The organism is Actinosynnema sp. NPDC023658 (assembly GCF_040639995.1).
GTDB lineage: Bacteria > Actinomycetota > Actinomycetes > Mycobacteriales > Pseudonocardiaceae > Actinosynnema.
Window position 1 is genome coordinate 1 of record NZ_JBFAAX010000015.1, and the last position, 40,716, is coordinate 40,716.

A 40,716-nucleotide genomic window follows, 5' to 3' on the forward strand; every position below is an offset into this window, starting at 1 on the left:
GCGGTCCTCCAGCAGGCCGGCCGCCGCCACCACCCCGGCCAGCGCCGCGTCGAGCGGTGCGGAGTCGGGTGGTGCGGCCAGGATCGCGTCGCACGCCACCCGCTCCAGGGCCTTCGACCCGTCGAACAGGACTTCCCGCTTGTCCGCGAAGTGCCGGAAGAAGGTCCGCTCGGTCACGCCGGCGCGTTCGGCGATGTCGCCCGCGGTCGTCTGCTCGAAGCCCCGCTCGGCGAAGAGCTCCGTCGCGGCGCGGACCATCCGCCCGCGGGCGTCGGGCTCCCAGCGACTCATGCGCCCGAGTCTAGTGATGACAGCCTCTGACATCGCCTGGTACGGTCGATGTCAGTCACTGACATGAACTAGTGGAGGAAGTCCCCCCATGCGCGTCTTCGTCACCGGTGCCTCCGGCTGGATCGGCTCGGCCGTCACCGACGAACTGCTCGCCCACGGGTACGAGGTCGTCGGCCTCGCCCGCTCCGCCGAGTCGGCCGAGGCCCTCACCGCCAAGGGCGCCACCGCCCACCGGGGCGACCTCGACGACCCCGACGGCCTGGCCTCGGCCGCCGCGTCCGCCGACGGCGTCGTCCACCTGGCCTTCAAGCACGACTTCTCCGACTACGCCGCCGCCGGGCGCACCGAGCACGCCGCCGTCCGCCGCGTGCTCGACGCGCTGCGCGGCAGCGACCGGCCGTTCCTGATCGCCTCCGGCCTCGCGTCCCACGTCACCGGGCGGCCGGTGACCGAGCAGGACGTGTCACCGCACCACGGCCCCGACTCGATGCGCGGCGGTGGCGAGAACCTCGCCCTGGAGTACGCCGAGCACGGGGTCCGGTCGGTGGCGCTGCGCTTCGCCGCGTCCGTGCACGGCATGAGCGACCCCGGCTTCGTCGCGGTGCTGACCGCGACGGCGAAGGAGCGCGGCGCGGCCGGTTACGTCGGTGACGGCGCCAACCGCTGGCCGGCCGTCCACCGCTCGGACGCCGCGCGGCTGGTCCGGCTCGCGCTGGAGAAGGCGCCGGCGGGCTCACGGGTGCACGCGGTGGCCGAGGAGGGCCTGCCGACCCGCGACATCGCCGCCGCCATCGGTGATCACCTCGGCCTGCACACCGCCTCGGTCGCGCCGGAGGACGCCGAGGCCCACTTCGGCTGGATGGCGCGCTTCATCGGCATGGACATCACCGCGTCGGCGGCCCACACCCGCGACCTGCTCGGCTGGACGCCGACGGGCCCGACCCTCTACGCGGACATCGCCGCCGGCGCCTACCGGCTGCCCGGCTGAGCACCGCCGCGGCGACCGCTCACCCCACCGCGGGCCGCTCGTCGACCGGCGCGTCGGCGGTGCGGCGGAGGGTCTCACCGATCGCCAGGATGGACAGGGCGCTGACCACCGCGCCCACGATCAGGTAGAGCGAGATCGGCCACGAGTCGTGCGTCGGCGTGAGGCCCAGCAGCCACGTCGCCACCACCGGCGAGAGCCCGCCGCCCAGCACGGCGCCGAGCTGGTAGCTCAACGACACCCCGCTGTACCGCACGCGGGTGCCGAACAGCTCGGCGTAGTAGGCGGGCATCGGGCCGAACACCGCCGCCGACCCGCCGAACGCCACCACCAGCGCGAGCACCACCAGCCCCGGCGACCGCGTCTCCAGCAGCCAGAACAGCGGGAACGCGAACACGCCGAGGAACACCGCACCGCCGAGCATCACCGGCAACCGGCCGACCCGGTCCGACAGCCGCGCGAACACCAGGATCGCCACCGCCTGGGCGAACGCCCCGATCAGCCCCGCGTTCAGCAGCGTGCCCCGGGCCATCCCCAGCTGCCTGGTCCCGTACGACACGACGAAGGTCGCCACCACGAAGATGAACATGTTGAACCCGAGGTTCACCCCGGCGCCCAGCAACACCTTCCGCCACGACTGCCGCAGCACCACGGCCACCGGCAGCCGCACCGCGCCCGACGCCTCCCGCACCTCGCGGAACACCGGGCTCTCCTCGACCGACAGCCGCACGTAGAGGCCGACGCCCACCAGGACCAGGCTGAACAGGAACGGCACCCGCCAGCCCCAGGAGAGGAACGCGTCGCCGGACACCGCGGTCGACGCCGCCATCACGCCGTTGGCCAGCAGCAGCCCGACCGGCGAGCCGAGGAACGTCCAGCTGCCGTACCACCCGGTGCGCCCCGGCGGCGCGTGCTCGACCGCCATCAGCGTCGCGCCGCCCTGCTCGCCGCCCAGGAAGAACCCCTGCACCACCCGCAGCAGCACGAGCAGCAGCGGCGCGGCCAGCCCGGCGGAGCCGTAGGTCGGCAGCAGCCCGATCGCCGCCGTGCACAGGCCGGTCGCGGTCAACGTCAGCACCAGCATCGACCGGCGGCCGACGCGGTCACCGAAGTGGCCGATCACCACCCCGCCCAGCGGTCGGGCCAGGAACCCCGCGCCGAACGTGGCGAAGGCCAGCAGCGTGCCGATCCGCGGGTCGAACGACGGGAAGAACAGCTTGTCGAACACCAGCGCCGACGCGGTGCCGTAGAGCAGGAAGTCGTACAACTCCACCGCGTTGCCCGCGGAACTGGCGAGCGCCACCCTGCGCACCTCGGAAGCCATCCGCCCACCCTGGCCCGCCGGCCCGAGGAGCCCACCTCGACAGTGACCCAGATCACAATCCCGACCTGCGGAACCTCGTCGTCACCGGTCTCCGCCGCCGCGCCGGCCCGGTCGACCACCCCGGCGCGGCCCTGGTCGTCGACCTCCCGACGGGGACCACACGATCCGGTGAGTTCCCTGGAGACGGCGGTGCCGGGCGGTCAGGCTGGGACCATGCCAGCACTTCCGTTGATCGCGGCGTTGGCCGCGATGATCCCGCCCTTCGTCTCACCCGAGTCGAGCTACGTGCTCAGCGTGCAGCGGGGGGAGGCGTTCCAGATCGCCCCGCTGACGTGCGAGCCGACCGGCGGCCTGCACCCCAGGGCCGAGCAGGCCTGCCTCGCGCTGTCCGATGTGGACGGCGAGATCGCCGGCCTGGCGACCGGCGAGGCCCTGTGCACGCTCGAGTACGCCCCGATCCGGGTCAAGGCCTCCGGCAGGTGGCGCGGTGAGACCCGGGAGTTCGAGGCGGAGTTCCCCAACCAGTGCGTGATGCTCGCGGAGACGGGCCCGGTGTTCGACCTCTGACGCAGCACGGGGTCGCGGCGCACCCGTGGAGGGGCCCGCGACACCGCCGCCGAAGTCGTGGCCCCTCCCGGGGTTCTGCCGAGGTCCTCGGACCTCTCAGGCGACCGTAGGGACTCCGGGACCCGACCGTCAACTTTCTTCACATTCATGAAATGAGGCCGTCACAGGGCTCTGCGCACACCAGCCCGCGATGAGACGCGGCCTGGGCCATCCGAGTGATCGGATCTCTCGAAACAGCACGCACCGTCTCAGGCAGCCCCCTCTATCCTCCGCGCGAACGCTTGGGGGAAGACGTATGGGTGATTTCGTGCTGTACACGGTCGGCATCCCGCTGACGTTCGTGTCGTTGGTGCTGGGCATGGCGCTGGCCGCCCGGCGCATCCTCGGGATGCGCGTCGGGCTGCTGCGCACCGCGGTCGCGTGCCTGCTCGGCCTGTCGATGTCCAAGGCCGCGCTGAGCGCCATGCCCGGCCCGGACACCGCGCCGTCGCTGGCCACCGTGCAGATCGGCATCTCGCTGCTGCTGATGATCGCGCTGCTCACGTTCGCCGAGATCGTCGTGCCGACCGGGTCGATCCCGCCGCCCACCGAGTGGTGGCGCGCGCTGCGCGGCCGGGTCACCCGCGCCCGCCGGTACTCCCGGATCACCGCGATCGCGTTCCGGCACGGCCTGGGCCCGTACCTGCGCGGCCGGGAGCGCACCGACACCCGGCTCGCGCGGTCGTTGCGGCTGGCGCTGGAGGAGGGCGGGATCACCTTCGTCAAGCTCGGCCAGGTGCTGTCCACCCGGCCGGACCTCATGCCGCCGGACGTGGTGGACGAGCTGACCTCGTTGCAGGACATGGTGCCCGCCGCGCCGTGGCCCGCGGTGCGGGAGGTGCTGGTGGCCGAGCTGGGGCAGCCGCCGGAGGAGGTGTTCGCCGAGTTCGACGAGCGGCCGATCGCCGCCGCGTCCGTGGCGCAGGTGCACCGGGCCCGGCTGAAGTCCGGCGAGGACGTGGTGGTGAAGGTCCAGCGGCCGGGCGTGCGCCGGGTGGCCGAGGGCGACCTGGACATCGTGAACCGGCTCGCGTCGACGTTGCACCACAGGACGCGGTGGGGCAAGGCGATCGGCGTGCGCGACCTGGCCGCCGGGTTCTCCGCCGCGTTGCGCGAGGAGCTGGACTTCCGGGTCGAGGCGCGCAACCTGGCGGCCGTGCGCGCGGCGTCCGCGGACACCGACGTGGTGCTGCCCGCCGTGCACGCCGACCTCTGCACGGCGCGCGTGCTGGTGATGCAGCGGCTGGAGGGCGTGCCCGTGCGGTCGGCGGCGCTGGAGTCGGTGGACCGCGACGCGCTGGCCCGGGCCCTGCTGGACGCCCTGCTGCGCCAGGTGATGGTCAACGGCGTCTTCCACGCCGACCCGCACCCCGGCAACATCATGCTGCTGCACGACGGCAGGCTCGGCATGCTGGACTTCGGCTCGGTCGGCCGCATCGACGCGCAGCTCCGGTCCGCGCTGGGCAAGCTGCTGCTCGCCGTCGACCGCGGTGACCCGGCGAGCCTGCGGGACGCGCTGCTGGAGCTGGTGACCAGGCCGGACGAGATCGACGAGCAGCAGCTGGAGCGCGCGCTCGGGCAGTTCATGGCGCGGCACCTGAGCACCGGGATGCGGCCGGACGTGGGGATGTTCGGCGACCTGTTCAAGGTGGTCTACCAGTACGGGCTGAGCATCCCGCCGGAGATCGCCGCGGTGTTCCGGGCGCTGGCGACGGTGGAGGGGACGCTGAGCGCGCTGTCGCCGGGGTTCAACATCGTGGCCGAGTCGCGGGCGTTCGCGGACCAGCAGTTCAGCGCGCACCTCACGCCGGAGTCGCTGCGGCGCACGGTCACCGAGGAGCTGCACTCGATGCTGCCCATGCTGCGCCGCCTGCCCCGGCGGGCGGACCGGATCTCCAGCGCGTTGGAGCAGGGGCGGCTGGGGGTGGGCGTGCGGCTGTTCGCGGACGACCGGGACCGGCAGTTCATCGTCTCGCTGCTGCACCAGGTGATGCTGACCGTGCTGGGTGCGACGGCGGGCGTGATGGCGGTGCTGCTGCTGGGGGCCGAAGGAGGACCGGAGGTGGGTCCGGGCCTCACGCTGTTCCAGGTGCTCGGCTACAACCTGCTGGTCATCAGCGTCCTGCTGGGGCTGCGGGTGGTGGTGACCATCTTCCGGCCCCGGGGCTGAGCTTCCGGTTTTCCGGTCGACGGGCGGGTTTTGCGGTTGACGGGTCGGGTTCGCGCCGCACACTGGGTCGCATGGCCCACTTACCGGGGGACCTGGCGGAGGCGCGGCGTCGGGCGCGGTCGGACCGGCACGCCTACGCGTTCCCGCTGCTGTTCTTCGGGATCGCGTCGTTCCTGTCGGTGCCGCTGTACGCGCCGTCCTCGCCCGCGCCGCGCCTGGTCGTGCGGCAGGTGGAGTACAACCCGCTGTCCGTGCTCGGCGCGCACCCGGAGGTCCGGCACCCGTTGCTGCTGGGCCTGTACTGGCTGGTCGTGCTCGTGGTGGGGGCGGCGGCGACGGTCCGGTGGTACCGCGGGCGCGGCGCGCGGGTGGGCATCGACACGTCGACCATGGGCTACCTCGGCGCGGTGGCGATCGGCCTGAGCGCGCCGCTGGTCGCGATGGGTCTGCTCCGGCTGCTGCCGATGACGTCGATCGGCGTGGTGACCCCGGAGTCCGGCACCGGCGCGGGCCTGATCGTGCTGGCGGTGGCGACCGTGCTGTGGCGGGTGCGCGCGCCCCTGCCGCTGACGCTGGTGGCGGCCGTGGTCGGGACCGCGCTGCTGCAACTCGCGCACAGCGCGTTCGGGCAGTTCATCGCCATCGGCCTCGGCCTGGTGGTGCTGGCGGCGCTGGAGCGCAGCACCACGTTCACCACGATCGTGGCGGCGTACGTGGTGACGCTGTGCCTGACCGGCGTGTTCGCCCCGCTGAGCCTCGTGCCCGCGACCACGCTGACGATGGCGATGGCGACGATCGTGCTGCCACCGGGATTCGTGCTCGTCCTCGGCGGTCTGGCGGGCTTGCGGCGCGGCTGAGCACCCGACCGCGTCGTCGGACGACGTGGTCCGGCCGGCCCATCGCCGTGCTGGGGCTGGCCGGGCCGGTCGCTCGCGGAGGTAGCGGCGGCGCGGGCGCCGGTGGAGCGGCACGTAGCCTCGCAGCCATGAGCATCCACGACATCCCGCTGCGCACGCTGTCCGGTGAGCCGTCCAGCCTGGGCGCGGTGGCGGGCAAGGCGTTGCTGGTGGTGAACGTCGCCTCGAAGTGCGGGCTGACCCCGCAGTACCAGGGCTTGGAGCGGCTGCACGAGCGGTACGCGGACCGAGGGTTCTCCGTGGTCGGGTTCCCGTGCAACCAGTTCGCCGGGCAGGAGCCGGGCACGGCGGAGGAGATCGCGACCTTCTGCTCCACCACGTACGGTGTCACGTTCCCGCTGTTCGAGAAGATCGACGTGAATGGTCCGTCCCGGCACCCGCTGTACGAGGAGCTGACGGCGTTCGCGGACGCCGATGGCGCGGCCGGCGACGTCCAGTGGAACTTCGAGAAGTTCCTGGTGGCCCCGTCGGGCGAGGTGATCGCCCGCTTCCGCCCGCGCACCGAGCCGGAGGACGAGTCGATCGTGAAGGCGATCGAGTCCGTGCTCCCGTAGCACCACCGCCGACCGGGACGCGGGAGGCGGCACACAGCGACCACCTCCCGCGTCCGGGTCAGCACTCGATGACGTTCACCGCGAGCCCGCCGCGGGCGGTTTCCTTGTACTTCACCTTCATGTCCTTGCCGGTCTCGCGCATGGTCTTGATGACCTTGTCCAGCGACACGAAGTGCGAACCGTCGCCGCGCAACGCCATCCGCGCCGCGGTGATGGCCTTGATCGACGCCAGCGCGTTGCGCTCGATGCACGGGATCTGCACCAGTCCGCCGATCGGGTCGCAGGTCAGCCCGAGGTTGTGCTCCATGGCGATCTCGGCCGCGTTCTCGACCTGCTCGGGTGTGCCGCCCAGCACCTCGGCCAGCCCTCCCGCCGCCATCGAGCACGCCGAGCCCACCTCGCCCTGGCAGCCCACCTCGGCGCCCGAGATCGACGCGTTCTCCTTGAACAGCACGCCGACCGCACCGGCCGTGAGCAGGAACCGCACCACGCCGTCGTCGGACGCGCCCGGCACGAACCGGGTGTAGTAGTGCAGCACCGCGGGCACGATGCCGGCCGCCCCGTTGGTCGGCGCGGTCACCACGCGACCACCCGCGGCGTTCTCCTCGTTCACCGCCAGCGCGAACAGCGTCACCCAGTCCATCACCCGCAACGGGTCCGTGGCGTAGTGCTCGGCGGCCATCGTGCGGCGCATCTCCGCCGCACGCCGCCGGACCTTCAACCCGCCCGGCAGCACACCGGACTCCGTGCAGCCGCGCTCGACGCACTCCTGCATGACGGCCCAGATGTGCAGCAGGCCCGCCCGCACCTCCGCCTCGTCCCGCCACGACAGCTCGTTGGCCAGCATGACCTCGCTGATCGACAGCCCGGTCTCCCGGCACCGCGCCAGCAGCTCGTCACCGGTGCGGAACGGGTGCGCGACCGGCGTCTCGTCGGCCTTGATCCGGTCGGTGCCGGTGGCGTTCTCGTCCACCACGAACCCGCCGCCGACCGAGTAGTACACCGCCGAGTCGACCACGGCGTCACCCGAGCGGGCGGTGAAGCTCATCCCGTTGGGGTGCAACGGCAACGACTTGCGCCGGTGCATCACCAGGTCGGTGTCCTCGGTGAACGCGATCTCGCGCACGCCGCCCAGCCGCAGCCGCCCGGTGGCGCGGATCTCCGCCACCCGCCGGTCGGCCTCCACCGGGTCGACCTCCTCGGGCCGGTGGCCCTCCAGGCCGAGCAGGACCGCCTTCGGGCTGCCGTGCCCGTGCCCGGTCGCGCCGAGCGACCCGAACAGCTCCACGTGCACCCGGTCGACGGACGGCAGCGAGGGGCCCAACCGGTCGGCGAACATCACCGCCGCGCGCATCGGGCCCACGGTGTGCGAACTGGACGGTCCGATCCCCACGGAGAACAGGTCGAACACGCTGATCGCCATGACGTCAGTCCCCGGTCAGTTCCGCGTACCTGGCGGCGGTCAGCAACCCGGTCGCGTCGGTCACCGCCACCTTGAACAGCCAGCCCTCGCCGTACGGGTCGTCGTTGATCAACGACGGGTCGCTCACGGCCCGGTCGTTCACCGCCACGACCTCGCCGCTGACCGGCGCGTACAGGTCGCTGACGGACTTGGTCGACTCCAGCTCGCCGCACACCTCGCCGGACGTGACGACGGTGCCGAGCGCCGGCAGCTCCACGAACACGATGTCGCCCAGCGACCTGGCCGCGTAGGAGGTGATGCCCACGGCCACGGGGTCCTGGGTACCCGGTACCCAGTCCACCCACTCGTGCTCGGGCGTGTACAGCAGGTTGTCCGGAAAGGTCACGGCAGCGCTCCCTGAGGCGAGGTCTCCAGCCCCACTCTGTCCTGGGACCTGAGAGCTTCGCCCGACCGGACGCGACGGCTGACCGTCGATCCGACCCGGCTTGCACCGTGGGTGCGCGCATGGCGGCGCGCTTTCCAGAGTCGCCTCACCCGAGCGGTTCTCGCTGCCTGAGAGTGTGCGGGGTACTTGCTCCTTCGGCGCCCCGGCACACGTTCACCGAGGTCTCTCCCGCGCGGGTTCCGGCGCTCATGCTGCGCCGCGGCCGATGTTCAGTTGGTGGTCCGCACGCTAGGTGCCACCCGGACGGGTGTCAACGCGACCGGCTGTTTGTCCGATCCGCACAACCACACCCTGGCCCCTTGGTGTGCTCAGCACGATGACACCGATCACCGCTTACCGGACCTTGGGTGTAACACCGGTCAAAGGAGCCCACCGTGCGCATCGCCGTCCCACGCGAGATCAAGAACCACGAGTACCGCGTCGCGCTGACTCCGGCGGGTGCGCACGAGCTGACCGAGCGCGGCCATGACGTGCTGGTCGAGACCGGCGCGGGCCTCGGTTCGGCCATCACCGACGACGAGTACGCCGCCGCCGGCGCGAAGGTGCTGGCCACGGCGGACGAGGTGTGGGCCGAGGGCGACCTGGTGCTCAAGGTCAAGGAGCCCGTGGCCGAGGAGTACCCGCGGCTGCGCAAGGGCCAGGTCCTGTTCACCTACCTGCACCTGGCCGCCGACCGGCCGCTGACCCAGGCGCTGCTGGACTCGGGCACCACCGCCATCGCCTACGAGACCGTGCAGACCGCGAACGGCGCGCTGCCGCTGCTGGCCCCGATGTCCGAGGTCGCGGGCCGCCTGGCGCCCCAGGTGGGCGCGTTCGCGCTGATGAAGCCCTCCGGCGGGCGCGGCGTCCTGCCCGGCGGCGTGCCCGGTGTGCACCCGGCGCGCGTGGTCGTCATCGGCGGCGGCGTGGCGGGCCTGAACGCGGCGGGCATCGCCGTCGGCATGGGCGCGGACGTGCAGATCCTCGACACGAACGTGGACCGCCTGCGCCACATCGACGCCCTCTACCAGGGCCGCCTGCGCACCGTGACGTCCACCCGGTTCTCCGTCGACCAGGCCGTCGTGGAGGCCGACCTGGTCATCGGCGCGGTGCTGGTGCCCGGCGCGAAGGCCCCGAAGCTGGTGAGCAACGAGCTGGTGTCCCGGATGAAGCCCGGCTCGGTGCTGGTCGACATCGCGATCGACCAGGGCGGCTGCTTCGCGGACTCGCGGCCGACCAAGCACGACGACCCGACCTACCAGGTGCACGACTCGGTCTTCTACTGCGTGGCGAACATGCCCGGCGCGGTGCCGCGCACCTCGACCTACGCCCTGACCAACGTGACCCTGCCCTACGCCGTCGCGCTGGCCGACAAGGGCTGGGAGACCGCGCTGCGGTCGGACGGGTCGCTGGCGCTGGGCCTGAACGCGCACGAGGGCGCGCTGACCAACCTGCCGGTCGCGGAGGCGCACGGGATGACCCACACGCCGCTCGACCTCTGAGACCACCGGCCACGAAGGCCGGACACCACGAAGGGCCCCGCTCACGAGCAGTGAGCGGGGCCCTTCGGCGTTAAGACGGCCCGCTCAACCAGCCTGGGGGTCACTGGGAGCGGGCCGCGCCACCAATGTTAGCGGGGAACACGCCACCGTGCCCAGCCACCCCCACCGATCCGGGTCGACTTTTCGCCCGGCGGTGGCGACACGCTGCGTGAGTGCTTCACCTAACGAGTGAAATCCTGGGGTAACGGGTAAGTCACGACGGCCTGGCGACCGATGCACAGGACGGTAACCCCGCAGCTACGGAGCGGGGTCGTCCGCTCGCGCGGCGTCTCGCCGCGCCACCCCCGATCGGAGCGAGGATGGCTGCACCCGAGGGTTGGATCGACTGCCACGACCCCTTCGGGCGGGACCGGTCGATGACCGTTCTCGTCGAGGACGACCGAGTTCTGCTGGTCGCGCCACCCGGTGAGTCCGCTGTGATGTCCGTCACGCAAACCCGCAGGCTGCACCGCCTGCTCGACCAAGTCGCGGACAGGATGTGACCCTCGTGGACGAGGCACTGCGCGCCGCCGTGCTCCGCCGACTGGCGCTCATGGACGAGGTGGCCGAGCGCGGTGAGGCCGACGCGCTCGTGCCGCTCGCGCGGTCGGAGATCCACCGCCTGGCCGACGGTTGGCGACTGCTGTTGACCGTGCACCAACCCGATCCGGACGGCCGCTGCGGCGCGTGCCCCGGCATCGTCCGGCACAAGAAGTGGCCCTGCCAGGTGTGGACGATGGCCCACCAGCACCTCATCGGGGACGGCGTGCCGCACCGCGAACGCCGACGCCCGCTGCGCACGCTGCGCCGTTCGACCGACGTCGAGACGACGGCGGAGATACCGAGGGTCGCATCGAAACCACGACATGCCCTCCCCGAGTGACCCTCCTAGGGCAGGATGACGCCCGGTAGGAGTACTCGGGAGGGACGCGTGCACGACGGCACAGGCCGCATCGTGGTGCAGAACTTGACCAAGCAGTTCGGTCCGGTCGCAGCGGTGCAGAATCTCAGCTTCACAGTGGAACCCGGGTCCGTGACCGGCTTCCTCGGACCCAACGGGGCGGGCAAGACCACGACGCTGCGCATGCTGCTCGGCCTGGTGACACCGACCGCGGGCATCGGGTTGATCAACGGCAGGCCGTTCCACCAGCTCGGCAACCCGGCGCGGGTCGTCGGCGCGGTGCTGGAGGCGCAGGGCTTCCACCCCAAGCGCAGCGCGCGCAACCACCTCCTGGTCTACGCCGCCGCGATGGGCGTGCCGGACTCGCGCGCCGACCAGGTGCTCCAGCTCGTCGGCCTGGGCGCGGCGGGCGACCGCAAGGCGGGCGGGTTCTCGCTGGGCATGAAGCAGCGGTTGGCCCTGGCCACCGCGCTGCTCGGGGACCCGCAGATCCTGGTGCTGGACGAGCCGGCCAACGGGCTGGACCCCGAGGGCATCGCGTGGCTGCGGTCGTTCCTGCAGTCCTACGCGCGCAGCGGGCGGACCGTGCTGATCTCCAGCCACCTGCTGGCCGAGGTCGAGCAGACCGTGGACCAGGTGGTCATCATCAGCCGGGGCCAGACCGTCTACTCCGGGCCGCTGGAGCACCTGCGCAACCGGCAGCAGGCGCGAGTGCTCGTGCAGCCATCCGACACCGGTGCGCTGGTGACGGCGCTGCGCGAGGACGGCATCACGGGGATCGAGCAGCTGCCGGACGGCCGCATCGCGGTCAGCGGCGTCGAGGCCAAGCAGGTCGCGGACACCGCGTTGAAGGCGGGCGTGTCGATCTACGGCATGCAGGAGGAGAAGGCCGACCTGGAGCGGCTGTTCTTCCAGCTCACCAGCGGCCAGTACGCGGCGCCGGGGCAGAGCCAGTACGCCCAGCCGGTCGGCTACCAGCAGCCGGGTCAGCCCCAGGGCTACCCGCCGCCCGGTTACCAACCCGGTTACCAGCAGCCGGGTTACCAGCAGCCCGGGTACGAGCAGCCGGGCTATCAGCAGCCGGGCTACCAGCAGGGCTACCAGCAGCAGCCGGGCTACCAGACGCCCGCGCAGCCGTTCCAGCAGCAACCGCAGCAGCCGTACCAGCAGCAGCCCGGCGACTACCCGCAGCCGCCGCAGCCGCCGCAGCCGCAGCAGCAGCCGCAGGACGAGTACCAGCAATACCAGCAGCCCCCGCAGGGCTACCAACCACCGCCACCCGGATCACCTCAGCCGCCGCCGGACAACCCGTACGGTCAGCAGCAGGGTCAGGGCGGCCTCGGGGGCGGTGCGTGATGGGCAACCTGATCAAGTCGGAGTTCCGCAAGACCACCACCACGGGCCTGTGGTGGGGCCTGATGATCCCGACCGCGGTGATCGCGTTCGGCTGGGCGCTGGGCACCGGGGCCATCTTCAAGTCCGTCTCGGACTTCATGGGCAGCAGCGACGCCGAGCAGCTGGCGACGCTGCTAGGGGTCGACCCGTCGCAGTGGCAGATGGCGGTGTTCGGGATGGCCCGCAGCATCAACGTGGCCACGATCTTCCCGATGATCTTCGGCGGCCTGGCGATCGCGAACGAGATCAACCGCAAGACGATCACCACGACGTTCCTCACCGCGCCGACCAGGGTCTCCGCGCTGGCCGCGAAGATGATCGTCTACGTCGTGTGGGGCGCGATCTTCGGCATCGTGATCGTGGCGTCGGTGAGCATCGGCATCGCGATCACGTCCGACTCCAGCTCGCTGCCCGACGCGGGCGGGTGGCTCGCGCTGGCCGGCGTGGGCATCCTGTCGTCGATCCTGATGACCATGTTCGGCGTCGGCGTCGGCGCGCTGATGACCAGCGTCGTGGGCACCACCGTCGTGCTGCTGCTGTACATGCTGCTCGTGGAGAACGGCATCCAGCTGGTGCTCGCCTCGCAGGGCCTGCCCGAGATCATCGGCTTCCTGCCCAACGGCGCGGTCAACGGGCTGACCGGCTCGGTGGCGTCGTCGCTGTTCCTGGCGAACGCCGGCGTGGTGCCCGACGACCTGGTCGAGGGGCTGCGGGCGATCAGCGGCGCGCTGGGCGCGTTCGACTGGTGGTTGAGCGGCCTGATCTTCCTGGTGTGGGCCGGGTTGTTCTTCCTCGGCGGCTGGGCCGCCACGCAGCGCAAGGACATCACGTGATCGGGTGATCGCGCTCGTCCGGTCGAAGGCCGTCCCGAAGTCGGGGCGGCCTTCGTCACACCCGGAGCCGCGAAACTGTCGGTGGCCCGACCTATGTTGGACGTCGTGACTGTTTCCGACGGCTGGATCCGCAGGCTCGCCACCGCGTGCTGGCGTCACCGAGCGCTCGTGGTGTGGTCGGTGCTGGCCGCCGTGGTGGGCGTGGGGTTGCAGGCCGTCGGCCCGCTGTTCATCAAGGTCGCGGTGGACGACGCCATCGCCGGCCGCACGGACCGGTTGGCGTGGCTGGCGGTCGTCCTGGTGGGCCTGGAGCTGCTGACGTTCGGCACCGCGTTCGTGCGCCGGTTCCTCGGCGGTCAGCTGGCCGTCGACGTGCAGCACGACCTGCGCCAGGCCGTGTTCGGCGCGGTGCAGCGGCTGGACGGGCCGAAGCAGGACGCGCTGCGCACCGGCCAGGTGGTGTCCCGCTCGATCACCGACCTCCAGCTGGTCAACAGCCTGCTGTCGATGACGCCGCTGGCGTTCGGCACGGTCGTGTTCGCGCTGGCGTCGCTGGTGGCGATGTTCTGGCTGTCGCCGCTGCTCACCGTGATCGCCCTGGTGATCGTGCCCGCGGTCGGGGTGGTCGCGGCGCGCAGCCGGTTGACGCTGTTCCCGGCCACCTGGTCGGCGCAGCAGCGCGCGGCGGACGTGGCGCAGCACGTGGAGGAGACGGTCACCGGCGTCCGCGTGGTGAAGGGCTTCGGCCAGGAAGCGCGCGAGGTCGCCCGGCTGGAGGAGCGGGCCAGGCTGCTGTTCGCCGAGCGGATGCGCGCGGCCCGGCTGACCGCGCGCCCGGCGGCCACCCTGGGCGCGCTGCCGTACCTGGGCCAGGTCGCGGTGCTGGCGCTCGGCGGGTGGATGGCGCTGCGCGGCGAGGTGACGCTGGGCACGTTCCTGGCGTTCGCCACCTACGTGTCCACGCTGGTCGGCCCGACCCGGCTGCTGGCGAGCCTGATGGTGACGGCCCAGCTGGCCCGCGCGGGCGTGGAGCGGGTGTACGAGCTGATCGACTCGCAGCCGGACGTGGTGGACGGCGACCGCGAGGTGCCCGCCGGTCCGGTGGCGGTGGAGCTGCGGGACGTGGCGTTCGGCTACACGCGCAGCGAGCCGGTGCTGTCCGGGGTGTCGCTGCGGGTCGAGCCGGGCGAGACGCTGGCGGTCGTGGGCACGGCCGGCTCGGGCAAGTCGACGGTGTCGCTGCTGCTGCCCCGGTTCTACGACGTGCACGAGGGCTCGGTGTCCGTCGGCGGGGTGGACGTGCGCGAGCTGCGGCTGTCGTCGTTGCGGCGGACCGTGGGCACGGTGTTCGAGGAGGCGTTCCTGTTCTCCGACACCGTGCGCGCGAACATCGCCTACGGCCTGCCGGACGCGTCCGACGAGCAGGTGCGCGCGGCGGCGCGGGCGGCCGAGGCGCACGGGTTCATCGAGGCGCTGCCGAACGGCTACGACACCGTGGTCGGTGAGCGCGGGCTGACGCTGTCCGGCGGCCAGCGCCAGCGGGTCGCCCTGGCGCGCGCGCTGCTGTCGGACCCGAGGGTGCTGGTGCTGGACGACGCGACGTCGGCGGTGGACAACGCGACGGAGGCCGCGATCCACCGCACGCTGGCCGCGGTGACGGCGGAGCGGACCACGTTGCTGATCGCGCACCGGCGGTCGTCGTTGGCGCTGGCCGACCGGATCGCCGTGCTGGACGCGGGCCGGGTGGTCGACGTCGGCACGCACGCCGAGCTCCAGGAGCGCTGCAAGCTGTACCGCGAGCTGCTCGCAGGTCCCGGTGAGGCGATCGAGCAGGTCGACCCGCGGGCGGACGCCCGGCTCGAACCGGGGCCGGACGGCACCACGCCCGAGCTGTGGCCGGAGTCCACCGAGGACGAGCTGGCCGTGCGCGCGGCGAACCGGGCCGTCGGCGCGTCGGAGGGGCCGCGCGGAGGCGGAGGCAGCGGCGGCGGGTCGGCGCTGGTGGGCGGCACCCCGCCCACGCCGGAGCTGATGGCGCGGGTGCACGCACTGCCGCCGGCGCGGGACGTGCCGGAGCTGAACGGCGAGGACCCGCGCGCGCCGGACCCGGGGTTCCGGTTGCGCACCCTGCTGCGCCCGGTCCGCTGGGCGATGCTCGGGGTGGCCGGGCTGCTGCTGGTCGACACGGCGCTGGCGGTGGCGTCGCCGAACCTGGTGCGGCTGGGCGTCGACCGGGGCGTGGTCGGCGGTCAGGTGGGCTGGTTGTGGGTGGCGGCGGCGATCAGCCTCGCGCTGGTGCTGCTGGGGTGGGCGTCGTCGGCGGCGGGCACCGTGGTGACGTCGCGGGTCGGTGAGCGCCTGCTGTACCTGCTGCGCGTGCGCAGCTACGCCCACCTGCAACGGCTCGGGCTGGACTACTACGAGCGCGAGATGGCCGGGCGGATCATGACCCGGATGACCACGGACGTGGACGCGCTGTCCAGCTTCCTCCAGACGGGGCTGACCACGTTCGCGATCAGCGTGCTGACCGTGGTCGGCATCGCGGTGGCGCTGGTGGCCACCGACCCGGGGCTGTCGCTGGTGGCGCTGGCCGTGCTGCCGGTCCTGCTGGTGGCGACGGTGATCTTCCAGCGCCTGTCGTCGGCGGCGTACGCGGAGGCGCGGGAACGCGTCAGCGCGGTCAACGCCGACCTCCAGGAGAACGTCTCGGGCCTGCGCGTGTCGCAGGCGTACACGCGGGAGGCGCGCTCGGCGGAGGCGTTCGCCGCGCGCAGCGACGCCTACCGGCGGTCCCGCATCCGGGCCCAGCGGTACATCGCCACGTACTTCCCGTTCCTGTCGCTGCTGTCGGGCGTGGCGCAGGCGGGCGTGCTGGTGGTCGGCGCGTACCGGGTGGCGGACGGCACCCTGTCCCCCGGCGTGCTGCTGGCGTTCGTGCTGTACCTGGGCCTGTTCTTCTCGCCGCTGTACCAGCTGTCCGGCGTGTTCGACGGCTACCAGCAGGCCAGGGTGGGGCTGAGCCGGATCGGTGAGCTGCTGCGCACGCCCACCACCGTGCCGCCCGCCGCCGACCCGGTGCCGGTGACGGCGCTGCGCGGCGAGGTGGAGCTGCGCGACGTGACGTTCGCCTACCAGGGCACCAGCCGCCCGGCGGTGGAGGGCATCTCGCTGCACGTGTCGCCCGGCGAGACGGTGGCGCTCGTCGGCGCCACCGGTGCGGGCAAGTCGACGCTGGTCAAGCTGGTGGCGAGGTTCTACGACGCCACCGGCGGCGAGGTGCTGATCGACGGCGTCGACGTCCGCGACTACGACCTGTCGGCGCTGCGCCAGCGGCTGGGCATCGTGCCGCAGGAGGCGCACCTGTTCGGCGGCGACATCGCGGAGAACGTCGCCTACGGCAAGCCGGACGCCACGCGGGCCGAGATCGAGGCGGCCGTGCGCGCGGTGGGGGCCGTGCCGGTGGTCGCGTCCCTGCCGTCGGCGTTCCACCAGCAGGTCGGTGAGCGCGGCCAAGGCCTGTCCGCGGGTCAGCGGCAGCTGGTCGCCCTGGCCCGCGCCGAGCTGGTCCGGCCCGCCCTGCTGCTGCTGGACGAGGCCACCGCCGCCCTGGACCCGGCGACCGAGTCGGCGGTGCTGGAGGCGAGCGACCACCTGGCCGGCGCGAGGACGACGTTCGTGGTGGCCCACCGCCTCGCGACGGCCGCGAGGGCGGACCGGATCGTGGTGCTGGCCGAGGGCCGGATCGTGGAGCAGGGCACGCACGAGGAGCTGCTGGCGGCCAACGGCACCTACGCCGACCTCTGGTTCCACGGCTCGGACCAGGACGCGCCGGACCTCACCCCGACCCACTGACCACACCCCGAAACTTTCCGGCTTGGAAAGTTTGCCGAGCCGGAAAGTTTTGGCTACGGTAGTGGCATGGCGACGGGCGAGGGCGGGCTGCGCGAGCGCAAGAAGCGGGAGACCCGGTTCGCGCTGAGCCAGGCCGCCATCGCGCTCTGCCTGGAGCGCGGGTGGGACGCGGTCTCGGTGGAGGACATCGCGGCCGCGGCGAACGTCTCCGAGCGCACCTTCCGCAACTACTTCGCGGGCAAGGCGGAGGCGATCGTCGCCACGCACGTGGAACGCGGTCGGCGCACCGCCGAGGCGCTGCGGGAGCGCCCGGCCGACGAACCGCTCTGGGACGCGCTGGTCGAGGCCGTCCTCGCGCAGTTCGACGTGCCGGCCGACCACGCCGTCCCGGCCAACTACGCCGAGGGCTTGCAGGATGTGCTCGCCCAGCCGGCGGTCCAGTACGAGGTGTTCCGCGCCCACTCCGCGGCGCAGGACGAGCTGACCGCCGCCGTCGCAGACCGCACCGGGACCGCCACCGGCGACCTGTACCCGCAGGTGGTGGCCGCGGTGATCAGCACCGGGCTCGGCACGGCGATGGCCCGGTGGGCGCGCAACCCGACGGGGTCGCTGCCCCGGCTGATCCGCGACGTCTTCGACCAGATCCGCGACCTGCCCGACCCGCGCTGACCACGCCAACACCCGCCGACACACCTGCACCCACACGCACACCCGGCGCTCGCGCACGCCCTCCCCCGGGCCGGCACCAGCCGTGACCGGTACCCGGGACCGCGCCGTCCCCACACCCCGCATCCCGGACACGCCGGTCCCACCGGCTGTTCGGCCATGCCCCGAACACCCGAGAGCAGAGGAGTCACGACCATGGACGTCGTCATCGTCGGCGGTGGACCGAACGGCCTGGTGCTCGCGTGCGAGCTCGCCCTGGGCGGCGTACGGCCGGTCGTCCTGGAACGCCTCACCGAGCCCAGCGCGGAGCCCAGGTCGAACGGCCTCGTCGGCCAGGTGGTCCGCGTGGTCGACCGCCGCGGCCTGTTCGAGCGGCTCGGCGGCCGACCCGGCCCGCCGACCCCCAACAACGCCTACTTCATGTTCGCCGCGATGCCGCTGAACCTGAGCCTGCTGGCCGACAGCCCCGTGTACGCCCTGCCGGTGCCGGAGGTGCAGACCGTCCGGGTGCTGGAGGAGCGCGCCCGCGAACTCGGCGTCGACGTGCGCCGAGGTCACTCGTTCACCGGGTTCACCCAGGACGACGACGGCGTCACGGTCACCGCCGAGGGCCCCGAGGGTCCCTACGAGCTGCGCACCCGCTACCTGGTCGGCGCGGACAGCGCGCACAGCCCGGTCCGCAAGGCGGCGGGCATCGGCTTCCCCGGCGTCACCTACGACCGGTCCACCCACCGCGCCGCGCACGTGACCGTGCCCGCCGAGTGGATCGACCCGGTGAGCGGCGCGCTGGACGTGCCCGGTCACGGCCGGATCCTGCCGTTCCTGCCCATCCGCACCGACCACGGCGGCTTCACCTACGCGCCGCTGCCGGACCGCCCGGCGCTCATCGCCACGGCCGAGTGGGACGAGCCCGCCACCGACGAACCCATGACGCTCGACGAGATGCGCGCCAGCGTGCGCCGGGTGCTGGGCGTCGACGTCCCCCTCGACCCGCCGCACGGCGCCGGCCCGCACGTGCTGCGCAGGCTGAACGGCGGCAACACGCGGGTCGCGGAGCGGTACCGGGACGGCCGGGTCTTCCTGGTCGGTGACGCCGCGCACGTGTTCGCCGCCGGCGGCACGGGGCTCAACCTGGGCATGCAGGACGCGGTCAACCTGGGGTGGAAGCTGGCGGCGGCAGTCCGCGGCGGCCAGGACGTCCTGGACACCTACGAGGCCGAGCGCCGTCCGGCGGCCGAGCGGGCCGTCACCTACGCCCAGGCCCAGGCCGCGCTGCTGTCCCCCGGCGAGGACGTCACCGGGCTGCGCGCGCTGTTCGGCGAGCTGCTCACCCAGCCGGACGTCGTGCGAGTCCTGGCCGACCTGATCTCCGGCACCGACGTCCGCTACCCGGTCGGGGACGGCGCACACCCGCTGGTGGGCCGGTTCGCGCCCGACCTCGACCTGCGCACGGCGGACGGGGAGGTCCGCCTGGCCGAGCTGGTCCGCCGCGCCCGGCCGCTGCTGGTCGACCTCACCGCGGACGGTCACCTGGACGTGGAGGGCGTCGAGGTCGTCCGCGCGAAGGCGGACACCGCGGTCACGGCGCTCCTGCTCCGCCCGGACTCCTACGTCGCCTGGGCGTCGGACGACGAGCACCCGGACCGGGACGGGCTGCGCGAGGCCGCCGCGCGGTGGTTCGGCCGCGGCGACCGACCGGACGCCTGACCGGGGGGCCGGCCGGGCCGACCGGCGCAGGGGTCCGCCCCGCAGCCACCGGGGGACTGCGGGGCGTGGGACCGGGGTCAGTCCCGGGCGAGGATCTCGTCGAGCTGCTCGTAGCCCTCGACGACACCGGTCGACATGCCGCTCGCCAGCGCCATGTCACGACCCTCGGTCGTCTCGAACACGCTCACCACGTGCAGCCTCGTCCGGCCGCCGCCCAGGTCCTCCAGCGTCAGCGTCTCCAGCGCCACCCCGTCCGGGTAACCCTCGAACGTGAACGTCTGCACGATCCGCTCGTTCGGCCGCACCTCGTGGAACGAGCCGTAGAACCGGTACTCCTCGTCGCCGCGGGTGTGCGCGTACCGGTACGCGCCGCCGGTCGTCGCCTCCCACCGGTCCACCCGCATGGTCACCGAGCGCGGGCCCAGCCACTTCACCACCAGCTCGGGGTCGACGTGCGCGCGGAACACGGCCTCCACCGGCGCGTCGAACTCGCGGGTGATGTGGATCGCCGGGACGGCCGGGTCCGCGCTGATGGCGGTCTCGGGGTGCGTGGTCGTGGTCATGATGCTTCTCCTTCGGCTCGGGTCTGCTCGGTCTCTTCGGTCGCCAGTTCGGCCAGCACGACGTCCAGGCGCTGGTAGCGCCGCTCGGCCTCCTGCCGGTAGCGCTCGATCCACTTCGTCATCAGGTCGAACACCTCCGCTTCCAGGTGGACGGGTCGCCGCTGCGCCTGCCTGCCGCGGCTGACGAGCCCGGCGTCCTCCAGCACCTTGAGGTGCTTCGAGACGGCCTGCACGGTCACGGAGTACGGCTCGGCCAACTCGTTCACCGTCGCGTCGCCCACCGCCAGTCGCGCCACCATGTCGCGCCTGATCGGGTCGGCCAGGGCCGAGAAGACCCGCGACAACCGGTCGTCCACCACCGTCTCCTTACTCAACCGCTCGGTTGAACACAACGCTAGAAGCCCGGTCGACGGTTGTCAACCGGTAGGTTGAACATGCTGCTCAGGACACTGGAACCAGCCGTCTTTCAGCCCGCTGAACGCCTCACAGCCCGCCACCGGCCGCCGTGCGCACAACTACTCCGAGTTGAAGCACCACAGGGCGTGTGACGGGCTTAACCTCAAGTGAGGCTCAAGACCGATAACGCCGAGCGATGACCTGACCGATTCTGTGAGGGAACACTCCGCACCGGCCCCCTCCTGTGTGTGAACTGCACCAGACGGGGGACTAGCCTGACCATGAGTGAGTCATTACCAAGAGCGAGATGGATAGAGGCGAGCGCCAGCCGTGTCCAGCAGCACTCCTGCTTCTCAGTTCGGCCCGAATGAGTGGCTGGTCGAGGAGATGTACGAGCAGTTCCTCGCCGACCCGTCGTCGGTAGACCCTGCCTGGCACGACTTCTTCGCCGACTACAAGTCGACGCAGCGGTCGGGCAACGGGGCGGCGACGGCCGCGGAGAACGGCACCTCGACCACCACGAAGCCCGCTCCGGCCCAGTCCGCTCCCGCCGCCGCACCGGCCCCCGCGCCGAAGCAGCAGCCGCAGCAGCAGCCGAAGAGCGCGGCGAGCCCGGCGCCGACCCAGAAGCCGACGACCAAGCCCGCACCCGCCCAGGCCGCCAAGGCCGCGCCGGTGCAGCCGGCCCGGGGCGAGGAGCAGAAGCAGCTGCGCGGAGCCGCCGCCGCCATCGCGAAGAACATGGAGCTCTCGCTCACCGTTCCGACCGCGACGAGCGTGCGCGCCGTGCCCGCGAAGCTGCTGGCCGACAACCGCATCGTGATCAACAACCACCTCAAGCGCACCCGCGGTGGGAAGGTCTCCTTCACCCACCTGATCGGGTACGCGGTGGTGCGGGCGCTCAAGTCGTTCCCGAACCTGAACCGGCACTTCGCCGAAGTCGACGGCAAGCCGTTCGTGGTCACGCCCGAGCACGTGAACTTCGGCCTGGCGATCGACCTGCCCGGCAAGGACGGCTCCCGCTCGCTGGTCGTGGCGTCGATCAAGGGCTGCGAGAACATGACGTTCACGCAGTTCTGGCAGGCCTACGAGGACCTGATCCGCAAGGCGCGGTCGGGCTCGCTGACCACCGAGGACTTCTCCGGCACCACGATCTCGCTGACCAACCCCGGCACGATCGGCACCAACCACTCGGTGCCGCGCCTCACCGCCGGCCAGGGCGCGATCATCGGCGTCGGCGCGATGGAGTACCCGGCGCACTTCCAGGGCACCAGCGAGCAGGCCCTGACCGACATGGGCGTCAGCAAGATCATCACGCTCACGTCGACCTACGACCACCGCATCATCCAGGGCGCGGAGTCGGGCGAGTTCCTCAAGCGCATCCACCAGCTGCTGCTGGGCGAGGACGGCTTCTACGACGACGTGTTCACGTCGTTGCGGCTGCCGTACGAGCCGATCCGCTGGGTCGCGGACATCCCCGAGGGCGCGGTCGACAAGACCGCCCGCGTCATCGAGCTGATCGACGCGTTCCGCACCCGCGGTCACCTGATGGCCGACACGGACCCGCTGAACTACCGCCAGCGCAGCCACCGCGACCTCGACGTCCTGTCGCACGGCCTGACCCTGTGGGACCTCGACCGGGAGTTCCCGGTCGGCGGGTTCGCGGGCCAGGAGCGGATGAAGCTGCGCGACATCCTGGGCGTGCTGCGCAACTCGTACTGCCGCACCGTCGGCGTCGAGTACATGCACATCCTCGACCCGGAGGAGCGCCTCTGGATCCAGGAGCGCGTCGAGGTGCCGCACGAGAAGCCGCCGGCCACCGTGCAGAAGTACATCCTGTCGAAGCTCAACGCCGCCGAGGCGTTCGAGACCTTCCTTCAGACCAAGTACGTCGGCCAGAAGCGGTTCTCGCTGGAGGGCGGCGAGACCGTCATCCCGCTGCTCGACGCGGTGCTGGACAAGGCCGCCGAGCACGAGCTGGACGAGGTCGTCATCGGCATGCCGCACCGCGGCCGGCTGAACGTGCTGGCCAACATCGTCGGCAAGCCGATCTCGCAGATCTTCCGCGAGTTCGAGGGCAACCTCGACCCGGGCCAGGCGCACGGTTCCGGCGACGTGAAGTACCACCTGGGCGCCGAGGGCAAGTACTTCCGGATGTTCGGCGACGGCGAGACCAAGGTGTCGCTGACCGCGAACCCGTCGCACCTGGAGGCCGTGGACCCGGTGCTGGAGGGCATCGTCCGGGCCAAGCAGGACATCCTCGACAAGGGCGGCGAGGGCTTCTCCGTGCTGCCCGTCGCGATGCACGGCGACGCCGCGTTCGCGGGTCAGGGCGTGGTCGCGGAGACGCTGAACCTGGCGCTGGTGCGCGGTTACCGCACCGGCGGCACGGTGCACGTGGTGGTCAACAACCAGGTCGGCTTCACCACCGCGCCCGAGCACTCGCGCTCGTCGAAGTACTCGACCGACGTGGCGAAGATGATCGGTGCGCCGGTGTTCCACGTCAACGGCGACGACCCGGAGGCGTGCTACTGGGTCGCGAAGCTGGCGGTGGACTACCGGCAGGCGTTCAACAAGGACGTCGTGATCGACATGGTCTGCTACCGCCGCCGCGGCCACAACGAGGGCGACGACCCCTCGATGACGCAGCCGGCGATGTACGACGTGATCGACACCAAGCGCTCGGTGCGCAAGACCTACACCGAGTCCCTGATCGGCCGCGGCGACATCTCCGTCGAAGAGGCCGAGAAGGCGCTGCAGGACTTCTCCTCGCAGCTGGAGCACGTGTTCAACGAGGTCCGGGAGCTGGAGAAGCACCCGATCAAGACCTCGCCGTCGATCGAGGAGGAGCAGCAGGTCCCGACCAAGCTGCCCACCGGCGTCGACCGGTCGGTCATCGAGAAGATCGCCGACGCGCACGTGAACCTGCCCGAGGGCTTCACCCCGCACCCACGGGTCAAGCCGGTGCTGGAGCGGCGGGCCAAGATGGCCCGCGAGGGCGGCATCGACTGGGCGTTCGCGGAGCTGCTGGCGTTCGGGTCGCTGGTGCTGGAGGGCCGCACGGTCCGCCTGGCGGGCCAGGACTCGCGGCGCGGCACGTTCGTGCAGCGGCACGCCACGCTGGTGGACCGCAAGCGGTCCGAGGAGTACACCCCGCTGCAGAACCTGGCCGAGGGCCAGGGGAAGTTCATGGTGTACGACTCGGTGCTGTCGGAGTTCGCGGCGCTGGGCTTCGAGTACGGCTACTCCGTGGCCAACCCGGACGCGCTGGTGCTGTGGGAGGCGCAGTTCGGCGACTTCGTCAACGGCGCGCAGCCGATCATCGACGAGTTCATCTCGTCCGGTGAGGCGAAGTGGGGCCAGGTGTCCGACGTCGTGCTGCTGCTGCCGCACGGCCACGAGGGCCAGGGCCCGGACCACACGTCCGGCCGCATCGAGCGGTTCCTCCAGCTGTGCGCGGAGGGCTCGATGACGATCGCGGTGCCGTCCACGCCGGCGAACTACTTCCACCTGCTGCGCCGGCACGCGCTGGACGGCGTGAACCGGCCGCTGGTGGTGTTCACCCCCAAGTCGATGCTGCGCCTGAAGACCGCGGTCAGCCCGGTCGAGGCGTTCGTGGAGGACAAGTTCCAGTCGGTGATCGACGACCCGACCGGCGTCGACCCGAGCGCGGTGCGCAAGGTCCTGCTGTGCAGCGGCAAGATCTACTACGAGCTGCTGGCCGAGCAGGAGAAGCGGGGCGTCAAGGACGTCGCCGTGGTGCGCGTCGAGCAGCTGTACCCGGTGCCCGCGCGCAAGCTGACGGCGGCGCTGGAGCGCTACCCGAACGCCACCGAGGTCCGCTGGGTCCAGGAGGAGCCGGCGAACCAGGGTGCGTGGCCGTTCTTCGGCCTGGCGCTGCCCGAGCTGCTGCCGGAGCGGTTCGCCGTGAAGCGCGTCTCGCGCCGTCCGATGGCCGCCCCGTCCGCGGGGTCGTCGAAGGTGCACGAGGTCGAGCAGCGCGAGCTGATCGCGAAGGCGTTCGAGTAACACCTGGTCGTTCGCGCCGAGCCGTCGAGACCCCCGGGTTTCGACGGCTCGGCCGTTCTCGTTGGAGGAGATCGTGTACTTCACCGACCGCGGCATCGAGGAACTGGAGTCCCGCCGGGGCGAGGAGGAGGTGACGTTCGCGTGGCTGGCCGACAAGCTCCGGGCGTTCGTCGACGCCAACCCGGACTTCGAGACTGCCGTCGAACGCCTGGCCACCTACCTGGCGCGTGACGACGAGGACTTCGAGGACTGAGCCGGTCGGGCCGAGAACCAGGTCCGGTCGGGGGTGAGCCAGGCGTCGCGCACGAGGCCGGCGGCGTGCAGCGCGGCGTCCAAGTCGGGTTCGGCCAAGCGGCGGGCCGTGAACGGGTGGGACCAGGTGCGGTCGTCGATGCGGTAGTCGACGGTGGCGCTGAGCAGGTCGCCGTCGCGGCGGACGTCCCGCAACGAGGTGCGCACCGGGCCGATGGTGCCGCCCTGCCCGTCGGCCGCGGTCTCGAACCAGGACGGCGTGTGCCACTGCACGACCAAGCGGCCGTCGTCGCGCAGGTGGCGGGCCGCCGAGGCGAGCAGCGCGTGCCGCTCGCCGTCGGACGGCGTGTTGACCAGGTGGGCGGTGAGCAGGACGCCGCCGAACCTCCGCCCCAACCGCAGGTCCTCGATCCGCGCCCGGACCGCCTCGACGCCGTCCAGGTGGGCCAGCATCTCCGCCGACTCGTCCACCCCGACCACGGGGTGCCCGAGCCGCACGAGCCGCCGTGCGACGCGCCCGGTGCCGCACCCGAGGTCGAGCACGTCCGCACCGGGCGGCAGCGCGCCGTGCACGGTCTCGGCCTCCCCCAGGGGCGGCAGGAGCGCGTAGACCTCGACGGGGCTGCCGTCCGGTGCGGTGGTCACGTCGGCGTCCCCTACCAGGCGTAGGCCTCCGGCGCGGGCTTGGCGCCGTTCGGGCCCGGGGCCGGGAAGAGGTCGTCGAGCTTGGCCAGGACCTCGGCGTCCAGCGCGATCCCGGTGGAGCGCAGGGAGCCGTCGAGCTGCTCCAGGGTGCGCGGGCCGATGATCGGTGACGTCACGCCCTCCTGGTGCAGCAGCCAGGCCACGCCCACGTGCGCCGGGTCCTCACCGAGGGCCGCGGCCAGCTTCTCGTAGGCCTCGATCGCGTCGCGGTGCTTCTCCAGGGCTTCGAGGCCGCGACCGGTGGTGCCGCGGGAGCCCCCGCCCTCCCTCTGCTTGCGCAGCACGCCGCCCAGCAGGCCACCGCCCAGCGGCGACCAGGGGATCACGCCGAGGCCGTAGTGCCGCGCCGCGGGCAGGACTTCCAGCTCCACGAACCGGTTCACCAGGTTGTAGATCGACTGCTCGCTGACCAACCCGAGGAAGTGGCGTTCCCGCGCCGCCTCCTGCGCCTGCGCGATGTGCCAGCCGGCGAAGTTGGACGACCCGAAGTAGATCACCTTCCCCTGCTGGCGCAGCACGGAGAAGGCCTCCCAGATCTCGTCCCACGGGGTGTCGCGGTCGACGTGGTGCATCTGGAGCAGGTCGATGTAGTCGGTCTGCAACCGCTGCAACGACGCGTCCGCGGCCCGCCGGATGTGCAGCGCGGACAGCCGCTTCTCGTTCGGCCAGTCCCCCATGTCGCCGTACAGCTTGGTGGCGAGCACGGTCTTCTCGCGCCGCCCGCCGCCCTGCGCGAACCACCTGCCGATGATCTTCTCGGTGACGCCCTCGCCCTTCTGCCACCCGTAGACGTCGGCGGTGTCGAAGAAGTTGATGCCGTGCTCGTGGGCCCGGTCCATGATCGTGTGGCTGTCGGCCTCGGACGTCTCGGGTCCGAAGTTCATCGTGCCGAGGCACAGGCGGGACACGGACAGGCCGGAACGGCCGAGCTGGGTGTACTCCATGCACCAAGCCTGCCTCAACTCGGCGCGCTCCGCCGCCGGGCGGCCTGTGGTCGCGGGGTGACCGGCCGATCGACCCGGTGGATGGCCACCGGGCCACCGGGCGACGGGTGGGCGAACGGCGCAACCCGGGCGAAACCGCCTCCGCCCCACCGGATCCCGTGGTTACGATCCGCCCGCCCGCCTCGGTGGGCATGGAGGCTTGGGGAGGCCTGCATGGGGGGAATCGAGCTGGACCGCGTCGTGCCACGGGACGGGGTCTCCTTGCCGCACGACCTGCTGCTCGTCCTGGCCGCGGTCACCGCCGCCGTCGTCGCGCAGGGCGGCTACTACCTGCCCGGACGGCTGCTCACCACCGCGCTGGTGGCGTTCGCGCTGGTCCTGGCGCTGCGGAGGCCGACGGGAAGCGGGACGCCGCTGTCGGTGGCGTGCGCCGCGCTCGCCGCGTGGGCCGTCCTCCGGGCGCTGCTGGGCGGCGCGGTCACCGACGCCCTGCCCACGGTCGCGGCTGTCGGCTGCCTCGCCGCGACGGCGCTGGTGGCGCAGCGCGCCGACGCGAGGCAACGGGCGCTGTGCGCGTCGGTGCTGGTCGGCATCGGCGTGCTGGTCGCGGTGACCGGCTGGGCCGCCGTCGTGTGGCGGACACCGTCGTGGTCGGTGGTGGCCGACGGCCTGGTCCGCGCCGCCTCCACCCTCACCTACCCCAACGCCGCCGCCGCGCTGCTCGCCGCGCTGGCCGTGCTCGCCCTCGCGCTGAACGCCGCCAACCCGCGTTCGTTACCGCTGGCCGGCGCCGGTTACGCGCTGGTGGTCGGTGTGGGCGCGACGCTGAGCCGCGCGGGTCTGCTGGCGCTGGTGGCGGGCCTGGTCGCGCTGGCGATCGGCAACGGCGTCCGCCCCTCGCTGCGGCACGCCGGTCCGGTCGGGCTCGGCGCGCTGATCGCCCTCGGCGCGCTCACGCCGTCGATCCCGGTGGCCGAGCAGGCCAGGACGGGGCTCGCGGTGAGCGGGCTGGTCGTCGGCCTGGCCGTCACCCTCGGCCTGAGCCGGGTGCGGCCGGTGGTGCGGCTGACCGCCGTGGTCGTCGGGTTCGCCGCCGCCGGTGTCGGCGCGTTCCTGGCGAACGACCTGGGCTCGTTGCTGGGGGATCGGCTCTCGACCAGCTCACCGGACCGCGCCGGAGCGACGGCGGCGGCACTGGACCGCGTCGCCGCGCACCCGTGGGTGGGCGTCGGACCGGGCAACGGGTGGTTCGACTTCAGCAGGCCGACCGGCGGATCCCGCGTCATGCGGTACGTCCACGACGAGTACCTGCAGGTCCTGGTCGAGCTCGGCGCGATCGGCCTCGGCCTGGTGCTGCTGGTCCTGGCCGCCGCCGCCGTCGCGGTGCGGCGCGGGCGCGGCGGGTCGACGTGGGCCGGAGCCGTCGCCGCGCTGGTCGTGCTGCTGGTGCACAGCGGGTTCGACTTCCTGTGGCACCTGCCCGTGATCGTGGTGACCGCCGGGCTGCTCATCGCCCTGGCCTCGCCACTTCCCGCCGCGCCCGCACCCGCGGCCGCGGCCGATGTCCCTACCGCTGAGGAGCCGTCATGAAGCTTCCGTCCATCCACGACCTCCACCCGGCCAAGGCAGCCGCGGTGCTCGCGGTGGTCGCCGGCGCGATCTTCGCGTCCGTGCTGCCCTCCAGTGCCGACGTGAGCGCCGAGTCGCCGTCCCAGGCGGGTGTCCGCATCCAGTCACCCGCTGAACGACTGGCCCGCGGCGCGGCGGTCAGAGTCGAGTTGACCGTGGTCTGCCCGGCCGGTTGGGAGACCTACGCCAACGTCCTGCTCACCCAGCGCGTCGGGCCCGCCATCGCGAACGGCAACGGGTACGTCCGGTTCACCTGCACCGGTGGCCTCCAGACGGTCTTCGTCACCGCGGCCGCGAACGAGCACCCGTTCCGGGCGGGCGTCGCCTGGGCCTCGGCCACCACGGGTTCCGGGACGTCGGGGCCGGTCGTGGACGAGCGCGAGATCGAGATCGTCAAGTCCTGATGTGAGGGGAGGGCGGGGCCCACCGCACCAGGCGGGCCCCGCCCACCGCACCCCGCTCCGCGCTCACCGCGCCCCGCACTCGCGCCCCGCACTCGCGCACTGCACTCGCGCCCCGCACTCGCGCACTGCACTCGCGCACTGCACCCGCGCACCGCACTCGCTCACCGCGCCCCGCGCTCACCGCGGCCCGCGCTCACCGCGCCCCGGGCAGCACCAGCCCGTACTCGTAGGCCGCGATCACGGCCTGCACCCGGTCGCGCAGGCCCAGCTTGCTCAGCACGTTGCTGACGTGCGTCTTCACCGTGTGCTCGGTGACCACCATGGCCCGCGCGATCTCGGCGTTGGACAGGCCGCGCGCGATCAACGCCAGCGTCTCCTGCTCCCGCGCGGTCAACGCGGGCACCCGCACCTCGGGGCGGTCGGTCACCGGGCCGGCGGTGAACCGGGCGATCAGCTTCCGCGTCACCGAGGGCGCGAGCAGCGACTCACCGGCGGCGACCACGCGGACCGCGTGCGCCAGGTCGTCCCGCCGCACGTCCTTGAGCAGGAACCCGCTGGCACCGGCCCGCAACGCGTCGAACACGTACTCGTCCACGTCGAACGTGGTCAGCATCAGCACCTTGGTCTCGGCGCTGACCTCGCGGGCCGCCTCGATGCCGTTCACGCCGGGCATCCGGACGTCCAGCAGCACGACGTCCGGCCGCAGCTCGCGCACCGCGGCGACGGCCGCCGCACCGTCACCGACCTCCGCGACCACCTCGATGTCCGGCTGGGCGTCGAGGATCATGGCGAACCCGGCGCGCACCAACTCCTGGTCGTCCGCGACCACCACCCGGATGCTCATGCCGGCAGCTCCACCAGCACCTGGAACCCGGCCCGGTCGGGACGCGGGCCGGCGCTCGCCGTGCCACCGCACGCGGCGGCGCGCTCGTGGACGCCGATGAGGCCGTGGCCATCCCGACCGGGTGAACCACCGCGACCGTCGTCGGTGATGCTGATCATGAGCGAGTCGTCCCGCCAGTCGAGTCGGACGTCGGCACGGGTGGCTCCCGCGTGCTTCACGACGTTGGTCAGCGCTTCCTGGGTGATGCGGTAGGCGGCGACGGCCACGTCCGGCCGCAGCGCGAGCGGGTCGCCGGTGGTGGTGAACCCGACGTCCACGCCGGCGTTGCGCACCTGGTCCGCCAACGCGGGCAGGTCCCCGATCGTCGGCTGCGGCGCGTGCGGCCCGTCGTCGCTCTTGAGCACGGCGAGGATGCCCCGCAGCTGCGCCATCGCGTCACGCCCGGCCGCCGCGATGGCGTCGAACGCGGCCTCGGCGCGGACCGGGTCGGTCCGCAGCACCACCGGTCCGGCCTCCGCCTGGACGACCATGACGCTCACCGCGTGGGACAGGATGTCGTGCATGTCCCGGGCGATGCGGGCGCGTTCGCGCTCGGCGGCGCGTTCGGCCTCGACCCGCCGTTCGTGCTCCAGCCGGGCGGCGCGCTCCTCGGACGCGGCGCTCGCCCGGCCCAGCCCGTAGGCGGCGGCGAACAGCACGACCGTCCGCAACGCCGTCTCCGAGCCGACCAGCAGCACCGTGCCGCCGACCGCCAGCACCAGCGCCGCGACCCTGGCCCGGAGGTCCGAGTGCGCGGCGACGGCGTGCATCGCCACGATCGCGCCGTACCAGACGGGCTGGGCGGGCGTGTCGCCGCCGAAGTCGTACAGGCCGGTCGCGACGAGGCTCGCGACCAGCGCGGTCAGCGGGGCCTCGCGACGCCACAGCAGGGGTGCCGCCGAGGCGAGCACGACCGCGTACCCCCACCAGTCGTACGCGTGGTCGCGGACCAGGAACGGCCACAGCTGCGCCACCGCGACCAGCGCGGGGAGGCCGTACCGGAGCACCCGGCCGCGGATCAGCACGTGAGGCATCCTCACACGAGGGCGTGCGCGCGGGTCGGGCGGGCGAGCGGCCAGAACGAGATCAGCAGCAGCACCGCGCCGACCGGGATGAGGTCCTTGTCCACGAACGGCATCGCGAGGTCGGCCAGCACCAGCAGCGGCGTCCACGCCTTCACGTGCCGACCCAGCGCGAGCTGCACGACCAGCACCAGCTGCCCCAGGTAGAACAGGTACGGGCCCAGGTCGTAGAAGAGCAGCGCGACCCCCGGCGTCGTGCGGATCTCCCTGGACATCGCCGCCATCCCGGCGTGGTCGTCGTTCAGGAAGCCGGTCACCAGGTCGACCGAGAACTGCCCCAGCAGCGCCAGCGCGCCCAGCGTGGCGACCACGGCGGTGATCCGGGCGCGCGGGCCGATCAACCCGCGCATCCGCTGGAAGATGCGGATGAACAGCACCAACGCCGCCACGAACGCCAGGTGCCCGATCGTCCAGGCCGGGCCGGGGCCGCGCTCCCCGTCGAACCCGTCGACGACGCGGGCGACCCCGTAGGTCAGCACGAGCAGCGGTGCGGCGACGAACTCGGGGCGCTTGAGTTTTCCCATGGGGTGAATCCTGCGGATCACGCCGCCGGAACTGATCAGTCGCGCGAGCGGTCTTGGGCCTCACTCCTGAGAGTGAGGTACGCGGTCGTCGAGGCCTCCAGCGCGGCGACGCACGCGACGATCGCGGGGTGACCGGCGGCTCCCCGGCGGTGGACGACGCGGGTGCGGCGGTGGACGTCGAGCGGCACCAGCCGGACGCCGGCGGGCGGGTGCGTGGCGCCCAGCTCCGGGACGAGCGCGACGCCGAGCCCGGCGGCGACCAGGGCGAGCACGGCGGTGAAGTCGTCGGCGTGGTGCCGCACCCCGGCGGTGAACCCGGCCGCCTGGCACACCCTCGTCGCCACGGTGTTGCACAGCGTGCCCGGACTGCCGACGATCCAGCTCGCGTCCCGCGTCGCGGCGACCGCCTCACGCCCGGCCGTGCGACTTCCCGCCGCCGCCGACCCCTCGGCGGGCACGGCCAGGTACACGGTCTCGTCCAGCAGCGGCACCGACTCCACGCCGGGGTCCGGCTCGACCGGCGCGATGTCGTAGTCGTGCCACAGCGCCACGTCGAGCCGACCGTCGCGCAACCCGTCCGGCACGTCCACCGGGTCCAGTTCGGTGACCATCAGGTCGAGCGCCGGGTGGTCGCGGCCCAGCGCGACCAGCGCGCCGGGCAGCAGGGTCGGCACGGCGCTGGGGAACGCGCCGATGCGGACGGTGCCGGACAGCCCGGTGCGCGCGGCGGCCAGCGTGGCGTTCGCGGCTTCGAGAGCGGCCAGGACGGTCTCCGCGTGCTCGACGAGCGCGGTGCCGGCCGGGGTGAGGCGGACGCTGCGACCGGTGTGCTCCAGCAGCGGCACACCGGCCTCGCGTTGCAGCGCGGCGAGCTGCTGGGACACGGCCGACGGCGTGTAGGCGCGGGCTTGGGCGACGGCGGCGATCGTGCCCAGGTGGGCCAGGTCGCGCAGCAGCCTCAGGCGGCGGACGTCGAGCATCAGGTCAGCTTACGGTTCTGTTGAGGAACGCGAACTGGTCCTTCACGGTCGTGGCGGGCATCGTGCGGGCCATGACGCTCACCGGCTTGTTCGTCCCGCTGATCACGCCGTTCGACCGGTCCGGGGCCGTGGCGCCCGACGCCCTGGAAGGCCTCGCCCACCAGGCGTTGGACGACGGCGCACGCGGCCTGGTCGCGCTGGGCACCACGGGCGAACCGTCCTCGCTCACGCCCGCCGAGCAGCAGGCGGTGGTGGACGTGGTCCGCCGCGTCTGCCGCGAGCGCCACGCGCCGCTGGTGGTCGGCGCGAACACCGCGCAGGCGCTGGGGGCGTTGGCCGGCCTGCCCGAGGTGGTGGCCGCGCTGACGACCGTGCCCTCGTTCGTGCGGCCGGGCGAGGAGGGCGCGCTGGCCCACCTGGCCCGCCTCGCCGCCGACAGCCCGGTGCCGCTGGTCGTGTACGACATCCCGTACCGCACGGGGCAGTACCTGTCGGCGGACGCCCTGCGCCGCCTCGGTGACGTGCCCGGTGTGGTGGGCTTGAAGTACTCGGCGGGCGGGATCAACGCCGACACGGTCGCCCTGTTCGCGGAGCAGCCGCCCGGCCTGGCGATCCTCGGTGGCGACGACGCGTTCATCTCGCCGTTGCTGGCACTCGGGGCGCACGGCGGCATCCTGGCGTCGGCGCACCTGGCCACGGCGGAGTTCGTGCGGCTGATCGACGCGTGGCACGGCGGTGACGTGGTGACGGGCCGAACTCTCGGCGGCCGACTGGCCACCCTGTCCGCCGCGCTGTTCGCGGAACCGAACCCGACCGTGGTGAAGGCCGTGCTGCACGCGAAGGGCCGCATCCCGACCCCGGACGTCCGACTCCCCCTCCTGCCCGCCCACTCCGACAGCACGACGGCGGCCCTCCGCGCGTGGGACTCGGTGACCCGACCCGCGCCTTAGTCCGCGGCGACGGGTTCCGGCAGTGCGCCGCCCGTCACGGAACCGGGTTATCCGCACGAGGCGTCGGGGCCGCGAGGTCTCTAGGACCGGTCGCGCGGGCCGACCACCTGACGTCCCGCCCGCCACACGGCGTGGGTCAGCGGGACGCCCGGCCGGTACGCCAGGTGCGTGGTCGATGGGGCGTCGAGGACGTGGAGGTCGGCGCGGGCGCCCGGTGCGAGGTGGCCGACGTCCGTGCGGCGGAGGGCCTTCGCGCCGTTGAGGGTGGCGGCGGTGACGGCTTCCTCGATCGTCATGCGCAGCTGCAGCACCGCCGTCGTGATGCAGTACGCCATCGAGGTCGTGTAGGAGCTGCCCGGGTTGCAGTTGCTGGCCAGGGCGACCGTCGCGCCCGCGTCGAGGAGCCGCCGGGCGGCCGGCAGCGACTGGCGCGTGGACAGGTCGCATGCCGGGAGCAGGGTGGCGACGGTGGACGAGTCCGCCAACGCGTCGACGTCGGCGGCCGAAAGGTACGTGCAGTGGTCGACGCTGGCCGCGCCCGCCTCCACCGCCAGCCGGACCCCCGGGCCCTCACCGAGCTGGTTGCCGTGCACGCGCAGGCCCAGGCCCCTGGCCCTGGCGGCGTCGAGGACGGCCCGCGACTGGTCCTCGTCGAACGCGCCCCGTTCGCAGAACACGTCCGCCCACCGCACGTGCGGCGCCACCGCGTCCAGCATCTCACCGACCACCAGGGCCACGTACTCGTCCGCGTCGACACCCGGTGGGACGAGGTGTGCGCCCAGGAAGGTGACCTCGTCGGCCTGTTCGGCGGCGATCCGGGCGGACCGCACCTCGTCCGCGACGGTCAGCCCGTAGCCGGTCTTGGTCTCGATGGTGGTCGTGCCCTGCGCGACGGCCTCCGCGACGTGCCGGCGCAGGTTCGCCGCCAGCTCGTCGTCCGACGCCTGCCGCGTCGCCCCGACGGTGACCGCGATCCCACCCGCCGCGTACGCCTGGCCGGCCATGCGGGCCTCGAACTCGGCGGTGCGGTCACCCGCGAAGACCAGGTGCGTGTGGCTGTCCACCCAACCGGGCAGCACGGCCCGGCCGCCCACGTCGACCCGCGCGTCGGCGGCGGGCGCGGCGGACGCGGAGCCGACCCACTCCACCCGATCGGTGAAGATCAGCGCGGCGTCGGTGAGGCGGCCGAGTCCGGGGTCGTTGGTGGTCAACTCCCCGATACCGGTGACGAGCGTGCTGCTCATGCCCGCAGGAACCGCTGCCAAGCGGACGCCGGGAACACCAACGAGCCCGCGTCACGCTTCTTCGAGTCGCGCACCCCCACCGCCGGAGCCGAGAAGGCCACCTCGACGCAGTTGTCGTTGTTGCCGTCACCGCTGTAACTGCTCTTCCGCCACACCGGACCGTTCTGGTCTACAGTGGACACGAAGACCGCCTCTCACTCGGCAAGGACCCGTTCGACCAGGGCGATCGAGTCCTCCGGACCCAGTGCCCGTTCAAGCAGGTGGTTGAACAGCAGTTTAGCCCGGCCGACCTGCTCGTGATCCTCGATGTGGAGCGCGCCGGTCGCATACGACACGTAGAGCAACGACGGGTCTTCGCGGTCGGGGAAGTCGAGCAAGGTGAACGCTCCGCGCTGCCCTGCGTGCCCGCCGAGGTCCACCGGCAGGACGCGGAACTCGACGGTGTCCAACTCGGCGACCATCGCCAGGTGGTCCAGCTGTTCGCGCATGACCTCTCCGCCACCGATCCGCTGTCGCAAGGCGCTCTCGTCGACCAGGGCCACCAGTCGGAGGGGATCCTGCTCCGAAGTCAGCCGTCGTTGGCGGATCATGCGCACCTCGACCTGGGTGGCCAACTCGGCCTTGGTGCGCTTCAAGGAACCGGTCGCCAGGACCGCCCGCGCGTACGACTCGGTCTGGAGGAGACCGGGGATCCGGACCAGCGCCAACTCCGAGACCACCGACGCGGCGGTCTCGACATCGACGTATCCCATGTCCCTCAGGCCGAAGTCGGTCCACCAACCCGGTCGGAGCGCCTCTCGGACCTGGTCCAGCAGGGTGGGGTCGTAGTGGTCGTAGACGTCCATCATCGAGCGGGCGAGGTGCACGTCGAGCTTGGTCTCGCCCGCTTCCAGCCGGTAGAGGCTGTTCCGGTGCTTGTCCAGCGCGATGGCGGCGTCTTCGACGCTCAGGCCCGCGTCCTCCCGCATCCGGCGGATGCGGCGGGCCAACTTCCGACGGCGAAAGGGTGGGCGTGGTGGGGGCATGCGGCCCATGATGGTGAGCGTGAGTGGCGGGAGTGGGAATTCCGCCACCCGATCAGGTGAGAACGTCGGTCAGGAGCCTGGCCACGTCGCCCAGTTGCTCGTGGACGCCGTCGCGGGCCACGACCTTCCCGCCGACCACGACGGTCGTGACGTCGGCGGCCGTGGCGGCCAGGACGACCTGGTCCGGCTCGGCGCCGGCGGTCCGGACGGAGTTCACCCGGACGGACACCAGGTCGGCCGGTGCGCCGACCTCGATCCGGCCCGCCTCCGGCCAGCCGATCGACGCGTGGTTCGTCAGCGCCGCAACGAGTTCCGCCGGTGCGAACCGGCCGCGCTGCCCGGTCCGCAACCGCTCGTTGTGCTCCAGGGCGCGAGCCTCCACCAACGGGTCGATCACGGCGTGCTGGTCGCTCCCCAGCGACAACGGCGACCCGGCGTCCGCCAGCTCGCGCGCCGGACCGATGCCGTCCGCCAGGTCCGCCTCCGTCGTCGGGCAGAAGCACACCCCGGTGCCGGTCGACCCGAGCAGGCCGATGTCCTTCGTGGACAGGTGCGTCCCGTGCACGGCGGTCGTGCGCGGCGTCAGCGCCCCGACCGACGCCAGCAGCTCGGTCGGCGTCAGGCCGTACGACTCCAGGCACGCCTCGTTCTCGGCCGGTTGCTCCGACAGGTGGACGTGCAGCGGCCGATCGGGGAACGCGCCCGCTACCAGCGACAATGTTTCACGTGGCACCGCGCGCACCGAGTGGATCGCCGCACCGATCCGGGTGTTGTCGTCACCGCGCAGCTCAGCGACCCTGTCCAGCCACCGGTCGCCGGTGCCGTCGGAGAACCGCTCCTGCACCCCGCGCACGGGTTGACCGATGCCGCCGGCCAGGTAGCAAGCGTCCAACAGGGTGATGCGGATCCCGGCGTCGCACGCGGCCTGCCGCAGGGCCTCCGCCATCTCGTTGCCGCCGTTGTGCAGGTAGTGGAACTCCCCCACGGCGGTCACCCCGGCCACGGCCATCTCCGCGTACACGGCCGTGGCGAGCTGGAGGTACGAGTCGGGCGTGAGCCGGTCCGCGACCGCGTACATCCGGTCGCGCCACGTCCAGAACGTGCCGCCACCGGAGTGCGTGCGCCCGCGCAACGCCCGGTGGAACGCGTGCGAGTGCGCGTTGGCGAACCCGGGGAACACCAGGCCGTGCAACCGCTCGACGCCCAGCGGGATCGTGTCCACAGTGGACACGGAGGAGATCCTGCCCCGCTCCGCGCGCACCAGCACCCGCGACGCGATCCCGTCCGGCAGCCACGCCCGCTCGCACCAGAAGCTCTTCATCGCGCCAGGTGCTCCAAGGTCGTCGCCAGCGCCACCACGCCCGCCGCGCAGTCGTCCGCCTCGGCGAACTCCTCCGGCGCGTGGCTGATCCCGGTCGGGTTGCGCACGAACAGCATGGCGGTCGGCACGTGCGCGGCCAGGATCCCGGCGTCGTGACCGGCCCCGGTGGGCAGCGCGGGCGTGTCCGGCCCGAGCGCGTCCCGGATGCGGGACATGAGGTCGGGGTCGAAGACCACGGTGCCGCCCCAGCTCTCCTCGGCCACCCGGACCTCGCAGCCCTCGTCGGCAGCCGCCGCGCGGGCCGCCGCGGTGATCTGCGAGACCACCTCGCGCGTGCGCGGCTCGTCGTCGGCCCGCGCGGCCAGCCACACGTCCACGGACGAGGCGATGACGTTCGTGCCGCCGGGGTTGGGCACGATCCGCCCGACCGTGGCCCGAGCGCCGGAGGTCGCGGCACGGCGGGCGGCCAGCACCAGCGCGGCGGCCGGGAGCATCGGGTCGCGCCGGTCCTCGACGAGGGTCGCGCCGGCGTGGTTGCCCTCGCCGGTGAACGTGTACCGCCACCGGCCGTGGGCCAGGATCGACGCGGCCAACCCGACCGGCACGTCCAGGCCCCGCCCCTGCTCGACGTGCAGCTCGACGAACGCGCCGATGGACGACAGCGCGCGGTCGTCGCGGCCCATCCGCAACGGGTCGAACCCGGCCGCGTGGGCCGCCTCGCCGAACGTCGTGCCGTCCGCGTCGACCAGCCGGCACGCGGCTTCCGCGCTGATCGCGCCGGTCATCAGCCGCGACCCGAGGCAGGCGACGCCGAAGCGCCCGCCCTCCTCCTCCACGAACACGACGATCGCCAGCGGCTTGGTCGGCGTGAACCCCTTCGCGCGCAGCAGGTCCACCGCCCGCAACGCCGACACCACGCCCAGCGGCCCGTCGAACGCGCCGCCGCCGGGCACCGAGTCGAGGTGGCTGCCGGTGACCACGGCGTCCGGCCCCGGTTTGCCCCACCACGCCCAGAGGTTGCCGTTGCGGTCGGGCCGCACGTCCAGGTCCCGCCGCCGCGCCTCCTCCACGAACCAGGCGCGCAGCTCGCGCTCGACGTCGTCGAAGCCGTGCCGCGAGTACCCGCCGCGCCTGGTGTCGCGGCCGACGTCGGAGATGTCCGCGAGGTCAGTCACGGGCGCTCATCGGGATCGGCACCTGCTTGGCGGCGGCCACGTCGATCGCCCGCTGGTACCCGGCGTCCACGTGCCGGATGACGCCCATGGCGGGGTCGTTGGTGAGCACCCGCTCGATCTTCTGCGCCGCCAGCGGGGTGCCGTCCGCGACGGTCACCTGACCGGCGTGGATCGACCGGCCGATGCCGACGCCGCCGCCGTGGTGCAGCGACACCCAGGTCGCGCCGGACGCGGTGTTGACCAGGGCGTTGAGCAGCGGCCAGTCCGCGATGGCGTCCGAGCCGTCGGCCATCGCCTCGGTCTCCCGGTACGGGGAGGCGACCGAGCCGCAGTCGAGGTGGTCGCGGCCGATGACGATCGGCGCGGACAGCTCGCCCGACGCCACCATCTCGTTGAACTTCAGGCCCGCGAGGTGGCGCTCGCCGTAGCCGAGCCAGCAGATGCGGGCGGGCAGGCCCTGGAACTCGACCCGCTCGCCGGCCATCCTGATCCAGCGCGCCAGCCGCTCGTCCTCCGGGAACAGCTCCAGGATCGCCCGGTCGGTCTTGGCGATGTCGGCCGGGTCGCCGGACAGCGCGGCCCAGCGGAACGGCCCCTTGCCCTCGCAGAACAGCGGCCGGATGTAGGCGGGGACGAAGCCGGGGAAGTCGAACGCCCGCTCGCAGCCGCCCGCCGCGGCCTCGCCGCGGATCGAGTTGCCGTAGTCGAACACCTCCGCGCCGCGGTCCAGGAAGCCCACCATCGCCTCGACGTGGTCGGCCATCGACTCGCGGGCCCGGTCGGTGAACTCGTCGGGCTTGGCGGCGGCGTAGTCGGGCCAGTCCTCGACCGGGACGCCCTTCGGGCAGTACGCCAGCGGGTCGTGCGCGGAGGTCTGGTCGGTGACGATGTCCACCGGCACGTCCCGGCGCAGCAGCTCGGGCAGCACCTCGGCGGCGTTGCCGACCAGGCCGACGGACAGGGCGCGACCCTCGGACTTCGCGGCCAGCACGCGGGCGATGGCGTCGTCGATGTCGTCGGCCACCTCGTCCAGGTAGCGGGTCTCCACGCGACGCCGCGCGCGCTGGGGGTCGACCTCGACGCACAGCGCGACGCCCTCGTTCATGGTCACCGCAAGCGGTTGCGCGCCGCCCATCCCGCCGAGACCGGCCGTGACGGTGAGCGTGCCGCGCAGGGTGCCGTTGAAGCGCTTGTCGGCCACGGCGGCGAACGTCTCGTAGGTGCCCTGGAGGATGCCCTGGGTGCCGATGTAGATCCACGACCCGGCCGTCATCTGGCCGTACATGGTCAGGCCCTCGGCCTCCAGCCGGCGGAACTCGGGCCAGTTCGCCCAGTCCGGCACGAGGTTGGAGTTGGCGATGAGCACGCGCGGGGCCCACTCGTGCGTCCGCATGACGCCGACCGGGCGGCCGGACTGCACGAGCAGCGTCTCGTCGTCCTCCAGCTCGGCCAGCTCGCGGCTGATGGCGTGGAAGCTCGGCCAGTCGCGGGCGGCCTTGCCGGTGCCGCCGTAGACGACCAGGTCCTCGGGCCGTTCGGCCACGTCCGGGTCGAGGTTGTTGTGGAACATCCGCAGGGCGGCCTCGGTCTGCCAGCTGCGGGCGGTCAGTTCGGTACCTCGGGCGGCACGCACCATCAGAGCGCTCCCTTCCGGATCAGGTCTTCGGCGGCGGCGATCTCGGGCGCGAGGTGGCGGTCCGGGCCGGGGCCCGGGACGTGCTCGCGCAGCTTCGCCACGGCCGCCGCGGTGGCGGGGGCCGGTTTGAGCGGTGTGCGCAGGTCCAGCGCCCGCGCGGCGGTCAGGAACTCGATCGCGAGCACCCGGCGCAGGCCGTCGACGGACTGGCGCAGCTTGCGCGCGGCCGACCAGCCCATCGAGACGTGGTCCTCCTGCATCGCGCTGCTCGGGATCGAGTCGACCGAGGCGGGCACGGCCAGGCGCTTGAGCTCGCTGACGATCGCGGCCTGCGTGTACTGGGCGATCATGTGACCGGAGTCGACGCCCGGGTCGTGCGCCAGGAACGGCGGCAGGCCGTGCGAGCGGTTCACGTCGAGCATCCGGTCGGTGCGGCGCTCCGCGATGCTCGCCACGTCGGCGGTCGGGATGGCGAGGAAGTCCAGCACGTAGGCGATCGGGGCGCCGTGGAAGTTGCCGTTGGACTCGACCCGCCCGTCGGCCAGCACCACCGGGTTGTCGATCGACGACGCCAGCTCCCGGTCCGCGACGGTCTCGGCGTAGGCGACGGTGTCCCGGGCCGCGCCGTGGACCTGCGGCGAGCAGCGCAGGGAGTACGCGTCCTGGACGCGGGTGCAGTCCGGGCCGCGGTGGCTGTCCATGATCTCGGAGTCGCGCAGGAGCTCCGCCATGCGCCGCGCGGACCGGCCCTGACCGGGGTGCGGGCGCAGCGCCTGGAGGTCGGCGGCGAACACCCGGTCGGTGCCCAGGAGGGCTTCCACGCTCATCGCGGCGGTGAGGTCGGCCACGTCGAGCAGGTAGGCCAGGTCCCGCACGGCCAGCACGAGCATGCCGAGCATGCCGTCGGTGCCGTTGATCAGCGCCAGGCCCTCCTTCTCGGCCAGGCGCACGGGCCGGATGCCCGCCTCCGCGAGGGCGGTGGAGGCCGGGACGAGGACGCCGTCAGCGTTGCGCACGTCGCCCTCGCCGGTGAGGGCCAGGGCGGCGGCGGACAGCGGCGCGAGGTCGCCGGAGCAGCCGAGGGAGCCGAACTCGTGCACGACCGGCGTGATGCCGGCGTTGAGCATCGCGGCCATCGCCTCGGCGGTCTCCAGCCGGACGCCGGTGTGGCCGCTCGCGAGGGTCTTGAGGCGGAGCAGGACCAGGGCGCGGACGACCTCGCGCTCCACCTCGGGCCCCGCGCCCGCCGCGTGCGAGCGGACCAGGGACTGCTGGAGCGCGGCGCGGGGGGGGGGCGGGGGTTGGCGGGCCCCCAGGCCCCCCGACCGGCGGGGAGGGGCCGAAGGGGGGGGGGAGGGGGGGGGGCGGGCGCGGGAAGTGGAGCC

The 40,716-nt window shown here is 72.7% G+C and carries 37 protein-coding genes and 1 riboswitch; of the genes, 18 read left to right on the forward strand and 19 right to left on the reverse strand.

What is annotated here, in order from left to right; genetic code table 11:
* A partial coding sequence (locus AB0G02_RS03685; RefSeq protein ID WP_360788798.1) for a TetR family transcriptional regulator occupies nt 1-291 on the reverse strand: 291 nt, incomplete at its 3' end.
* Between the two features lie 88 nt (nt 292-379).
* Between AB0G02_RS03685 and AB0G02_RS03690 the strand changes: the two genes are divergently transcribed.
* Nucleotides 380-1,279, forward strand: a complete 900-nt coding sequence (locus AB0G02_RS03690) for an SDR family oxidoreductase (RefSeq protein WP_360788801.1) — start codon at nt 380-382, stop codon at nt 1,277-1,279.
* A gap of 19 nt (nt 1,280-1,298) precedes the next feature.
* Here AB0G02_RS03690 and AB0G02_RS03695 read toward each other — a convergent pair whose 3' ends face one another.
* Nucleotides 1,299-2,600, reverse strand: coding sequence for an MFS transporter (locus tag AB0G02_RS03695; protein ID WP_360788804.1), 1,302 nt, complete (start codon nt 2,598-2,600; stop codon nt 1,299-1,301).
* 213 nt (nt 2,601-2,813) lie between these two features.
* Here AB0G02_RS03695 and AB0G02_RS03700 point away from each other — a divergent pair, with 213 nt between their 5' ends.
* From AB0G02_RS03700 to AB0G02_RS03715, 4 genes are all read left to right on the forward strand, one after another.
* The gene (locus tag AB0G02_RS03700; RefSeq protein WP_360788807.1) at nt 2,814-3,167 is read left to right on the forward strand and encodes an SSI family serine proteinase inhibitor; all 354 of its coding nucleotides are present in this window, start codon (nt 2,814-2,816) and stop codon (nt 3,165-3,167) included.
* Between the two features lie 295 nt (nt 3,168-3,462).
* Entirely contained in the window at nt 3,463-5,376 is a 1,914-nt protein-coding gene (locus tag AB0G02_RS03705; RefSeq protein ID WP_360788810.1) for an AarF/UbiB family protein, read from the forward strand.
* A gap of 71 nt (nt 5,377-5,447) precedes the next feature.
* Nucleotides 5,448-6,233 carry a hypothetical protein gene (locus AB0G02_RS03710; protein ID WP_360788813.1) on the forward strand — a complete coding sequence of 262 codons (786 nt, stop codon included), beginning with the start codon at nt 5,448-5,450 and terminating at the stop codon, nt 6,231-6,233.
* A 128-nt stretch (nt 6,234-6,361) separates the two neighbouring features.
* Nucleotides 6,362-6,847 carry a glutathione peroxidase gene (locus tag AB0G02_RS03715; protein WP_360788816.1) on the forward strand — a complete coding sequence of 162 codons (486 nt, stop codon included), beginning with the start codon at nt 6,362-6,364 and terminating at the stop codon, nt 6,845-6,847.
* 58 nt (nt 6,848-6,905) lie between these two features.
* Here AB0G02_RS03715 and AB0G02_RS03720 read toward each other — a convergent pair whose 3' ends face one another.
* Nucleotides 6,906-8,270 carry an L-serine ammonia-lyase gene (locus AB0G02_RS03720; protein ID WP_360788819.1) on the reverse strand — a complete coding sequence of 455 codons (1,365 nt, stop codon included), beginning with the start codon at nt 8,268-8,270 and terminating at the stop codon, nt 6,906-6,908.
* Between the two features lie 4 nt (nt 8,271-8,274).
* The gene (gene gcvH / locus AB0G02_RS03725; RefSeq protein ID WP_360788821.1) at nt 8,275-8,655 is read right to left on the reverse strand and encodes a glycine cleavage system protein GcvH; all 381 of its coding nucleotides are present in this window, start codon (nt 8,653-8,655) and stop codon (nt 8,275-8,277) included.
* Nucleotides 8,656-8,799: 144 nt separating this feature from the next.
* A riboswitch (glycine riboswitch) is annotated at nt 8,800-8,896 on the reverse strand.
* A 193-nt stretch (nt 8,897-9,089) separates the two neighbouring features.
* On the opposite strand from gcvH, the gene ald reads away from it, so the two are divergent.
* The 8 genes from ald (at nt 9,090) to AB0G02_RS03765 (ending at nt 19,589) form a co-directional block, all read left to right on the forward strand.
* On the forward strand, nt 9,090-10,196 hold the full coding sequence (gene ald, locus AB0G02_RS03730) for an alanine dehydrogenase (RefSeq protein WP_360788825.1): 1,107 nt from the start codon (nt 9,090-9,092) through the stop codon (nt 10,194-10,196).
* 359 nt (nt 10,197-10,555) lie between these two features.
* A complete protein-coding gene (locus AB0G02_RS03735) occupies nt 10,556-10,738 on the forward strand; it encodes a hypothetical protein (RefSeq protein ID WP_360788828.1) in 183 nt (60 codons plus the stop codon).
* 5 nt (nt 10,739-10,743) lie between these two features.
* Nucleotides 10,744-11,118: a hypothetical protein gene (locus AB0G02_RS03740; protein WP_360788830.1), complete on the forward strand. Its 375-nt coding sequence runs from the start codon at nt 10,744-10,746 to the stop codon at nt 11,116-11,118.
* Nucleotides 11,119-11,166: 48 nt separating this feature from the next.
* Nucleotides 11,167-12,492, forward strand: a complete 1,326-nt coding sequence (locus tag AB0G02_RS03745; RefSeq protein ID WP_360788833.1) for an ABC transporter ATP-binding protein — start codon at nt 11,167-11,169, stop codon at nt 12,490-12,492.
* On the forward strand, nt 12,492-13,364 hold the full coding sequence (locus AB0G02_RS03750) for an ABC transporter permease subunit (RefSeq protein ID WP_360788836.1): 873 nt from the start codon (nt 12,492-12,494) through the stop codon (nt 13,362-13,364). The genes AB0G02_RS03745 and AB0G02_RS03750 overlap by 1 nt, the downstream gene beginning before the upstream one ends.
* Nucleotides 13,365-13,457: 93 nt before the next feature.
* Nucleotides 13,458-17,216, forward strand: coding sequence for an ABC transporter ATP-binding protein (locus AB0G02_RS03755; RefSeq protein ID WP_360788839.1), 3,759 nt, complete (start codon nt 13,458-13,460; stop codon nt 17,214-17,216).
* Between the two features lie 66 nt (nt 17,217-17,282).
* Nucleotides 17,283-17,885, forward strand: coding sequence for a TetR family transcriptional regulator (locus AB0G02_RS03760; RefSeq protein WP_360788841.1), 603 nt, complete (start codon nt 17,283-17,285; stop codon nt 17,883-17,885).
* 192 nt (nt 17,886-18,077) lie between these two features.
* Nucleotides 18,078-19,589 (forward strand): FAD-dependent monooxygenase, encoded by a 1,512-nt coding sequence (locus tag AB0G02_RS03765; RefSeq protein ID WP_360788843.1) that lies wholly within the window; start codon nt 18,078-18,080, stop codon nt 19,587-19,589.
* A 77-nt stretch (nt 19,590-19,666) separates the two neighbouring features.
* On the opposite strand, the gene AB0G02_RS03770 is transcribed toward AB0G02_RS03765, so the two are convergent.
* Both AB0G02_RS03770 and AB0G02_RS03775 read right to left on the reverse strand, forming a co-directional pair.
* Complete coding sequence (locus tag AB0G02_RS03770) at nt 19,667-20,152, reverse strand: SRPBCC family protein (RefSeq protein WP_360788846.1); 486 nt, start codon at nt 20,150-20,152, stop codon at nt 19,667-19,669.
* A complete protein-coding gene (locus AB0G02_RS03775; RefSeq protein WP_360788897.1) occupies nt 20,149-20,511 on the reverse strand; it encodes a metalloregulator ArsR/SmtB family transcription factor in 363 nt (120 codons plus the stop codon). The genes AB0G02_RS03770 and AB0G02_RS03775 overlap by 4 nt, the downstream gene beginning before the upstream one ends.
* Before the next feature lie 367 nt (nt 20,512-20,878).
* On the opposite strand from AB0G02_RS03775, the gene AB0G02_RS03780 reads away from it, so the two are divergent.
* Together AB0G02_RS03780 and AB0G02_RS03785 are read left to right on the forward strand one after the other, a co-directional pair.
* Complete coding sequence (locus AB0G02_RS03780) at nt 20,879-24,577, forward strand: multifunctional oxoglutarate decarboxylase/oxoglutarate dehydrogenase thiamine pyrophosphate-binding subunit/dihydrolipoyllysine-residue succinyltransferase subunit (RefSeq protein WP_360788849.1); 3,699 nt, start codon at nt 20,879-20,881, stop codon at nt 24,575-24,577.
* A gap of 73 nt (nt 24,578-24,650) precedes the next feature.
* Nucleotides 24,651-24,830 (forward strand): DUF6104 family protein, encoded by a 180-nt coding sequence (locus AB0G02_RS03785; protein ID WP_360788852.1) that lies wholly within the window; start codon nt 24,651-24,653, stop codon nt 24,828-24,830.
* On the opposite strand, the gene AB0G02_RS03790 is transcribed toward AB0G02_RS03785, so the two are convergent.
* Both AB0G02_RS03790 and AB0G02_RS03795 read right to left on the reverse strand, forming a co-directional pair.
* A complete protein-coding gene (locus tag AB0G02_RS03790; protein ID WP_360788855.1) occupies nt 24,794-25,474 on the reverse strand; it encodes a class I SAM-dependent methyltransferase in 681 nt (226 codons plus the stop codon). The two genes, AB0G02_RS03785 and AB0G02_RS03790, sit on opposite strands and share 37 nt — an antisense overlap.
* Nucleotides 25,475-25,485: 11 nt before the next feature.
* Nucleotides 25,486-26,478, reverse strand: a complete 993-nt coding sequence (locus AB0G02_RS03795; RefSeq protein WP_360788858.1) for an aldo/keto reductase — start codon at nt 26,476-26,478, stop codon at nt 25,486-25,488.
* A 213-nt stretch (nt 26,479-26,691) separates the two neighbouring features.
* Between AB0G02_RS03795 and AB0G02_RS03800 the strand changes: the two genes are divergently transcribed.
* Nucleotides 26,692-28,068 (forward strand): O-antigen ligase family protein, encoded by a 1,377-nt coding sequence (locus AB0G02_RS03800; RefSeq protein ID WP_360788861.1) that lies wholly within the window; start codon nt 26,692-26,694, stop codon nt 28,066-28,068.
* Nucleotides 28,065-28,511 carry a hypothetical protein gene (locus AB0G02_RS03805; protein ID WP_360788864.1) on the forward strand — a complete coding sequence of 149 codons (447 nt, stop codon included), beginning with the start codon at nt 28,065-28,067 and terminating at the stop codon, nt 28,509-28,511. The genes AB0G02_RS03800 and AB0G02_RS03805 overlap by 4 nt, the downstream gene beginning before the upstream one ends.
* Nucleotides 28,512-28,704: 193 nt before the next feature.
* Here the strand turns inward: AB0G02_RS03805 and AB0G02_RS03810 are convergent, their stop codons facing one another.
* The 4 genes from AB0G02_RS03810 to AB0G02_RS03825 are packed head-to-tail and all read right to left on the reverse strand — an operon-like array spanning nt 28,705 to nt 31,980.
* Nucleotides 28,705-29,355 (reverse strand): response regulator transcription factor, encoded by a 651-nt coding sequence (locus AB0G02_RS03810; RefSeq protein ID WP_360788867.1) that lies wholly within the window; start codon nt 29,353-29,355, stop codon nt 28,705-28,707.
* Nucleotides 29,352-30,419: a histidine kinase gene (locus tag AB0G02_RS03815; protein ID WP_360788870.1), complete on the reverse strand. Its 1,068-nt coding sequence runs from the start codon at nt 30,417-30,419 to the stop codon at nt 29,352-29,354. The genes AB0G02_RS03810 and AB0G02_RS03815 overlap by 4 nt, the downstream gene beginning before the upstream one ends.
* 11 nt (nt 30,420-30,430) lie before the next feature.
* Nucleotides 30,431-31,000 carry a hypothetical protein gene (locus tag AB0G02_RS03820; RefSeq protein ID WP_360788873.1) on the reverse strand — a complete coding sequence of 190 codons (570 nt, stop codon included), beginning with the start codon at nt 30,998-31,000 and terminating at the stop codon, nt 30,431-30,433.
* 35 nt (nt 31,001-31,035) lie between these two features.
* Nucleotides 31,036-31,980 carry a LysR family transcriptional regulator gene (locus AB0G02_RS03825; protein WP_360788876.1) on the reverse strand — a complete coding sequence of 315 codons (945 nt, stop codon included), beginning with the start codon at nt 31,978-31,980 and terminating at the stop codon, nt 31,036-31,038.
* 20 nt (nt 31,981-32,000) lie between these two features.
* Here AB0G02_RS03825 and AB0G02_RS03830 point away from each other — a divergent pair, with 20 nt between their 5' ends.
* Nucleotides 32,001-32,930, forward strand: coding sequence for a dihydrodipicolinate synthase family protein (locus tag AB0G02_RS03830; protein ID WP_360788879.1), 930 nt, complete (start codon nt 32,001-32,003; stop codon nt 32,928-32,930).
* A gap of 80 nt (nt 32,931-33,010) precedes the next feature.
* Here the strand turns inward: AB0G02_RS03830 and hutI are convergent, their stop codons facing one another.
* From hutI to hutH, 7 genes are all read right to left on the reverse strand, one after another.
* Complete coding sequence (gene hutI, locus AB0G02_RS03835; protein WP_360788881.1) at nt 33,011-34,174, reverse strand: imidazolonepropionase; 1,164 nt, start codon at nt 34,172-34,174, stop codon at nt 33,011-33,013.
* Nucleotides 34,171-34,356 carry a DUF397 domain-containing protein gene (locus AB0G02_RS03840; RefSeq protein WP_360788883.1) on the reverse strand — a complete coding sequence of 62 codons (186 nt, stop codon included), beginning with the start codon at nt 34,354-34,356 and terminating at the stop codon, nt 34,171-34,173. Before AB0G02_RS03840 ends, hutI begins: the two co-directional genes overlap by 4 nt.
* A gap of 12 nt (nt 34,357-34,368) precedes the next feature.
* Nucleotides 34,369-35,163: a helix-turn-helix transcriptional regulator gene (locus AB0G02_RS03845; protein ID WP_360788885.1), complete on the reverse strand. Its 795-nt coding sequence runs from the start codon at nt 35,161-35,163 to the stop codon at nt 34,369-34,371.
* 88 nt (nt 35,164-35,251) lie between these two features.
* On the reverse strand, nt 35,252-36,520 hold the full coding sequence (locus AB0G02_RS03850; RefSeq protein WP_360788888.1) for a formimidoylglutamate deiminase: 1,269 nt from the start codon (nt 36,518-36,520) through the stop codon (nt 35,252-35,254).
* Nucleotides 36,517-37,695 carry an allantoate amidohydrolase gene (locus AB0G02_RS03855; RefSeq protein WP_360788891.1) on the reverse strand — a complete coding sequence of 393 codons (1,179 nt, stop codon included), beginning with the start codon at nt 37,693-37,695 and terminating at the stop codon, nt 36,517-36,519. The genes AB0G02_RS03850 and AB0G02_RS03855 overlap by 4 nt, the downstream gene beginning before the upstream one ends.
* Nucleotides 37,688-39,331, reverse strand: coding sequence for a urocanate hydratase (gene hutU / locus AB0G02_RS03860; RefSeq protein WP_360788894.1), 1,644 nt, complete (start codon nt 39,329-39,331; stop codon nt 37,688-37,690). Before hutU ends, AB0G02_RS03855 begins: the two co-directional genes overlap by 8 nt.
* Nucleotides 39,331-40,647, reverse strand: coding sequence for a histidine ammonia-lyase (hutH, locus tag AB0G02_RS03865; RefSeq protein WP_360788900.1), 1,317 nt, complete (start codon nt 40,645-40,647; stop codon nt 39,331-39,333). Before hutH ends, hutU begins: the two co-directional genes overlap by 1 nt.
* Nucleotides 40,648-40,716 lie beyond the last annotated feature (69 nt).

What these genes read in the sequence shown, in the direction of transcription:
- AB0G02_RS03690 (WP_360788801.1), top strand. Translation starts at nt 380, where the DNA reads ATGCGCGTCTTCGTCACCGGTGCCTCCGGCTGGATCGGCTCGGCCGTC.
- AB0G02_RS03695 (WP_360788804.1), bottom strand. Translation starts at nt 2,600, where the DNA reads ATGGCTTCCGAGGTGCGCAGGGTGGCGCTCGCCAGTTCCGCGGGCAAC.
- AB0G02_RS03700 (WP_360788807.1), top strand. Translation starts at nt 2,814, where the DNA reads ATGCCAGCACTTCCGTTGATCGCGGCGTTGGCCGCGATGATCCCGCCC.
- AB0G02_RS03705 (WP_360788810.1), top strand. Translation starts at nt 3,463, where the DNA reads ATGGGTGATTTCGTGCTGTACACGGTCGGCATCCCGCTGACGTTCGTG.
- AB0G02_RS03710 (WP_360788813.1), top strand. Translation starts at nt 5,448, where the DNA reads ATGGCCCACTTACCGGGGGACCTGGCGGAGGCGCGGCGTCGGGCGCGG.
- AB0G02_RS03715 (WP_360788816.1), top strand. Translation starts at nt 6,362, where the DNA reads ATGAGCATCCACGACATCCCGCTGCGCACGCTGTCCGGTGAGCCGTCC.
- AB0G02_RS03720 (WP_360788819.1), bottom strand. Translation starts at nt 8,270, where the DNA reads ATGGCGATCAGCGTGTTCGACCTGTTCTCCGTGGGGATCGGACCGTCC.
- AB0G02_RS03735 (WP_360788828.1), top strand. Translation starts at nt 10,556, where the DNA reads ATGGCTGCACCCGAGGGTTGGATCGACTGCCACGACCCCTTCGGGCGG.
- AB0G02_RS03750 (WP_360788836.1), top strand. Translation starts at nt 12,492, where the DNA reads ATGGGCAACCTGATCAAGTCGGAGTTCCGCAAGACCACCACCACGGGC.
- AB0G02_RS03755 (WP_360788839.1), top strand. Translation starts at nt 13,458, where the DNA reads ATGTTGGACGTCGTGACTGTTTCCGACGGCTGGATCCGCAGGCTCGCC.
- AB0G02_RS03760 (WP_360788841.1), top strand. Translation starts at nt 17,283, where the DNA reads ATGGCGACGGGCGAGGGCGGGCTGCGCGAGCGCAAGAAGCGGGAGACC.
- AB0G02_RS03765 (WP_360788843.1), top strand. Translation starts at nt 18,078, where the DNA reads ATGGACGTCGTCATCGTCGGCGGTGGACCGAACGGCCTGGTGCTCGCG.
- AB0G02_RS03770 (WP_360788846.1), bottom strand. Translation starts at nt 20,152, where the DNA reads ATGACCACGACCACGCACCCCGAGACCGCCATCAGCGCGGACCCGGCC.
- AB0G02_RS03795 (WP_360788858.1), bottom strand. Translation starts at nt 26,478, where the DNA reads ATGGAGTACACCCAGCTCGGCCGTTCCGGCCTGTCCGTGTCCCGCCTG.
- AB0G02_RS03800 (WP_360788861.1), top strand. Translation starts at nt 26,692, where the DNA reads ATGGGGGGAATCGAGCTGGACCGCGTCGTGCCACGGGACGGGGTCTCC.
- AB0G02_RS03805 (WP_360788864.1), top strand. Translation starts at nt 28,065, where the DNA reads ATGAAGCTTCCGTCCATCCACGACCTCCACCCGGCCAAGGCAGCCGCG.
- AB0G02_RS03810 (WP_360788867.1), bottom strand. Translation starts at nt 29,355, where the DNA reads ATGAGCATCCGGGTGGTGGTCGCGGACGACCAGGAGTTGGTGCGCGCC.
- AB0G02_RS03820 (WP_360788873.1), bottom strand. Translation starts at nt 31,000, where the DNA reads ATGGGAAAACTCAAGCGCCCCGAGTTCGTCGCCGCACCGCTGCTCGTG.
- AB0G02_RS03825 (WP_360788876.1), bottom strand. Translation starts at nt 31,980, where the DNA reads ATGCTCGACGTCCGCCGCCTGAGGCTGCTGCGCGACCTGGCCCACCTG.
- hutI (WP_360788881.1), bottom strand. Translation starts at nt 34,174, where the DNA reads ATGAGCAGCACGCTCGTCACCGGTATCGGGGAGTTGACCACCAACGAC.
- AB0G02_RS03850 (WP_360788888.1), bottom strand. Translation starts at nt 36,520, where the DNA reads ATGAAGAGCTTCTGGTGCGAGCGGGCGTGGCTGCCGGACGGGATCGCG.
- hutU (WP_360788894.1), bottom strand. Translation starts at nt 39,331, where the DNA reads ATGGTGCGTGCCGCCCGAGGTACCGAACTGACCGCCCGCAGCTGGCAG.